We start from the raw sequence: 57,671 nt of genomic DNA, 5'->3' as shown, positions 1-57,671 counted from the left end.
TCAGGCCGCGTACCGCTTGGCTTGTGTCGGAGCCGCTTGCCGCTTTACTCGCGGACAGTGGGGCAAAACGTGCCCTGTGGGCGCAGATTTGGCAGTGGCGTGAGCAGCAGTCTCAAGCATAAAAGACATTTAAAAACTGGATCTGGAAACCCCCGTGTGAATACTCAATACCCTAAAAATATGACAGCGCAATTACAGTTAGTTTTCCTCGAGGCCAATGATCTTAGCCAAATGGTCAGCATTGAAGGCAAGGCACATTCCCATCCTATGAGTGAGGGTAATCTTGCCGATTCTTTCGGTCGCTTGTATCGGGTACTCGGATTAAAGACTGAGACTAATACCTTGATTGGATTTGCGATTATCCAGCAGATTGTTGATGAAGTGACCCTGATTGATATCTGTATCCATCCAGCAGAGCAGGGGCATGGTTATGGGCGGTTATTATTAAATGGGGTGGTTGATGTTGCAAAATCCTCGGGCGCTGTGGTGATTATGCTCGAAGTGCGGGAATCAAATGCCGCGGCGCGCCATTTATACCAACAGGTGGGGTTTACTGAATCCGGTCGCCGTAGGGGTTACTATTCTTCGGCTGAAGGTAAGGAAGATGCACTCTTGATGGATTTAAATTTAGCGATTTGATCGGTGTAACCCATCAGTATTATGCCTTAGCCTTTTAAAGCGATAACCATAAAAAACAGCGCTAATGCGCTGTTTTTATTTTAAAACCCAATAATGACTTATTTAACTTCTTTGCCTTGGGCTTGCAGATCCGCATGGTAGCTTGAGCGTACTAATGGGCCACAGGCCGCATGGGTAAAGCCTAATTCATCGGCAAGGGCTTTCAGCTCGGCAAATTCGGCGGGTGGCACGTAACGCTCTACCGGTAAGTGGAACTTAGACGGCTGTAGGTATTGGCCTAAGGTCAGCATTTCAACCTTGTGCTCACGTAGATCCCGCAGCACTTGGGCGATTTCTTCGTTGGTTTCACCTAAGCCCATCATCAAGCCCGATTTAGTCGGTACATTAGGATGACGTTCTTTAAAGCGTTTAAGCAAATCGAGTGACCATTGATAGTTTGCACCTGGGCGGGCCTTACGATAATGCATTGGCGCCGTTTCTAAATTGTGGTTAAACACATCGGGCGGCTCTGTCGCGAGTATGTCTAGGGCGGCATCGATACGGCCACGGAAATCCGGTACTAGGATTTCAATCTTTATCTCAGGGTTTAGCTTACGGATCTCGCGAATACAATCGGCAAAATGCTGGGCACCACCATCGCGTAAATCGTCACGATCTACGGAAGTTATAACCACATACTTGAGTTTCATATCGCGGATAGTTTGCGCCAATTTAACGGGCTCTTCGGCGTCGGGCTTAAGCGGACGACCGTGGGCGACGTCGCAAAATGGGCAACGGCGGGTACAAATCGCACCCAAAATCATAAAGGTTGCCGTACCGTGGTTAAAGCATTCGGCGAGGTTAGGGCAGGAGGCTTCTTCACACACAGAATGCAGACCGTTAGAGCGCAGCGCCTGTTTAATCTCTAAAATGCGTTGATTCGATGCAGGCAATTTTACCCGTAACCAATCGGGTTTGCGCAGCATAGTATCGCGCTCGGAGGGCACTATCTTGACCGGAATGCGTGACACCTTATCGGCATCTCTTAATTTTACTCCGGGTTGTAAACGTTCAGGCCTATTCATGACGCTGCTAATCCTTGATGATGAACTAGATGTTGGTAGCCCAATAATTGGCTAAAGGTAATAGTGAGTTGCTCGCCTGCTTCCACCACGGTTTGTGGGCCGCCAAGCTCCTTACATTGCACCATTTCAAGGCCGGCATAACCACAGGGGTTAATGCGGCGAAAAGGGGCGAGATCCATATCGACATTAAGCGCTAAGCCGTGGAATGAACAGCCTTTTCGAATGCGTAATCCTAGGGAGGCGATTTTGCGTTCATTGACATATACGCCCGGTGCATCGGCCTTAGCGTAGGCTTGGATATCGTATTTAGCGAGCATATCGATAATGCTTTGCTCTATATGAGTCACAAGCTGGCGTACACCGAGTTTACTACGTTTGATATCAAGAAGAGGATAAACCACAAGTTGCCCAGGGCCGTGGTAGGTGACTTGTCCACCACGATCTACTTGGATAACGGGAATGTCACCGGCATTCAAGATATGTTCGCTCTTGCCAGCTTGGCCTTGGGTAAACACGGGTGGGTGTTCTACTATCCACAGCTCATCTGGGCTGTCGCCGTTACGGGTGTCAGTGTATTGCTGCATCGCATGCCAAACTGACTCGTAATCTTGCTGGCCTAGATGCCGAATATGCAAAGTCGTTTCTTGCAAGGGCAACCTCTCCCCTTAAAATTGAGTGGCGGCATTATAACCATAAATGTAAGACAGATCACATTTCATGATCCCGAGGAATTCTTATAGTACGCGGCGCACACCTTCGATGGCGGCAAGTTCTGTGTACAGGATTTCGATATGGTCTTTACTGGTCACAGTGACGCGAATCGTGATCGAGTAGTAGCTCCCTTTACTAGAGGCCTTTGTGGTGGGGGAATAGTCACCCGGTGCGTGTTTTTGAACGACGGCCACCACTCTATCGGTTAGGGCTTCATGGGCATCTCCGACGACTTTAAAGGGGAATGCACAGGGAAAATCCATCAGTTCATCAAATTTAGTGTTCAACATAATCAGTGCTCGTAACCATCTTAATGGGATCTATATGGTGGCAATTATACCCGATTCAAGGGCGATGCACTCCCCAAAAAATAAAGCCACCCTAAGGTGGCTTTATTTATGGGACTTAGCTTAGCTAAACCAACCGGAAAACAGTTGTTTAAAGTAATCCACTAATTTGCTGAACCAGCTTCCTTCGTTAACCTCTTGTAGGGTCACTAGGGGATATTGGGCAATATCTTTACCGTCGAGTTGGAAGAACAAACGACCCACAGTTTCACCTTTTTTCAATGGCGCATCGAGTGGTTTAGTCAGTTCAAAGTTAGCTTTTAGGTCTTTAGCTCGGCCGCGGGTGATGGTAATAGGTGTATCGGTGGCAACGCCTAAATCGACAGTGCTCTTGTCACCGTACCAAATTTGCTGGGTGACGAAGCTATCGCCTGCCTTGTAGGGCGTAACGGTTTCAAAGAAACGGAAACCATAGGTCAAAAGCTTTTTACTTTCGGCCTTACGGGCGGATTCGCTTTGCGTACCTAGCACCACAGAAATTAAACGCATGCCATCTTTGGTGGCCGATGCGACTAAGTTGTAGCCCGCGCCAGAGGTATGGCCGGTTTTGATACCGTCGACATTCATGCTGTTATCCCACAATAAACCGTTGCGGTTATATTGTTTGATGCCATTGAAGGTATAGAATTTTTCGCTGTAGACTCTGTATTCTTCGGGGACGTCACGAATTAACGCGGCGCCTAATAACGCCATATCGTAGGCGGTCGATTTGTGGTTTTCAGAGTCTAGACCGTGGGAGTTTTCGAAGTAGCTATCGCGCATGCCCAATTGCTTAGACCATGAGTTCATCATGTCAACGAAGGCATCTTCAGTTCCGGCAATATGTTCGGCCATGGCCACACAGGCATCGTTGCCCGATTGAATGATAATGCCGCGGTTTAAGTCGGATACCTTAACGGTTTTGCCCACTTCGATGAACATCTTTGAAGAGTCAGAGAAGTTTTTAGACCAAGCGTTTTTACTGATGGTGACATCATCATCGGGGGAAACATTTCCGGCTTTAATTTCTTGACCGATAACATAACTGGTCATCATTTTAGTCAAGCTGGCGGGATTTAAGCTTTCGTAGGCATTGCTTTCGGCAATAATTTGGCCTGAATTATAATCCATCAAGACGTAAGCCTTGGCGGCAACTGTCGGTGCATCAGGGGTAACAATCGGCTGCGCAGCATAAACAGGGAGAGAGGCACTAGAAATTAGCAGCAATGTTTTAATGGGACTTTTGACAAAATTCATCATTAACTTGGCACGTCTTTTTGGTTGTATTGAATGGAAAGGGCTAAATAGCTTCGAAAGTATACCACCCTTCGACAGGGGATTTCAGTGAAGGTTCCTTCATCCGCGGCATTTTTAAGCTAAATCGATATCTTAGGGTTGTGAGTGTTCACTACTCTAACACCATATAGCCCTCAGGATAGCCGTCTTGTTTGACTTTGTTAAGTAATCTATCGGCAAGTTCAGGCTGGCCTATGGGACCGAGTTGTAGTCTAAACATATTATTTGCCGCTTGTACACGGCTCTGAACTTGATATTTGTTCTCAAGTTCCTTCGCTATTTTCTTCAGCTTTTGCTGATCTTTTGATGCCACTAACTGAATGTAATGATTGCCAGAATCTTGGGCACTGGCCACGGCGCTATTGGTGGCGGCAAGACTGCCGACATAGATCACATCGAGCTTAATGCGTGCCGTCCCTTTGCCTAACATGCCCAGTTTATAGGCGGCGGCGTAGGATACATCGAGAATGCGGTCCGAGTGGAAGGGGCCGCGATCGTTGATGCGAATGATCACTTGCTTATTGTTATCTAAGTTGGTGATTTTGGCATAGCTAGGTAAGGGCAAGGTTTTGTGCGCCCCGGACATGGAATACATATCATAGGGCTCACCGTTGGAGGTCTCATAACCGTGAAACTTTTCGCCATACCATGAGGCGCGGCCCATTTCACTAAAACCTTGGCCTGTATTCATCACATTGTAAGACTCACCATAAACCGTATAGGGTTTATTGCCGCGGCGACTGTAGGGCTCATACTTAGGGGTCGCGTTTGGCACATGTTCCACATTAGGTGGATTGAGTGGCATCTTGTCGTTTTTAAGCGAATAGCGCCCCTTGTTAGGGTCCATGTTCTTATTCTTATTACTGGCCGAACCAGAATCAGAACTCGAGCAGGCCGCGAGCGCAAAACAGCAGCCGAGCATCAAGAGCTGTAAAAAATTATTTTTTAGCATCATGTTGTTGCTTCAGTTGTTGGCTAAATTGATAAACGGCCATGGAATACAAAGGGCTACGATTATAACGGGTGATCACATAAAAGTTATTCAGTCCTAACCAGTAGTCCTTACTCCCCGCTTGTTCAAGTTCAATGAGCATCGCCTTTTGCGATACATCTAAGTCCCTTGCATCGGCTAGGGATAAGCTCGGCGATAAAATATCGGCAACTTTATAGCTCAGTTTTTCACCCGCCCACACTTTGGCTTTGGGGGCAGTTTGGCTGCCATTGACTAAAGGCAAGGCGACGGGGGCATTAGCCTGCCAGCCATGTTGATGGAAATAATTAGCGACACTGCCGATGGCATCTTCTGGGCTTTTTAATAAATCACGGTTTCCGCTGCCATCGAAATCGACGGCGTAGTGGCGATAGCTTGAGGGAATAAACTGCCCATAACCCATAGCACCGGCATAGGAGCCCTTGAGGCTATTAATATCTAAATGTTCTTCTTTAACTAACTTCATTAACTCGCCAAATTCCTTGCGGAAAAAGGTAGCTCTCGGTTCGTAATAAAACCCTAAGGTGTAAAGCGCATCAATCACAGGATAATTGCCTGTGTACTGGCCGTAGAAGGTTTCAATCCCAATAATGGCGACGATAATCTGTGGTTCGACTTGGTATTGGGCCGCCGCCTTGGCGATGGTAGCTTCGTGTTTTTTCCAGAAGGCGAGCCCGGCTGCGAGGCGTTTCTCAGTTAAGAAAATGGGGTAATACACATGCCAAGGCTTGGCTTCCCAAGGGCGGGTGATAGCGTCTATCACAGCTTGATTGTATTTCGCTTTTGCGAGAAAGGTATCGATTTCAGATCTGGTAAAGCCTTGTGCTAACTGCGTTTTAATAAACTCAGCCTTTAAGGCTTCGGGTAATACGGGGGCAGGAGTCTGTGCAACCACTGCCGCGCTGGCATTGGGTGTAGCCGGTATGGGCTCGTTTGCCGTAGAGCAGGCAACTAGGTATGAACTGAGGCAAAGCACTGCCAATGGAGCCAAATAAGCTCGAAGAATAGGCATTAAGAAGTCCCTAAAAATTATCTATCTACAAAACGTCTATGGGTATGAATGCTCATTAGAATGCCAAACCCTGTCATCAATGTCAGCATTGAAGTGCCGCCATAGCTCACTAGGGGCAAAGGTACGCCCACTACGGGCAGAATACCTGAAACCATGCCGATATTCACAAAAACATACACGAAGAAAGTCAATGTGATACTACCGGCCAATAACCGAGCAAAGCTGGTTTGTGCCCGCGAAGCAATGACTAAGCCGCGACCAATAATATAGAGATACATGATGAGCAGCAAAATACTGCCGATCAAGCCAAATTCTTCCCCTATTACCGCAAAGATAAAATCCGTATGACGCTCGGGGATAAACTCAAGCTGTGACTGAGTGCCATCGAGCCAGCCTTTACCCCAAAGTCCACCTGAGCCGATGGCGATTTTTGACTGAATAATATGGTAACCCGCACCAAGGGGATCTTGCTCAGGATCGAGCAGGGTTAACACCCGCGTTCTCTGGTAATCGTGCATTAAAAAGTACCAAAGGATAGGCAAAAACGCCAAAACCGCAGCAATAAATCCGCCGACAATGGCCCAGCTCATCCCCGATAAAAACAGCACGAATATCCCCGATGCTGCGACCAGAATCGAAGTACCCAGATCGGGTTGTTTGGCGATAAGCAGGGTTGGCACCAGAAGAATTACCCCCGCGCCCGCCAGATAGCGTTTCTTCGGCGGTAGCGGGAACTTACTGATATACCACGCCATAGTGATAGGGAAGGCGAGTTTAATGAGCTCCGAAGGTTGAAACTCCATAAAGCCTAAGTTCAACCAGCGCTGCGCGCCTTTATTGATTTCACCGAAAAAGTGTACCCCAAGCAGCAAGACAATCCCTGCAAGATAAATGGGTAATGCCCAACGTTTAAGCGCCTCGGGATTGATTTGCGCCATAGTAAACATGATCCCAAGGGACAACAGCATACGAAATAGCTGCCGCTCCATCATTTCTAAATCTTCACCGCTGGCGGAATAGATCACAAACAGGCCAAAGCCCATCACGGCCAAGAGGCCGAGTAAGAGAGGTAGATCTATGTGTAGGCGCTGCCAGATATTTTGACGTTGATGGGCACTCATGGCGTTGGTTTCCAAGTGTCTCTAAGCATATATTCATCGAGCATAGCGCGGGCGACAGGGCCAGCATTAGCGCCACCCCAGCCAGCGTTTTCCATCACGACGGCGAGGACAATTTTGGGTTCTTCGAAGGGGGCATAGGCCACCACTAGAGCATTGTCACGGAAATGTTCGGCAATTTTATTGGCATCGTACTTAGTATTTTCTGCCACGCCAATGACCTGCGCTGTACCGGTTTTCATCGCCGCGGTGTAAGTGGCGTCGGTGAAGCGGGATTTGTGCGCAGTCTGGCGCATGGCTTCGTTGATAATATTCCAATTGCGCTGATTTTTAAGTTCAACAGGTGGTAACTCATTAATTGGCGAGTCAATTTTAGCCGTATTGTCCTTGATTGATTTAAGCAAATGCGGCGGAAAGCGGCGTCCCTTATTCGCTAAAATCGCGGTGGCATTCGCCAATTGCAGTGGCGTCGCCGTCCAGTAACCCTGACCGATACCCACAGAAATCGTGTCGCCAATATACCAGGCCTGATTGTACTTTAAGCGTTTCCAGTCTTTAGAGGGCATGTTGCCCGCCGATTCCTCAAAGATATCTATGCCGGTATTTTGCCCAAAACCAAACTGCTCCATAAAACGGGCGATAGGGTCAACACCGATTTTATAAGCTAATTCATAGAAGTAGGTATCGCAGGATTCAACAATCGCGCTGTAGACGTTGACCCAGCCGTGTCCCCAACGCTTCCAGTCGCGGTACTTTCGCTCCACCCCAGGGATCTGCCAGAAGCCGGGATCCCAGATACGGGTATGTTCGGTCACGGCTTTTTCATCGAGACCGAGTAGGGCAATGATAGGTTTAATCGTCGACGCAGGGGCGTATTGGCCTTGGGTGGCTCGGTTGATCAAGGGGCGCGATTTATCATTAAGTAAATCGCTGTAATCTTTGCTATTAATCCCTTGAACGAATTGGTTTGGATCATAACTTGGGCTAGACACTAGCGCTAAAATGCCACCATCCCTTGGGTCTATGGCAACGATCGATCCCTTGTGCCCCTGGAGTAACTCCACGGCCTTTTGTTGTAATTGGAGATCGAGGGTTAGGTAAATATCCTGCCCAGGTTCGGGCGGGACTATGCGTAAGGTGCGGATAGTACGGCCGCGGTTGTTCACTTCTTCTTCGAGGTGCCCCGGTGAACCATGCAATAGGGATTCATAATATTTTTCAATGCCTTGCTTACCAATATCTTTAGTCGCAGCATAGTTTTTCCATTGATCGCTGCGCTCTAGTTGGGCGCGATCTCGAGTATTAATTTTTCCAACATAGCCAAGGACATGGGTAAGCTGGCTCTCGTAGGGATAATTACGTTTTAACCCCGCCTCGACGGTAATCCCCGGAAAGCGATGTTGATTCACGCTGAAAATGGCGACTTGTTCTTCGGTCAGTTGGTTTTTCAGGGTGAGCGGCTTAAAGCGACGATGGAACTTGAGCGCTTCGGTGAAGGTTTCACGTTCATCAACACTTATCTCAATTAACTGACCGAGTTCGTCCAAGGTTTCGGACATATTGGTTATTTTTTCGGGGATCAGTTCGAGGGAGTAAAAAGGTTGGTTTTCGGCTAAAAGTACGCCGTTCCTGTCATAAATGAGGCCACGACTGGGAGCGATAGGAACGACTCGAATGCGGTTTTCATTAGAGCGAGTTGCATAATCTTTATAGGATTCAACCTGTAGGTGATAAAGGTTGGTCACCAACACGCTCAATAGGACGACAACACATAAAAAAGTGAATAGCGCACGGCGCTTAAAAAGTGACGCCTCGGCGGCGTGATCATGCATGGTTATCCGCTTTTTTGGCGACACTTATGCTCTCTCCGGCTGATCCCATGACGGGTGGTTGACACTCGTTAACATCAAGATCCCGCTATTCTCTATGGTAGGGGTGATTAGTATTCACGCTCCACGCGCGGTATAAGCTTTCGGCAACCACAATCCGCACCAGTGGGTGGGGCAAGGTTAATGCCGATAGACACCAACTCTGGTGAGCGGCTTCTTTACAGGCGGGCGCTAACCCTTCTGGGCCACCAACCAGTAGGCTCACATCTCGGCCATCGAGTTGCCACTTGCTCAGCGCAGTTGCTAGATCTGGGGTCGTCCAGTTTTTACCGGGGAGATCTAAGCTAACAATATGATTACCTTTGGGAATGGCCGCCAACATTAGTTCGCCTTCCTTTTGCAGGATCCGGACTATGTCGGCATTTTTCCCCCGCTTTCCGGCGGGTATTTCGATAAGCTCCAGCGCCATATCACGGGGAAAGCGGCGCTGGTATTCTTCGAAACCACGGGTAACCCAATCGGGCATCCGTGTTCCTACTGCGATGAGTTGCAACTTCATCAGGCTTGCTTTTCTGACCAGAGCTTTTCAAGCTGGTAGAAATCGCGGGTTTGATCTTGCATAACGTGCAGGATCACGTTGCCCATATCGACCAGTACCCATTCGCTGCTATCACGGCCTTCTACACCAATAGGTGGGATGCCCGCGGCTTTAGCTTCAACGACTAGGTTTTCGGCGATAGCTTTAACATGAGTCTTTGATGTGCCTGAACAAATTACCATATAGTCGGTAATGTTAGATTGCTTGCTAACATCGATAACTACCACATCTCTGGCTTTTAAGTCGTCGATCTTGTCGACTACGAACTGCTTTAATTCGGCGCTCTGCACGCTGATGTACCTCAATAATTTTAAATAGCGCGGTAGTATATCAGTGTTGGGCCATGGAATACATTGGATCGACGATCGAGTTTACGATATCTGGGCTAATATTGAATCAAGCTAAGTAAAGGCTTTGTTTTTTAATATAATTTAAGGTTGTTGGCATAAGGGCATCCTGCGGTATTTCTCCCTGAGACAACTGTGAGCGTATTTGGGTGGAAGAAATATCCTGCGCAGTGATATCGACGGTAAAAATACGCCCAAGGAGGGGAGATTGCGGCTGCGTTGTCTTTTTAAGGGCATCGATGGCTTCGTAGCGTTCGCTAAGCACCTGCTGCATTGGATGTCCGCTGGCTAACTGCCAACCGGGACGCTGACAAACAACAAGGTTTGAGTATTCAAATAGTTGCTGCCATTTATGCCAGCTTTGCAGATGAATAAAAGAGTCCATTCCCATGATAAAAAACAGCTCATCATAGGGGTATTGTTCGTGCAGTTGTTCTAGCGTCACAACGGTATAGGAGGGGGTATTTCGTTTCGCTTCGATATCGCAAAGCTCAAAGCCATCGAGTTTAGTACAGACATCCGCCACCATATCTAGGCGCTGCGCCGTGGTGGAGTGTGGCTGTTGTTTATGGGGAGGAATATGGTTAGGCAGCAGCAGTATTTTATCTAAGCCCAGCGCCAGCTTTACCTCCATGGCGGGGCGAATATGACCGTAATGTATGGGGTCGAAGGTACCGCCTAAAATACCAATACGCATAGCTATTCTTCGATTACTCTATGGTTATATGGGCCAATTGCCGATGGGCTTTGGGATCGAATAAAAGGCATAGATGGCTCAGGCCGGTCCAATCTTCCCTGCCGTGCTGTTTTAAATTCAGCTCAAGCTTGGAGGCAAAGGCTAACATATGTTCAATCTGTTCGAGTGTCAGTCGTTGCAGTGCCGCTTGGTAGAGTGGCTTACGTTTATCCCAAATACGGTGCTTACTCCAAAGTGCATTTAACGCCGCACCTTGTGCCTGTTCACTCTTTAACATGAGCAGGAGGTGCAGTTCTTTAAAGAGCGCCCAAAGCAGGATGGGCAGCGCAGTGCCTTCGCCATTAAGTTGTCCAAGCATATGCTGGGCACTTTGTTGGTGATTGGTCAGCAGGGCATCGGTGAGTTGATACACGGTAAAGCGGGACTGATCTTCAAAATAGTGGCTTAACTCATCGGCACTGACGGGTTTTGTTGGGCTCAGGAGTTGCAGCAGCTGCATGGCTTGATCGGCGGCCAATAAATTCCCTTCATAGAGGGAATACAGCATAGCGCGGGCATCACTTTGCAGATTGAGCTTAAAATGCTTGATACGCGAGTCGAGCCAGCGCATAAACTGATCGCCCTCGGGCGTGGTGCAGGGCAGATACATACCATGGGCATCTAAGGTCTTAAACCATTTGCTGTTGGTTTGCTCGGTAGCAAGCTTTGGTCCCTCGATAATCAACAGCATATCGGGATTGGGCATATCTAATAGCGCTTGCAGCGTGGCCGAACCGTCGGCACCGGGTTTAGCGTTAGGTAGGTTTAGCTCTATGATGCGCTTGCTGGAAAACAGGCTCATGGCCTGCCATTCCTGGGTTAACTCATTCCAATTAAAGCCCGTTTCTTGAATAAGCTGGACTCGTTCATCGAAGCCTTGCCGTTTAGCGAATTGGCGGATCTGATCCTTAGTCGTTTCGATTAACCAAGGATCATCACCAAAAATCAGATAACAGGGCAATAGCTGGTTAAGGTGGCGGGCAAGTTGATCGGGATAGACTCTCATTGAATGATGTCCCATTGAATGATGTCCGGCATTAATCGTAGCCCCGCATTAATTCACCTCAGTGCTGGCCATCGCCTGCAGAATACGATCCGCAGCCTGGATACGCATTTCCTTAGTGAGTAATTCCATTTCACGGCTCTTTGCCAACGCGGTACGGGGATCGTCTAAATAGTCGCGGCGGATTTCAACCTTGAAAGGTTGCGCCTCTTTGCCCGGCAATGCCACGGCGAATTCGACCAAATAAATCAGTTCATACTCGGCGACGTTACCCGTGGGGTACAAAGACAAGGTTGAACGTTCTAGGGAGTCGGTGATCAGCCTTAACACTGGCACATCATTGGCGGGATCAACAATTTTGACGTTGTTCAAACGTAACCGCTCACGCACTAAGCGAGTAAGTTCGCTATATTCATCCGAACTGCTCAAGCTTAACTGATTAAGCTCGGCGGGGATTTGATAGCTACGTTGGAGCTTAAAACCGCAACCGGCACTGGTCATAATGACCAGTGCCATGATTGCGAAAGCTAAGCGTTTAATTAGCATAAGTTTTCGCGGTTTCCTATTCATCTAATGCCCAGCATTAGTTGGCAACTATGCTGAGCAGTTTGCCTGGTACATAGATCACTTTACGCACAGTCACGCCATCTAAGTACTTGATCACTTGCTCGTCCGCCATACCCAATGCTTCAACAGAGGCTTGGTCGGCATCGGCGGCCACAGTGATTTTGGCGCGAACTTTACCGTTCACTTGCACCACTATGAGTTTGCTGTCTTCCACTAGGGCTGAGTCATCGACAACCGGCCATTGGCTATCTTCGATGCTGCTCGCATTACCTAGCTCGTTCCACAGGCTAAAGCTGACGTGTGGAATGATAGGGTACAGCAAACGCACCACTGCAGATAAGGCTTCGCCGATAATGGCTCTGTCTTGACCTGTGGCTTGTGGTGCTTTTTGCAGGTGGTTCATCAGTTCCATCACGGCGGCAACCGCAGTGTTGAACATTTGACGACGGCCGATATCATCGGTCACTTTCGCAATAGTCTTGTGGACTTCACGGCGCAGCGCTTTTTGATCGCCAGTTAACTTGCTGACATCTAAGGCTTCGCTGTTGTCCTGAGCCACATAGTCGCTTGCAAGCTTCCACAGACGTTTAATGAAGCGGTGTGCGCCTTCAACGCCAGACTCTTGCCATTCGAGTGTTAATTCTGGTGGTGAGGCGAACATCATAAACAGACGCACAGTGTCGGCGCCGTATTTCTCAACCATCACTTGAGGGTCGATACCGTTGTTTTTCGACTTCGACATTTTGCACATACCAGTGTAAACCAGTTCGTTGCCGTCTTTGTCAATAGCCTTAGTGATACGGCCCTTGTCGTCTTTTTCGGTGGTCGCTACATCTAACGGCGATACCCATACGCGGGCACCTTTGTCGTTGGTGTAGTAGAAGGCATCGGCCAACACCATACCCTGAGTCAGCAGTTGTTTGGCTGGCTCGTTAGAGTTTACTAGACCCGCATCACGCAGCAGTTTGTGGAAGAAACGGAAATATAACAAATGCATACAGGCGTGTTCGATACCGCCAATATATTGATCCACAGGTAGCCAGTAGTTGGCTTTAGCGGGATCTAACATTTTATCGGCCTGCGGGCTGCAGTAACGGGCGTAATACCAAGAGGATTCCATAAAGGTATCGAAGGTATCGGTTTCGCGCAGTGCATCTTGGCCATTAACTTGGGTTTTCGCCCATTCTTTATCGGCCTTGATTGGGCTTTGAATACCGTCCATCACGACATCTTCTGGCAGTAAGACGGGCAGTTGATCTGCAGGTGTTGGGATCACAGTACCGTCGGCTAAGGTCACCATAGGAATAGGTGCGCCCCAGTAACGCTGACGTGAAACACCCCAATCGCGCAGGCGATAGTTGACTTGGCGCTTGCCTTTACCTTCGGCGACTAACTTGTTAGCTATGGCATTGAAGGCGGCGTCAAAGTCTAAACCGTCGAACTCACCGGAGTTAAACAGTACGCCTTTTTCGGTATAAGCGGCTTCACTGATGTCGACTTCGCCATCAACTGGCTTGATTACCGCTTCAATCGCCAGACCGTATTTCTTGGCAAATTCGAAATCACGTTGATCGTGGCCTGGAACCGACATCACAGCGCCGGTGCCATAGTTCATCAACACAAAGTTAGCGGCCCAAATCGGCACTTGCTTGCCAGTGATAGGATGAATGGCGAAAAGCCCTGTGGCTACGCCGCGTTTTTCCATAGTCGCAAGTTCAGCTTCAGAGGTGGTGCTGTTTTTGCACTCATCAATAAACTGAGCCAGCTCAGGATTGGTTTGCGCGGCGATTTCAGCCAATGGATGACCCGCGGCAATCGCCACATAGGTCACACCCATTAAGGTATCTGGACGCGTGGTATAGATATCGAAGCTTTTATCGCTACCTGCGACGCCGAAGGTCATTTCGACGCCTTCGCTGCGACCAATCCAGTTACGCTGCATGGTCTTAACCTGTTCAGGCCAGCCATCTAAGGTATCGATATCGTTTAATAATTCTTCTGCATAGGCAGTGATCTTAATGAACCACTGTGGGATTTCTTTTTGTTCCACAGGGGTATCACAGCGCCAGCAGCAACCGTCTTGAACTTGCTCGTTCGCCAGTACGGTTTCATCGTTTGGACACCAGTTGACCGAAGCTGTCTTCTTATAGACAAGACCTTTTTCGTACAACTTAGTGAAAAACCATTGTTCCCAGCGATAATATTCAGGGGTACAAGTGGCAATTTCACGGCTCCAATCGTAACCAAAACCCAGTAATTTCAGCTGGTTCTTCATGTATTCTATGTTTTCATAGGTCCATGGCGCAGGCGCAGTTTTGTTGTTAATCGCGGCATTTTCTGCGGGCAGACCAAATGAGTCCCAACCTATGGGTTGCAGCACGTTTTTGCCCTGAAGACGCTGGAAGCGTGCAACCACATCACCTATGGTATAGTTGCGAACGTGTCCCATGTGGAGTCGGCCCGAAGGATACGGAAACATTGAAAGGCAATAAAACTTTTCTTTGTTTGCATCTTCAGTGACTTCAAAGGTTTTGTTGTCATGCCAGTGCTTTTGCACTAAGGCTTCAATTTCTGAGGGATTATATTGCTCTTGCATCACGCTATTTCCGGCAGTGCCGCCTATTATTTGATCTAACGCCATATCGGCGCGAATAAGATCTGCATAGAATAAACTAGAAGCGATGCATTAAAAAGGTTCCTATGAAGGAGTATTGGTTATGAATGATAGAAGTAACGCGCTACTAGGACTGTATCAAGCCTTAATTACCGAGGTGAAATCCCAATTTGCAGAAGATAACACTATGACTGCAAAGAATTTATTTAAATCAGTCACTCAAGGTAAGGAGTATTTGCGTCTTAAAGAACAGGCCAAAGAAGATGAACTCGCGTTAGTGGAACAATTCTTAAAGCGTGATATAGCGAGTTTTCTGCGTGAGCAAAATGCCGATAGTTTCAGCCATAGCCCAAGTGTCATTGCCATGGAAAATACCCTGTGGCACTGGCTGAGTGAAATAACCGACCGTAGCCAAGTGGAGTGGCACGAGTTAACACAGGATTTTAAGCACCATGGCTATTATCAGAGTGGTGATATTGTCAGCCAAGGCATTATGGTCTGCACCAATTGTGGCCATGAAATGAATATTGAATTTCCTGGGGTTGTCCCCGATTGTCCCGAGTGCGATAACGAAGAGTTTACCCGTGAACCGCTAACGCCCTAAGCGTGAACTTTGCCCCCAAAACGACGCCTAGGCGTCGTTTTGGGGGCGAAAATAGAGGGAAGGGCGTTGGCCAGGATGGGATTAATTGCGGCAATAGGTCAGAATTTGGCCATGAAAAGGTGCAGTTAAAAATGCCGTATTAATGGGTTTATGTTGGGAATGGTCAAAACCGAGCATGACCATTTTTTTACTAAATTTGGCGTGATTTCCGCGACCTGGATCGACCAGCACGACATCGCAACTTGGCTTGGCATGTTGTTCTATAAATTGAGAAAGTAAATCCGCATGCTCTTGTTCATACAGTAGATCGCTACCGATAATCAAATCGAACATGCCCAATTCCGATGCCGTATCGGCCCAGCCCGTTCGTACGAAGGGAATGACTCGGCCGTTATTGAGCGCCACATTTTTTGCAAGAAAACCACCGGTTTCAGGGTGATAGTCCGTTGCTGTGATATCGGCATGCCTGTGATTAAGCACTAAGCTGGCAAGGCCAATTCCGCAGCCAACCTCCAAAATGCGTTTATTGCTAATATCGTAGTCAAGCATATGGTGGGAGAGTACCTGTCCGGATGGCCAGATAATGCCAAATAATGGCCAAGTGGCAGAGGAAATGCCGAGTTTTTCTGCCTCGCCGTTAATATCTTGAAATTCTTGGTTATCTCTAAGGGTGCGAACATGGATGTCAATCGTCCCAAACTCGTGGGTTTGGTAGCGGGTACGCAGGGGAGCCATAGGTTTGCCTTGGTATGAAATACGAGGCAGTCAAGCAAGGCCGCGTTTAATGGGGCACTTTACCCTGAAATCAGCACAGTGGCTAATCTATTTTATCAAGATTGATTTGCTGAGATTGGCCGCATCAGCAGCCTTGGAGATTGAGATCATACTGCGGTGGCGTGTTGGCATCCGTTGCTTGGGTATAACGAAAGGTGAAGCCAGATACTTTTTGATTGGTGCGATAGTACACAGTCTAAACCCTATTGCGCTTTAGCACGTCTGCCAAGGCCGAGTAACACGAGTAAGCCACAGAGTAACAGCAGGGGCATTTGGCCTATTTTGGCGAACCATGTTTGCCCTGTCACCAGTGGAATGGTTGCACTCAGGACGCCCGTTTCAAACTGCGGTAATGATGCGGTGATATTGCCCTTTTCATCGACCACGGCGGTAACTCCATTGTTGGTCGCACGAACTAAAGGGCGGCCCAGTTCAATTGAACGCATTTGGGCCATTTCCATATGTTGCAGTGGCCCATTTGAGGTACCAAACCAGGCATCGTTTGACACTGTGAGCAGAATATCGGTATCTAGGTCGACACTGTCCCTGAGCTGCTCAGGGAACGCGATTTCATAGCAAATTGCCGGTGCAATTTTATGTCCAAGCGCGCTTAGATTCGGCTGACGGTATTCGCCTCTAGCAAAGGATGACATTGGCAGATTGAAGAACGGCGCTATCGGGCGCAGCAGTGCCTCGAAGGGCACAAACTCACCAATCGGCAGCAGGTGATGTTTCTTAAATTGGTTGCTGCCATCGGCCTCATAATCGGGGCCTGTTTGTTGTTTCTGATTATGATTACCTAGCACAATCAATGAATTATAGAATTGATTGTCCTGATGACTAATAATGCCAGTGATAATGGAGGTGTGATTTAGATTCGCCACTTTATTAGCATTATCTAAAAACTCCTGCACCATAGACTCGGGCGCCGGGACGGCGGCCTCTGGCCAAATAATGATATCGGCATCTAAGTGTTCTCGGGATAAATCCATATATTTCAAGAGTGTTGGCCACAGAGCTTCGGGTTCCCACTTCATGCTTTGGGGAATATTACCTTGCACCAGCGCCACTTTGACGCTCTCGCCCGTTGGATGAATATCGGAAAATTTAGGTACAACCCAGGCACTCAGTACGATGAGTGGCAGTAAAATCAGTAAGCTTTTATAACGCTTAGTCAAACAAAGGGCTAATGCACCCGCGAGCATCGCTAGCACAAAGCTTAATCCCAGCGCACCTATGATGCTAGCAAGGGGCTTTAGCGGCCCTTGGGTTTGCGAATAACCCGCCCATAACCAGGGGAAACCCGTCATCACCCAACCACGAGCCCATTCGGTTAAGGTCCACAGTGCGGGGAATAGGGCGAGATTACGCCAAAGACTGAACTTAGCTTCGTCAGCACGACTGCGCGCGTTGGTTAACCACGCCAGCGCTAAACCCGTCAGCGCGGGATATAAGGCTAAATACAGGGCCAATAAGGCCATTAAGCCAATCGATGCGGGGAGTGGTAGACCACCAAAGGTGTCCATACTCACGTGCACCCAGCTGATCCCGACGGCAAAACAACCAAAACCAAAGCTTAACCAATAGTAAAAGTTAGCCTTAGTCGAGAGGGGCTGACTCTGCCAAAGGGCCAACGCCATGGCGATAGGATAGATAATCCAGATGGAATAAGGGGCAAATGAAAGTGCCGTACTGGCACCAAGGACAAATGCCAGTACGAGCCTCAAAGCGTGGGTTCGGGACTTTTGTTGGGCAAAAGCCCGAATGTTATTTAGCACGAGTGATTATTCTATGTCTTCGCTAGTATTAGGATCGGGGAGTTTAACCCTGAGTTGGATTAAACGCCTGGTATCGGCGCTAATCACTTTGAACTCTATGCCTTCAATCATAATGCTTTCATTGCGTTCAGGCAGATGGCCGAAGGCGTGGGAGACTAAGCCACCGACGGTATCAAACTCTTCATCGCTGAAATCAGTATTGAATTCTTCGTTAAAATCTTCAATTGGCGTTAACGCCTTCACCATATAAACCGTGTTGCCGACTTTGCGGATCTCGGTTTCTTCGGCGCTATCGTGGTCGAACTCATCTTCAATCTCACCGACGATTTCTTCCAGAATATCTTCGATGGTCACAAGGCCAGATACGCCGCCGTACTCATCGACAACAATCGCCATATGGTAGCGTTGCGAACGGAATTCTTTAAGCAACACATCGACGCGTTTGCTTTCTGGCACAACCACTGCGGGACGGATCACCCGACTGAGGGAAAAGGGCTCATCACTGTTGGAAAAACCGTATGGGATCAAATCTTTAGCCAGCAATATGCCTTCGATATGATCTTTGTCTTCATTCACGACGGGGAAACGGGAATGGCCAGAGCCAATCACAGTGGCAAGGAGCTCTTCAACGGTATTGTCGATTTGAATCGCGACAATTTGAGCTCTTGGGATCATAATGTCCCGAACACGCATATCAGAAACTTCTAATACACCCTTGATCATTTCGCGGGTATCTTCAGTGATCAGATCGCGCTGCTCTGCACCATCAATCACATCGACTAAATCTTCGCGATTTTGAGGTTCGCCCTGAAATAACTGACTTACTCTATCAAACCAGCTTTTTTTATGGGCGTTCGTACTCGGGGGGATATCGTCACTCATAGTTTTCTCATTAACTCAGATAAACCTTATCTCAGTTAATTATTCTTCCTTATATGGGTCAGTAAAACCTAAGCTTACAATGAGTTGAGTCTCCAATGACTCCATCTCTTCAGCTTCTTCATCTTCAATGTGATCATACCCTAGCAGATGCAGACAACCATGTACAACCATGTGCGCCCAGTGCGCTTCTAGGGATTTTTGCTGCTCACGGGCTTCATTTTCAACGACTGCGGCGCAAATAACAAGATCCCCAAGCAATGGAAGTTCAATTTCTGGCGGTGCTTCAAAGGGAAAAGACAGCACATTGGTCGGTTTATCTTTACCGCGATAGGTACTGTTAAGCATTTGGCTTTCACGGCTATCGACGATGCGGATCGTCAATTCTGCCTGATCCATGCTGTTGCCAATGGCTGTTTTCGCCCATAGCGTCAATTGTGCTTGTGTTGGCAGGTAGTCGCTTGTGGTGGCGTACTGAACGTCTAAGGCTAAATCAAGACTCATGCTTTAGGGTTTCCTGCTGTTGTTGAAGTTGTTGATAGTGACTTTCTTTTTTCGCCTTTAGGGCCTGCTCTTTTTGATCGAAGGCGTCATAGGCTTCAACGATGCGCGCAACCACGGGATGACGTACTACGTCTTGGGAGACGAAGAAATTAAAGCTGATTTCTTCAACTTGGCTTAACACTTCAATTGCATGGCGCAGTCCTGACTTAATATGTTTAGGCAAGTCGGTTTGGGTGATATCACCGGTGATCACCGCTCGAGAGTTAAAACCAATACGGGTTAAGAACATCTTCATTTGCTCAATAGTCGTATTTTGGCTTTCATCGAGAATAATAAAGGCATCGTTTAAGGTGCGACCGCGCATATAGGCCAGTGGTGCCACTTCGATGACGTTTTTTTCGATCAGGCGCTCGACCTTCTCAAAACCGAGCATTTCAAACAGGGCATCGTAGAGCGGGCGCAGATAGGGATCGACCTTTTGGCTCAAATCGCCGGGTAAAAAGCCGAGTTTTTCACCGGCTTCCACCGCAGGGCGAGTTAACAGGATGCGGCGCACTTCTTGACGTTCTAAGGCATCCACCGCGGCTGCAACCGCAAGGTAGGTCTTACCGGTTCCCGCAGGGCCAATCCCGAAGGTGATATCATGGCGCACAATATTGGCGACATAGGTACTTTGGTTCGGATTGCGCGGTTTAATGACGCCACGGCGGGTTTTAATATGCAGGGCTTTATCGTCACCGCTATCGTCCTGCTCAAGGGCGATAGCCTCTTGAATGGCGATATGCACTTGTTCAGGCTCAAGATCCGGTGTGCTGCCTTTCACTGTTTGGGTTTCGATATAAAGTTGTTTAAGCAAATTATTCGCACTTAAACAGTTGCGTGGCAGTCCAGTGATTTGAAAATGGTTGTTTTTACGAACAATTTCAACGCCTACTCGGCGCTCAATCTGTTTGATATTGTCATCGAATGGACCGCACAATGACGCCAAACGGCGGGTTTCGGCGGGTTCGAGATACAGATTCATAGTGGTTAATTTACTGGACAAATAGTGCTCCTACTGCCAAGGGAAAAGCCATGTGCGATATGTTTTTACCGCAGGATAATGTCAGTTTACGAGCCATAGCCGATAATTGCTAACGGAAAATAGCAATTGCCTCGGTAGACTTAAACAAAAGTGTGTGAAAGCAAAAGGGCGACTAAGTCGCCCTTCTTTATATAGGTTCTGTTTCATCCGATTTAAAGCTTACGGCTTAAATTGAGTGACGCCCAAATCATCATCTTGCTTATGTTTAGCTAGGATATCCGCTGGGCGTAGGCTGCGGCGCAGATCCATTTCATCTTCACCACGGATAAACTTGCCGCGCAGTGAGTTGGTATAGACGTCAACAATCTCCACATCCACAAAGCTGCCGATATGTTTAGGTTGACCTTCGAAGTTCACTACTCGGTTGTTCTCGGTGCGACCACGTAGCTCCATCGGATTTTTCACCGAAGGACCTTCCACCAGAATGCGCTGTACTGTGCCCATCATATGACGGCTGTAGCGCATGGCTTGCTGGGTGATGCGGTCTTGCAGAATCGCCAGACGTTGTTTTTTCTCTTCCATATCGACGTCATCGGGCAAATCCGCCGCTGGCGTGCCCGGACGTGCGCTATAGATAAAGCTGAAGCTGTGGTCGAAACCGATTTCTTCAATTAACTTCATGGTGTCGGCAAAGTCTTCCTTGGTTTCGCCAGGGAAGCCAATGATAAAGTCAGAACTGATTTGAATATCTGGACGGGCTTTACGCAGGCGACGGATGATCGACTTATATTCAATCGCCATATGGCCGCGTTTCATCGCCGTGAGAATTCGGTCAGAACCCGATTGTACGGGTAAGTGCAGGAAGCTGACTAATTCAGGAGTATCTTGGTAAACGTCAATAATATCCTGGGTGAACTCAATTGGGTGGCTTGTGGTAAAGCGAATGCGATCTATGCCGTCGATGGCGGCGACAAAGCGCAATAATTCCGCAAAGCTACAAATAGCGCCATCGTGGGTTGCACCGCGGTAGGCGTTAACGTTTTGACCGAGCAGGTTCACTTCGCGTACGCCTTGCTCTGCCAACTGGGCGATTTCAAGGATGATGTCATCCAGTGGACGGCTGACTTCTTCACCGCGGGTATAAGGGACCACGCAGAATGAGCAGTATTTGCTGCAACCTTCCATGATAGACACAAACGCCGTTGGGCCTTCGGCGCGTGGCTCTGGAAGGCGGTCAAATTTTTCGATTTCAGGGAAGCTGATATCGATAACCGCTTTGTCACCACGGCGCACTTGCTCGATCATGTCCGGCAGACGGTGCAAGGTTTGTGGTCCAAAAATAATGTCGACGCATTGTGCTCTGTCTTTAATGGCTTTGCCTTCTTGAGACGCAACACAACCACCCACACCTATGATGAGGTTGGGGTTTTTATCTTTCAGCGTCTTCCAGCGTCCGAGCTGATGGAACACTTTTTCCTGCGCTTTTTCGCGGATGGAGCAAGTGTTTAGCAGGAGAATGTCAGCCTCCGACGCTTCTTCAGTCAAGGTATAACCTTGGTATTCGCCTAACAGATCAGCCATCTTGGATGAGTCATACTCATTCATTTGACAGCCCCAAGTTTTAATATGGAGTTTTTTACTCATCAGTTGTGTCGCCCTAAGATGCCCAGTAAAAATAGCGCGACATTTTACCTGCAGTTAGGGCCGCTGACCAGCTTTGTCCACACTTTTACTTGTTGGCTTTCGCCGTTTGTGATAACCACATAGAAGCTAGGTTTTTATCCTTGGCATTGACCTGTGCCGCTGCAATGCGATTAACGCCGTGTGCTCTAGCCATTTCCAGTAAACCGTTGCGTGCTTGAATGCTAATATCCTCACGGATTTCGAGTCGAAATTCGTTCAATATTTCCGTGGTATGTTGATATAAGGCATAATCTATGGGTGAACGGTAAGTCACTGTGATGATTTCCATATCGGTGTTTGCCGCCATGGCATTACCCCATGGGATCAGGCTGCAAACCAGTAAACTACCTGCTATCTGTAAATGGGTGAGTGTTTTCATGACATCCTCGCTAAGGTGTAAGGTGGATTCACTTGTTAACTCGTTAGATACGGCTAGGGCTAGTTAAGTGAGATGTTAAATTTGTTTTACTCCGCTCGAATGAAACTTTATCTCGATGGTGTCGCTTAGAGTGTAGTGAGGATAGAAAAAGGCGAATGTTGTCTTTGTAAGCAACTGTGAGCAAAAGCCCCTATAGCAACATTTGCTCACCTTTGCGCCTAAATTGACATGCTTTTGATACAATGCGAGCGAATTCCCATGGGGTTGGGTCGCAATTAAGAAGGGAATACAAGTCGTGATTGAGATAAGCCAGAATGAAGCTGTAACACAGGTCGCGCCCGATGAACTGACATTTGATGTTATTTTAGTGGGCGGCGGTATGGTTGGCGCGGCGACCGCTATCGGGCTTGCTGAGCAAGGTCTTAAGGTGGCTGTGGTTGAGTCTTTTGTGCCTAAGGCCTATGGGCCTGAGCAGCCGTTAGATGTGCGAGTATCTGCCATTAGTGTTGCCTCTGAAACATTACTCGATCGCTTAGGGGCGATGGATGCGCTGCTGCAAATGCGCAATGTGCCTTATCTTGGCTTAGAAACCTGGGAACTCGAAGGTTGCATTACTCAATTTCACTGCAGTCAAATTGGCGCCAGCCATTTAGGGCATATTGTTGAAAATCGTTTAATTCAACTTGCGCTGTGGCAACGGATGGCGCAATTGGATGGCATCACCTTATATTGTCCGGATAAGGTCGCGGCATTTGCCCGTGGTAGCGATAGCGTCAGTGTGCACTTGCAGTCCAACATTAAACTGACCGCTAAGTTATTAGTGGGGGCCGATGGTGCAAACTCCCAAGTACGCCAGTGGGCGGGGATAGGGATTACGGGGTGGGATTACGCCCAATCGGCGATGTTGATCAATATAAAAACGGCACAGGGACAACAGGATGTCACTTGGCAGCAGTTTACGCCTAAGGGGCCGCGCTCCCTATTGCCTCTGCCCGGAAATAACGCTTCACTCGTTTGGTATGATGATGCTAATCGCATTAAGCAATTGATGCAGCTAAATAATAAACAGCTTGCAGAGCAGATAAGAGTGCATTTCCCTGCGCGTTTAGACGCCGATTTTACCGTTGAGAGTAAAGGCAGTTTTGGTCTTACCCGCCGCCATGCACAGCGCTACTATAGCCAGAACGTGGTGATCTTAGGCGATGCCGCCCATACGATAAACCCGCTTGCAGGCCAGGGTGTCAACCTTGGATTTAAGGATGTCGAAGCGCTGCTTGCGGTCATCAAGGAAGCTTTAACACAGCATGAAGCATGGTGGTCTAAAGAGGTGCTGGCTCGGTATCAAGATAGGCGATATCGGGATAACCAATTGATGATGACGACTATGGATGTCTTTTATGCGGGCTTTAGTAATGACATTTTGCCGCTGAAACTACTGCGAAATGGCGCCCTTAAATTGGCCAATATCAATTCACCTATCAAGCAAACCGTTCTCAAATACGCTATGGGTTTAAACTGAAGCTTGAACTTTCCGGGATTCTGAAGCGGTAAATTGATGCGGCATTTGTTGACTTTGGCTTTGAGTGCTAAAATGCCGCGTTTTTAGCGAGTATGGTCCATTTCAGTCGTATTCCCCACGGCAAAAATAGGACGACATCACGATATTGAGTGCCATGAGCGAAATTAAATTAATCGTTGGTCTTGCCAATCCCGGGGCCGAATATGCACAGACACGCCATAATGCGGGCGCTTGGTACGTGCATGAGTTAGCTAGGATCTGTGGTGTGACCTTAGTGCCCGATAGCAAGTATTTTGGTGTGACGGCAAGGGCGGTATTGCATGGTAAAGATGTGCGTTTGCTGATCCCGACGACTTATATGAATTTAAGTGGTAAAGCCGTGGGTGCCTTGGCGAATTTTTTCCGTATTACGCCTGAAGAAATTTTAGTGGCCCACGATGAGCTTGATATGCCGCCCGGGGTGGCTAAGTTTAAACTCGGTGGCGGCCATGGTGGCCACAATGGTTTGAAAGATATCATTGCCAAGCTCGCGAATGATAAAAATTTTTATCGTCTACGCATAGGCATTGGCCATCCAGGGGATAAAAACCAAGTCAGTGGTTATGTTTTAGGTAAAGCTCCAGCTAAAGAGCAGGAGCTGATCGAAGCCGCGATCGACGAAGCGGTGCGTTCCACTGAGATCCTGTTTAAAGAAGACATGGTAAAAGCCATGAACAGATTACACTCCTTTAAAGCACAGTAGGTTTTGCCTTTGGCGAAACACAGATATTAAGTGATTTAAGTATTCAGTAATGTGCTGCCATAGGGCAGGACGACTAAACCTCGCTGATGAGTGTGACTCGTCAGCCAATAATCGAGAGAAAGGTAAGCATATGGGTTTTAAATGCGGCATTGTTGGTCTTCCTAACGTAGGTAAATCAACGCTTTTTAATGCGTTAACTAAGGCTGGCATCGAAGCGGCTAACTTCCCGTTTTGTACCATAGAACCTAACACGGGTGTGGTTCCTGTGCCGGATCCACGTTTAGATGCCCTCGCTGCGATTGTGAACCCACAACGTGTGCTACCCACAACGATGGAGTTTGTGGATATTGCAGGCTTAGTCGCGGGCGCCTCTAAGGGTGAAGGTTTAGGTAACAAGTTCCTTGCCAACATCCGTGAAACCGATGCTATTGGACACGTAGTTCGTTGTTTTGATGATGATAACATCGTCCATGTGGCTAACAAGGTTGATCCTGCCCGTGATATCGAAGTCATCAACACTGAATTAGCCTTAGCCGACTTAGACAGTTTAGAGCGTGCGGTGCTCCGCCAGCAAAAACGCGCTAAGGGTGGCGATAAAGACGCTAAATTTGAAGTAGAAGTGCTGGAAAAAATGCGTCCAGTGCTCGATGAAGCCAAAATGTTGCGTTCAATGGAATTATCGAAAGAAGAACTAGAAGCAGTAGCTTACCTGAACTTCTTAACCTTAAAACCGACTATGTACATTGCTAACGTCGCGGAAGATGGTTTTGAGAATAACCCGCATTTAGATGCAGTTCGTGCGATTGCCGCTACGGAAAACGCTATCGTTGTTGCTGTGTGCGCCGCGATTGAATCTGAACTGGCTGAGATGGAAATCGCCGATCGCGACGAGTTTATGGCCGATTTGGGTATCGAAGAACCTGGTCTAGACCGCGTGATCCGCGCAGGTTATCAGTTGCTGAGTCTGCAAACTTACTTTACCGCAGGTGTAAAAGAAGTGCGTGCTTGGACAATACCAGTGGGGGCGAGTGCTCCACAAGCTGCTGGCGTTATTCATACCGATTTTGAACGCGGCTTTATTCGTGCCCAAGTGATGGCCTTTGAAGACTTCATCACCTATAAGGGTGAAGCGGGCGCTAAAGAAGCGGGTAAATTACGCGTTGAAGGTAAGACTTACATCGTTAAAGATGGCGATGTAATGCATTTCCTATTTAACGTATAAGCGCTGTTATTCAAGGCGTAAGCTAAAGCTTTTTTCGCTTGAGATGGGCAACAGACGTTAATTTAGCGCATCTGTTGCTCAGTTTGGTGAAGTAATAGCCGAACAGCTTAAGCTTAGGGAAATAGCGAAAAAAAGCTGTTGACCTAGGTACATCGAATAAGCATAATACGCCCCGTTCCTCGCTGAGAGGGGCGCGCAGTACCGAAGTGGCAATGTAGCTCAGCTGGTTAGAGCACAGCACTCATAATGCTGGGGTCGCAGGTTCAAGTCCCGCCATTGCTACCATCTTTTCAGGATGTAAAATTGATACAGTGCGGGAATGGTGAAATTGGTAGACACGCCAGATTTAGGTTCTGGTGCCGCAAGGTGTGAGAGTTCAAGTCTCTCTTCCCGTACCATTTTTTAGAGATATGAATTTAGAAACATCGGCGATAGCGGATGTTTGAAACAGAGTTTAGTTGGGGTATCGCCAAGCGGTAAGGCACCGGGTTTTGATCTCGGCATACCTAGGTTCGAATCCTAGTACCCCAGCCATTTTTCAGTTTCCAAGTTGTTTGGGGTATCGCCAAGCGGTAAGGCACCGGGTTTTGATCTCGGCATACCTAGGTTCGAATCCTAGTACCCCAGCCATTGGCAATGTAGCTCAGCTGGTTAGAGCACAGCACTCATAATGCTGGGGTCGCAGGTTCAAGTCCCGCCATTGCTACCATATTTAAATCCACGCTAAATCATTTGATTTATCTGGAAAAATCTAGAACTACTTGTATGAGTAAGTCTGGTACATTTTGATGCGGGAATGGTGAAATTGGTAGACACGCCAGATTTAGGTTCTGGTGCCGCGAGGTGTGAGAGTTCAAGTCTCTCTTCCCGTACCATCAAAATGCAACCTTTAAGGTTGATGACAAGTTAATTGGGGTATCGCCAAGCGGTAAGGCACCGGGTTTTGATCTCGGCATACCTAGGTTCGAATCCTAGTACCCCAGCCATAGTTAAAAAGCCCGTCCATGACGGGCTTTTTGCTTTCTGCCTTTTGTAATGCTCTTCTTTTGTTATTTCTTTATTGCCCCATTATTTTTTAGCAGTTTTTTATGCATCATCCAGATAGTCTTTTATGCGTTATCCAGATAAAGCCGAACGTGTTAAGGGGTATGAAAAAAAAGAAGGACGCAGATCTGCCGTATTGGCTGAGATAAGTATCAACTTATTTTGAGGATTAGACGATCGAGATAAAAAAGCCACAGTGCTTAAATAACCACTGTGGCTTGAGTCTGCATTATGCTTTAAAGCGTTATCGCGACTTGGATGAAATATGCTCGCACAATAATAGGCCGCCCGATAATGGGCCCGTCATTATTGTACAGGCTTGATTTCTTTGATTGGTGTCGCTTCTTTTAGTGGTGCGATTTCAGTATTTGCCTTTTCAAGTACGGAATCCTGCACAGTATCCTGCACTGTATTCACCTCACCCGACGCGATAGCTTTGAGGGGCGCAGCAGCGGTTCCGACTTGCTGTTGCAGCTGATTTGTCCCCGCTTCAATTGCCTTTTGTTGCAGCTTTTGCGGATCGGTATAGTCGACGAGTTCTTTTGGCCAGCTAGGAACGAGTTTCTCGGCCTGATCCGTAAACTGCTCTGAGATAATTTTTGGCGAGCCACCCGTTAGCAACATCACTGCCATTTGATTGGTATCCGAGTTCCACACAAATCCAGCTTTTTCAGCCATTTCAGGCACTGGTGTGTAAGTCGACACCATATAAAATAAGGGGCCTTCCTGCTGAATTTTGTCGGCAGTTTTAAGCAATGACATGGTCGTGTCGTAGTTATCCCCTAATAAGGCTTGCATGCGATCTTTGATTAAGGGTTGCTCAAATAATCCAACATCATTTGGATTTAAGCCGACGAGGGGTTTTAACAGCGCCCACATCAATTGGCCTTGGGGTGACATTAATAATAGTGGCGCTACACAGGCGTTTAGCATTAGCGCTAACCACACTATATGTAAGCCGCGCATTTTTTTGAGCAGAGATGTACTCAAGATGATATTTCCTTCGGAATTACCAGCAAGTCGCCGGCGGCGGATTGTAGCCGATCGCGATTCTGTAAACGAGGGGGGTAAAAAGTTAATTTTAAGGTGGAAGTTTTACGTAAATGCCCTTATTTAAAGTGCAAAATGCCTGCAGCCTGTTCGGCGTGTGAGTCTTTGTATTGAGCTAACTTGGTCTGGGACTCTTTATCGGCGCAGCAGGTATCACCCTACCTGACTAGCGGATTTAGGTTTCATTGCTGGTAACTCTGCGTCAGGTTAGGTAAGCTGCATCAATCTATTGTTCTTGAGGCGGCGGTGACCGATTCTGTCATTGATATGCCTTGAATTGAAGCACGCTAGGCGCTCTGAAACTCGTATCTTGAGGTAGCTTAGGTATAAGGTTAGAATAGCGCAATTCCACCCTCATTTGACTGTGTTGACCTTAGCGTTGGCACGGGTTGCTTTTGTTTTAAAGGAGACGAAAGAAGTTATGACTAAGGTTCCTATGACCGTTGTCGGTGCAGAGCAGCTGCGTAAAGAATTAGACATTCTCAAGTTTGAACGTCGCCCTAAAATTACTGAAGCGATTGCCTCAGCAAGGGAGTTAGGCGACCTAAAAGAAAACGCGGAATACCACGCAGCCCGCGAGGAACAAGGTATTTGTGAAGCACGTATCCGCGATATCGAGGGTAAATTATCTAACGCGCAGATTATCGACGTGACTAAGATGGTGAATAACGGCCGGATTATTTTTGGCGCCACAGTCACCATTTTAAACCTCGATACCGATGCCGAAGTGACTTACCGTATCGTCGGTGACGATGAAGCCAACATTAAAGAAAACCTGATTTCGGTAAACTCACCGATTGCCCGCGGCTTAGTGGGTAAAAATGAAGGTGATGAAGTCTCTATCACCACGCCTGGCGGCTTAACCGACTACGAAATCATCTCGGTACAGTATTTATAATCGGCTTATCTACCTAGCTTATATAGTCAACTTCAATTGCCTAGTTAAGAGTGTAATGAGTGTGACTCGCCATGGTTTTAAAACCGCCCTCGGGCGGTTTTTTGTTATCCGCTAACTGAGACTCATTGAGTCTTTATGCGTGTTGAGTGTTCGCGCTTAGGGGCTGAATATCGGCTTTTAGTCAAAGATGGAGACTGCACTGTAGAGTTAAATTCGGGGCAAGATGGATAAAGATTAATTTGTCTCTTGATACACTTTTACTTAAGCTGCAAATCAAACCATAAATGGGTTTATCTTTCGTTTTATAAGAGGGCACGCTTTGGTAAAACATTGGCGTACAGGATTAATGTTAGTTTGCGTGGCGATCATGTTGATCGCGCACTCGGCTAGCTATACGCCAAAAACCGCAGCACAGCGCAGCGAATTCACTCACCAGCATGTTCAGCTACGCCCGGTTCAGATGCATCCTATTCAGAACGATACAGTTCAAATAGATACAGCTCAAATAGACACTGGGGATCTCGATAATTCGGCTGCCAATGCTGTCATTGCCGACTCAGAGTCTCAGCCTACACCTTGCCCTAGTTCCGATTATGTGAGTCATTCGGACGAGTTAAATTTTGCCCCGATAAATTCGCCGCGTTTTCTCAGCCTTGCCCAGCACGATGTGCGAGAGGTGAAGCCGGAATATTTGCTTGCACTGGATTTTACTGCCGAATCCCCGCCTAATATCCTTGAATCGCCCACGCTCAATATCGCATCCGATTGGACGCTTTCAGCCGTTTCTTCTCCGGCCCGAATTTCCGGGTGGAAAGTCTCAAATCTTCAATATCGATTTAGCCAACAAGCCGCTTAACCCGCCTCTTTAGGTGTGCCATCGACCGGAGTCTGCTCCCGTTGAGCTTGCATGCCATTGCATTTTTGTTCTCACCGAAACTTTTTATCGCGGCGGTATTCGCTGTGGTACTTGCGCCTCGCTTCGTTGGCGCACGATACAGGTTTTGGGTTGATATCAATATGTTCGCTTAGCAATGTGAGTTAAATGCTAAGTGATAAAAAGTGAGTTAATCCCATGGAAATAAAATCCAATAAACGGCTGTTAAATCAATATTCAACTTGGAAATATATAGTCCTTATCGTCACTATCATAGTGATGTTATTCAGTGCCTTGCCGACATTTTATGGTGAGGATGCCGCTGTGCAGGTAGGCGCTAAGGCGGGGTTAACACTCACCCCAATTGCCCTTCGGGATAAGCTGCAAGCTGAAGGCGTGACGGTAAAACGTATCGACCAAAAGAATGGCGAAACCTTAATTGTCCTCGATGAGGATAGCCAACAAACCTTAGTTAAAACCTTGGTTTCTTCAATGGTGACAGAGCCAAAAGAATTGACCTTATCCCTTGCCAGTGCGGCGCCAAGTTGGTTACAAAACTTAGGTTTCCAGCCGATTAAACTCGGGCTCGACTTACGTGGTGGTGTGCAGTTTCTACTCGATGTGGATGTTGAGCCTGTGTATCAAGCTCAGGCTGAGGCGTTAGTCGATTCGTTACGGCAGTTTATCCGTGAGCAGAAGATCCGCGGTGCTAGCGTGCATTTGGATCAAAGCAGCCAGTTGAACTTAACCTTGCCCGATAATGATGCCCGTGCCGCCGTGCGTCAGATGATTAAACAATCCTATCCCAATTGGCAGTTATCTAATGCCGATGGCGCAGGTTTACAGATTAAGTTGAGCCAAGAAGAACAAACGAAACTGCGGAACTTAACCGTGCAGCAAAACCTGCAGGTTATGCGTAGCCGAATTGAAGAACTTGGCATCACCGAAGCTCTAGTGCAGCGTCAAGGTGATCATCGAATTCGGATTGAATTGCCTGGCGTACAAGATCCCGCCGCCGCTAAAAACGTTATCGGTGCTACGGCGAGTTTGGCTTTTTTCGAAGTGAAAGAGTCTGGCTCTGTCAATGCCATGGTGCTGAATGACAAGTCGGGCAAGCCTATTTATGTGAGCCGCACGCCTGTGCTGGGTGGCGATCATATTGTCGATGCGAGGGCGAGTTTAGGTGAGATGGGCATGGCCGAGGTGAATATTAACCTCGACCATGTGGGCGGACAGAAAATGTCTGAGTTTTCCCGTGCCAATATCGGTAAACCTATGGCGACGTCTTACAGTGAATACAGCCGTGATGAACAAGGTAAGGCCAAGCAAACTCAAGAAATTATCAGCGTAGCGACGATTCAATCCCAACTTGGTGATCGCTTTCGCATCACGGGTGCTGGCACCTATCAAGAGGCGCAGCAGTTAGCCCTATTACTGCGTGCGGGTTCTATGACGGCGCCCGTGACTATTGTTGAGGAGCGCACCATAGGCCCGACCTTAGGTGCTGAAAACATTGAAAACGGTTTTGCAGCCCTTGGTTTAGGGATGGGCATTACCTTGCTGTTTATGGCGCTTTGGTATCGTCGTCTCGGTTGGGTGGCGAACGTAGCACTTATCTCTAATATGGTGATCCTGTTTGGGTTACTGGCGCTTATCCCTGGTGCAGTATTGACCTTACCCGGTATTGCCGGTCTAGTGCTAACGGTTGGTATGGCTGTCGATACTAACGTGCTGATTTTTGAACGAATAAAGGACAAGTTGAAGGAAGGTCGCAGTTTTGCTCTAGCGATTGATACTGGATTTGATAGCGCGTTTTCGACCATTTTCGACGCTAACTTCACCACTATGATCACCGCTGTCGTGCTGTACTCCATCGGTAATGGCCCAATCCAAGGCTTTGCCTTGACTTTAGGTCTAGGTCTATTGACCAGCATGTTTACCGGTATCTTTGCCTCAAGGGCCTTGATCAACTTAGTTTACGGCCGTGATGCTAGCCGTCATGTGAGGGTATGAGTATGAAAAATATCAATTTAATGGGTAATTTAACTCAGTGGCGTTATGTCTCCAGTGCTATCTCTATTTTATTGATGATAGCGTCATTAACCATCATCGGCGTGAAGGGCTTTAACTGGGGCTTAGATTTTACCGGTGGTGTGGTGACCGAAGTGCAGCTCGATAGAAGAATCACCAGTAGCGAGTTACAGCCCTTATTAAATGCCGCATATCAACAGGAGGTCAGTGTGGTCTCGGCCAGTGAGCCGGGGCGGTGGGTGCTGCGCTATTCCGATATAAAGAGTGCCGATACGCAGAGTACAGATACCGAGCAAGGGAATATCGATATTCAGCAGGTGTTATCACCCCTTAACACTGAGGTGCAGGTACTGAACAGCAGCGTCGTTGGACCGCAGATTGGTCAAGAACTGGCGGAGCAGGGTGGTCTTGCGCTGTTAGTCGCTATGCTGGCGATATTAGGTTATTTAAGTTATCGCTTCGAATGGCGACTCGCCTCGGGCGCTTTGTTTGCGCTAGTGCACGACGTAGTCTTTGTGCTAGCGTTTTTCGCGCTGACGCAAATGGAGTTTAATTTAACCGTGCTTGCCGCTGTGCTGGCGATTTTAGGTTATTCCTTAAATGACTCGATCATCATTGCTGACCGCATTCGTGAGTTATTGATTGCTAAGCCAAAGCTTGCGATTCAAGATATTAATAACCAAGCGATTGTGGCGACATTTTCCCGCACTATGGTGACCTCTGGGACCACTTTAATGACTGTGGGTGCACTGTGGATCATGGGCGGTGGGCCGCTGGAGGGATTTTCGATTGCGATGTTTATCGGCATTTTAACCGGCACTTTCTCATCGATTTCAGTGGGTACCTCACTGCCGGAGTTTTTAGGTTTAACGCCTGAGCATTACAAGGTTCAAGTGATTTCAGATACGCCTTAATCGATGAGCGTAAAGCAAAAACAAATGGGCCACTCAGTTGAGTGGCCCATTTGTTAACACGATATAAATCAAGAAAAATTACTTTGCCTTTGGCAGAGCAATCTTCATTTCGGGTGATTGACGATAAATCACCAGAATATGACCAATAAGTTGCACTTTTGCGGATTGAGTTTCACGTACTATGGCATCAACGATGGCATTTTTTAGCTCTCTGTCGGCAGAGGCTACTTTCACTTTGATCAATTCATGATAAGCGAGTGCGCTTTCAATTTCAGCGAGTACACCTTCAGTCAATCCATTGGCACCAAGCAGCACCACTGGCTTTAAATTGTGCGCCAGACCTTTTAAATGCTGTTTTTGTTTGGTTGTTAAGTTCATTTCTACCAACTTTTGCTGAGTTACTGTTGAAAAACGGCTATTCTACCCTTATATAGCCCTTGTGTAACTCTCAATTGTTGCGGATTTTAAATGTCAGGTAAAAAACGTACGGCCAGTTCCAACCGCTGGATGCTGGAACACTTTGATGATCATTATGTCAAACTAGCACAGAAACGGGGATTGCGTTCTCGCGCTGCGTTTAAGCTTGAAGAACTTCAGCAAAAGGATCAACTTATTCGCCCTGGTATGACTGTGGTCGACCTAGGTGCAGCGCCTGGCGGCTGGTCGCAGGTGGCGGTGAAGTTGGTCGGAGATAAAGGTAAGGTCATCGCCTGTGACATTTTGCCTATGGATCCCATCGTCGGGGTAGACTTTTTGCAAGGGGATTTTCGTGAAGATAAAGTCCTCGAAGCATTGCTTACCCGCGTCGGTGCAGATAAGGTTGATGTTGTGTTGTCTGACATGGCGCCCAACATGAGTGGTTCAGACGGTGTCGATCAACCGCGCGCCATGTATTTAGTGGAGCTGGCGTTAGATATGTGTCATCAAGTGTTGGCACCTAATGGCAGTTTTGCGGTCAAAGTCTTTCAGGGGGAGGGCTTTGACGACTATATGAAAGCGGTTAAAGAGGCGTTCAAAGTAGTAAAAACACGTAAACCGGACTCTTCGCGGGCACGTTCCCGTGAAGTCTATCTTGTGGCGACAGGGTACAAGTTGTAGTACCCTAGCGTTAATCATCGCAAGACTTTATGAGGTCTAGTAATTTGAGTGACATGGCAAAAAATTTAATACTCTGGGTTGTCATCGCCGTTGTGCTGATGTCAGTGTTTCAGGGTTACTCCCCCTCTTCTTCGTCATCGCAGAAGATGGATTATTCTACCTTCCTAGACAATGTTCGTGATGGACAGGTCGCTACGGTCGAAGTAAAAAGCGATCAGCGTACTATTGAAGGGTCTAAGCGAACGGGTGAAAAATTCACAACCATCATGCCGTTATATGATCAAGATTTGATTAATGATCTTGACCGTAAAGGTATCACTATGAAAGGCCAAGAAGCCGAAGAGTCTGGGTTCCTAACTCAAATCTTCATCTCTTGGTTCCCTATGTTATTGCTTATCGGGGTATGGATTTTCTTCATGCGCCAGATGCAAGGTGGCGGTGGCAAAGGCGCTATGTCCTTTGGTAAGAGCAAAGCCAAGCTGATGAGCGAAGATCAGATTAAAACCACTTTTGCCGATGTTGCAGGTTGTGACGAAGCAAAAGAAGAAGTGAAAGAGCTAGTTGATTACCTACGTGATCCGACCAAATTCCAAAAGTTGGGCGGCCGTATTCCAACGGGCGTGCTGATGGTGGGGCCTCCTGGTACAGGTAAAACCTTGCTGGCAAAAGCCATTGCGGGTGAATCTAAAGTGCCTTTCTTCACTATTTCAGGTTCTGATTTCGTGGAAATGTTTGTTGGTGTCGGTGCATCCCGTGTGCGTGACATGTTCGAACAAGCGAAAAAGTCGGCACCTTGTATTATCTTCATCGATGAAATCGATGCGGTAGGTCGTCAACGTGGCGCGGGTTTAGGTGGCGGTCATGATGAACGTGAGCAAACACTGAACCAAATGCTGGTTGAGATGGACGGCTTCGAAGGTAATGAAGGCGTTATCGTTATCGCGGCAACTAACCGTCCGGACGTGCTCGATTCTGCGTTATTGCGTCCAGGTCGTTTTGACCGTCAAGTGGTTGTTGGCTTACCTGATGTTCGCGGTCGTGAGCAGATTTTAAAAGTGCATATGCGTAAAGTGCCGCTTTCTGAAGATGTGAAGGCGAGCGTAATTGCCCGTGGTACGCCTGGTTTCTCGGGCGCTGACTTGGCTAACTTAGTCAACGAAGCTGCCCTGTTTGCGGCTCGTGGAAATCGCCGAGTTGTAGGCATGGAAGAATTTGAACGTGCAAAAGATAAAATCATGATGGGCGCTGAGCGCCGCTCTATGGTGATGTCTGAAGCCGAAAAAGAAATGACCGCATACCACGAAGCGGGCCATGCTATTGTGGGTTGTTTAGTACCAGAGCACGATCCTGTGCACAAGGTGACTATTATTCCTCGCGGCCGTGCACTGGGCGTGACTTTCTTCTTACCCGAAGCTGACTCAGTGAGCCAGAGTCGTCGTAAGTTAGAGAGCCAAATTTCGGTTGCCTACGGTGGTCGTTTAGCGGAAGAGCTTATCTACGGTAGCGACAAAGTGTCGACGGGTGCATCACAGGACATCAAATACGCGACATCTATTGCGCGTAACATGGTGACCCAGTGGGGCTTCTCGGACAAGTTGGGTCCATTACTCTATGCCGAAGAAGACGGTGAAGTGTTCTTAGGGCGCAGCATGGGTAAAGCCAAAGCCATGTCCGATGAAACCGCGACCATTATCGATGCCGAAGTGAAAGTCTTTATCGACAAAAACTATGGCCGTGCTAAGCAGATATTGACGGATAACCTCGATATTCTGCATTCGATGAAAGAAGCTTTGATGAAGTATGAAACCATTGATTCACTTCAAATTGACGATTTAATGAATCGCCGTGAAGTGCGCCAACCTGCCGATTGGCAAGTCGATGACAATGGTTCAAACGATAAAGGCAATGGCCAGGGTGAACCTGCAGTCAAAACGGAGGAAACCGCTAAGGCGGCTCCCGTTGAAACTGAACTTAAAGATGTGGATGAATCCCCCATTAAGTAAGTTGTCGTAATAGAAAGAGAACCCCGTAAAGGGGTTTTCTTGTTTTACCTTGCTAAAAAATTGACTGCGTTGTCATTTGTTACTGTTTCTTCATTCTAAAGATCCCCAAGCTGTGGGGAGACAATCGGTAATGCGCTAGCAAGCAGCCCCAACTGGAGTAAATGCGTGTTTGAATTAATTGTTGGTACTAAACGCCTGTCTTTAGCTTCCCCCGTTGTGATGGGTATTCTTAATGTGACTCCCGATTCTTTTTCCGATGGTGGCAAATTTTCCTCCTTCGAGCTTGCCTGTAAGCATGCAGACGAAATGGTCGCCCAAGGCGCCAAAATCATCGATATTGGCGGCGAGTCGACAAGGCCAGGTGCGGCTGATGTGAGTGTTGAAGATGAATTAGCCCGAGTGATCCCGCTCGTGAGCTATGTGGCTAAACACCATGATGTGTGGATTTCGGTCGATACCAGCAAACCTGAAGTAATGCGCCAAGCGGTTAATGCTGGCGCGCACTTAATCAATGATGTGCGTGCCCTGATGGAGCCTGGGGCGCTTGAGACCGCTGCGCAGTTGAATGTGCCTATTTGTTTAATGCACATGCAAGGCGAGCCGCGCAGTATGCAGAGCGCTCCCGAATACCAAGATGTCATTGTCGATGTCGCTGAATTTCTTACCGAGCGGATCCAAGCTTGTCTCGATGCGGGCATCCCGCGGGAACACTTATTGATAGACCCCGGTTTTGGCTTTGGGAAAACCTTAGAACATAACTATGAACTGCTGGCAAAGTTAGATACTTTTGCCCAGTTTGAATTGCCGATATTGATCGGTTTATCCCGTAAGAGCATGATAGGTAATCTCCTCGGAAGACCGACCTCAGAACGTTTGGCGGGGAGCCTGGCTGGCGCTATGATAGCGGCCCAAAAAGGGGCTCATATTATTCGCGTACATGATGTCCCTGAAACAATAGATATGCTTAAAGTGTTACAAGCGACACAGGCATATCTCTAAACGCTATTCTTGTTAAGTATCTAATTAATATTATGATCCCAGTTAACTGGGACACATTTAGTGTATGGGGCGATATGACTGAACGTAAATTTTTTGGAACCGATGGTATTCGTGGCAAGGTGGGTTCAGGGCAAATGACGCCTGAGCTGACACTGAAATTAGGTTGGGCCGCGGGACGAGTGTTATCTCGCAGTGGCACCAAGAAGGTGATTATCGGTAAAGATACCCGCATCTCAGGTTATATGTTTGAATCTGCATTAGAAGCGGGTCTTTCGGCCGCGGGCCTCAATGTGATGTTAATGGGACCTATGCCAACGCCCGCAGTGGCCTATTTGACGCGTACATTCCGCGCCGAGGCTGGGGTTGTGATCAGTGCATCACACAATCCCTATTATGATAATGGCATTAAATTTTTCTCTAACGACGGCAGTAAGTTAGACGATAAGCTAGAGTTAGAAATTGAAGCCGAGCTTGAAAAGCCCCTCGTTTGTGTCGAGTCACATCTGTTAGGCAAAGTCTCCCGTATCGAAGATGCCCGCGGCCGTTATATCGAGTATTGCAAAGGTAATTTCCCGGCAGAGCATACCCTAACGGGCTTAAAAATTGTGGTCGATTGTGCCCATGGCGCAACTTATCATATAGCTCCTGCGGTATTTCGTGAATTAGGCGCCGAAGTGGTCGCCATTGGTGATAAGCCTAATGGCGTGAACATCAATGACAAAGTCGGCGCGACGTCCATGGGCAAAATTTGTGAAACCGTGCTTGCCGAAGGCGCCGATTTAGGTATCGCGCTCGATGGTGACGGTGACCGCATTATGATGGTCAACAGCAAAGGGGAGGTGATTGACGGCGACCAAATCCTCTATATTCTGGCCTGTGATGCGAAAAACCGTGGCGTATTACGCGGCGGAGTTGTCGGTACCTTAATGTCTAACCTTGGGCTAGATTTAGCCCTGCAAGCGCTCGATATTCCCTTTGCCCGTTCAAAGGTGGGCGACCGTTATGTGATGGAATTGCTTAAGGAACTCGATTGGCGTATCGGCGGTGAGAATTCAGGACATATTCTGAATTTAGATCATGGCACGACAGGCGATGGTATCGTCGCTGGGATCTTAGTGTTAGCGGCCATGCGTCGACAAAACGCGACCCTAGAGCAATTGACAGCACCTATGGAAATGTTACCGCAAGTGCTAGTCAATGTGCGCTTTGAGGGCGAGCATGATCCCCTGAAGTCCGATAAGGTCAAAGCGGCCCAAGCTCAAGTCGAGTCACAACTCGGGGCTCGTGGTCGAGTATTGCTACGCAAGTCAGGTACTGAACCTTTGATCCGTGTCATGGTAGAAGGTGACGATCATAGTGCAGTATTGGCCCACGCAAATTTGATCGCGGATGCGGTAAAATCGGCAAGCTAGTATTTACCCATTTTGTAATGAGTGCGGCTGATACCGATTGAAAATGAAGGTGTTAGCTGCACAAATGAACAGAAAGCAGCTTTGGAGTGTAAAAATTAAGCATTCCAACCTGATATCTAAAAAAATTCGAATTTAGCTATTGTAACTTAATAAGTGGTTCGCTATTATTCACGCCGCTTTCAGAGGAGACAGTGATGGCACTCAGACGTCCTATGGTAGCTGGCAATTGGAAGATGAACGGCAGTGCGGCATTAGCACAAGAGTTGTTCAAGAAATTTGCATCTAAGCTCCAAAATGATTCAGCTGAAGTGGTTTTATGCCCGCCTTCTATCTATCTAGAGAGCGTTAGGCAACTGCTAGAAGCAAACAAGGAAGCGTTAGACGGTTCACTTGTTAGGATGGGCGCACAAAACCTAAGTCAACATGACTTTGGCGCTTATACCGGTGAAGTTTCAGGTCAGATGCTCAAAGATTCAGGATGTCGATATGTGATTATCGGGCATTCAGAACGTCGCCGTATGTACGGAGAGACGAGTAATATCGTAGCGGAGAAATTCGCCGCTGCACAAAAGCACGGTCTGACCCCAATTTTATGTGTGGGTGAGTCGGGTCCAGCGCGGGAAGCAAGACGTACCTTTGAGGTGATTGCTGAAGAGTTGGACATAGTGATCCAGAAGAATGGCACTATGGCTTTTGATAACGCCATTATCGCCTACGAGCCATTATGGGCTGTGGGGACAGGTAAAAGCGCTACACCAGAGCAGGCACAGGAAGTTCATGCGTTTATTCGCAAACGCCTCTCTGAAGTATCTCCGTTTATCGGAGAAAATATCAGGATTCTCTACGGTGGTAGTGTAACACCGAGTAATGCTGCAGATTTATTTGCCCAACCTGATGTTGATGGTGGACTGATTGGCGGTGCCAGTTTAAACTCTAGCGAGTTTTTAAGTCTGTGTACCATAGCGATGAGCGCATAATATGTATGAAGTTTTAGTGGTTGTTTACTTGTTGGTAGCATTAGGTTTAATTGGCCTGATCTTAATCCAGCAAGGTAAAGGAGCTGACATGGGTGCCTCATTTGGCGCCGGTGCATCGGGTACCTTATTTGGTTCAAGCGGTTCAGGTAATTTCTTGACACGCACAACGGCGATTCTGGCCATTGCGTTTTTTACCTTAAGTCTGGTTATTGGCAACTTAAGTGCAAATCACGCAAAAAATGAAGATTCATGGAATAATTTAGGTTCAGATACTGAACAGGTGACACAACCTGTTGAGCAAGGAACCGAAAAGTCAGAAACCAAAATTCCTGACTAGTAAGAGTTTAGCCGAGGTGGTGAAATTGGTAGACGCGCAGCCTTGAGGTGGCTGTGTCCTAACGGACGTGCGGGTTCAAGTCCCGCTCTCGGCACCAAATTAACTAAGATAGACGAGTTAACATCTCTCTTAGTTATTGCAAGAAAAGACGATAGTCAATATACTTGCACACAGTTGACGCGGGGTGGAGCAGCATGGTAGCTCGTCGGGCTCATAACCCGAAGGTCGTCGGTTCAAATCCGGCCCCCGCAACCAGCTCCTAGTAACGAATAGTGTTTGAATTCGTTATGGTTTACAGGTTCTTGACACTAATGACCTCGTGATTACGGGGTTTTTTGTTATCTGGGACTTTTAAATTTGTCGTATATTCTATACGGCGTTGTACTAGGGCTATTCAGCCCTTTTTTGTTTTTTCCGGGGGTCAATTTTGGCAACATTAGAATCCAGACTGGCAGAAATGCTCAAAGTGCCTGTGGAAGCATTAGGCTTCCAACTCTGGGGCATTGAATATGTTCAAGCGGGTAAGCATTCAACACTTCGCGTGTTTATTGATGGCGAAAACGGTATCAATATCGAAGATTGTGCCAATGCCAGCCGTCAGGTCAGTGCTGTACTCGATGTTGAAGACCCTATTCCGACTGAATACACCCTAGAGGTTTCTTCACCTGGTGTGGATAGACCGTTGTTTACTGCCGAGCAGTATGCGGCCTACGTGGGTGAAGATGCGAAAGTTCAACTGACTATGCCTGTCGCGGGCAGTCGTAATTTAAAAGGCGCCATTACCAAGGTTGAAGGGCAAATGCTCTCGCTGAATGTGAATGGTAAAGAGCTAGTTGTCGCCCTGGATAATATCCGTAAAGGCAACGTAATCGCTAAGTTTTGATGGTTTCAAGGTGAACGAGGCAAGACGAGATGAATAAAGAGATTCTGCTAGTCGCTGAAGCGGTTTCAAATGAAAAGGCCGTTCCACGCGAGAAAATTTTTGAAGCGCTAGAGATCGCTCTGGCTACTGCAACCAAGAAAAAATACGAAGGCGATATCGACGTTCGTGTTTCCATCGATCGTAAAACTGGCGGCTACGAAACATTCCGTCGTTGGATGGTGGTAGACGACCACGGCGAAGCCCTAGAGAACCCATTCCGCGAGATCACGCTCGAAGCGGCTCGTTACGAAAATCCGGACATTCAGCCGGGCGAATATATCGAAGATGATATCGAGTCCGTGGTTTTTGACCGTATTACCACTCAAACCGCTAAGCAAGTCATAGTACAAAAAGTACGTGAAGCCGAGCGTGCGCAAGTGGTTGAGCAGTTCCAAGATAAAGAAGGCGAGCTGATCACGGGTGTAGTGAAAAAAGCGACCCGTGAAAGTGTGGTAGTCGATTTAGGTAGCAATGCCGACGGCGTACTGTTCCGTGAAGATTTAATTTCACGTGAATCTTTCCGCCCTGGTGACCGTGTACGCGCATTACTGTACTCGGTGCGTCCAGAAGCCCGCGGCGCGCAGCTGTTTTTAACCCGCACTAAGCCAGAAATGCTGATTGAGCTTTTCCGTGTTGAAGTGCCTGAAATTGCCGATGAGCTGATCGAAGTGATGGGCGCTGCCCGTGACCCAGGCGCTCGCGCGAAGATTGCCGTTAAATCCAATGACCGCCGTATCGATCCAATCGGTGCGTGCGTGGGTATGCGTGGCGCACGTGTACAAGCGGTATCGAATGAACTGGGTGGCGAGCGTGTTGATATCGTATTGTGGGATGATAATCCAGCGCAATACGTGATCAATGCCATGGCGCCAGCCGATGTGGCCTCTATCATTGTTGACGAAGATAACCATTCAATGGATATCGCCGTTGAGGCTGATAGCTTGGCACAAGCCATTGGACGTAATGGCCAAAACGTACGTTTAGCGACTCAACTTACAGGTTGGGAATTGAACGTTATGACAGTGGAAGACATGAATAAGAAACATCAGGCCGAAAGCGCCAAAGTGATGAGTCTATTTGTGAGTTCATTGGATGTCGATGAAGATTTTGCACAAGTACTTGCGGATGAGGGCTTTACGTCGCTCGAAGAAATCGCATATGTACCTGTGTCTGAACTATTGGCGATTGATGGTTTTGACGAAGATCTCGTTGAAGCTTTACGTGAACGTGCAAAAGCGGCGATCTCTACCAGAGCTCTCGCTACTGAAGAAGCACTAGATGGTGTGGAGCCAAGTGACGAGTTGTTAGCACTTGAAGGTGTTGAAAGACACTTAGCCTATGTTTTAGCAAGCAAAGGTATTGTGACTCTAGAAGACTTGGCTGAACAAGGCATTGATGATTTGATCGAAATTGAAGAATTGACAGAAGAAAAAGCAGGTGCGCTCATCATGGCTGCCCGCAACATCTGTTGGTTTGGCGAAGAAGCATAAGTCGATCAACAGGGGGATTTAACTGATGGCAGATACTACCGTAGAGAAATTGGCCACGGAAGTGGGTAAAAGTGTTGAACGTCTGATTGAGCAATTCTCTCAGGCTGGAATTAAGAAAGGCCAAGCTGATAACGTCTCTGAAGCTGAAAAGCAGCAGTTATTGGATTATCTGAAAAAGCAGCACGGTGGCGAGAGTGCCCCGACTAAAATGACGCTGCAGCGCAAAACGGTATCAACCCTGAGCGTAGCGGGTAATGGCGGTCAATCTAAAGATGTGAAAGTGGAAGTGCGGAAAACCCGTACTTTTGTTAAGCGTGATGTGAATGACGCAGTGCTAAAAGCGGAAGAAGAGGCGAAAGCGGAAGCTGAAGCATTAGCAAAAGCAAAGGCCGAAGCGGAAGCGGCTCAAGCGGCCAAGGCGAAAGCCGAGGCAGAAGCTAAGGCTAAAGCAGAAGCTGAAGCCAAAGCAAAAGCCAAAGCGGCGGCAGAAGTGAAAGTAACCAAAGATGCTTCTCCAGAAGCAGAAGCGGCACGTTTAGAAGCTGAGCGTTTAAAAGCGGCGCAAGAAGCGGCGACTAAGCGTAAGCAAGATGAAGAAGCGGCAAAAGCGGCCGAAAAAGCCCGTTTATTGGCGGAAGAAAACTCTAAGCGTTGGGCCGAAGAAGAGCGTCAACGTTTAGAAGCTGAAAGAAACGGCGATCACCACATCACTACCTCTAAAGTAGCCCGTGCTGCTGAAGATACCTCTGATCTGGATGAAGAAAAACGCGGCCGTCGTGCTCGTAACAAGAGCAACGCTAAGAAGCGTGGCGGTAAAGATGCCCGTGATGGCCGTGAAAAGCACATGCGTAACCGCAGCACAGCTCCAGAGTCTATGGCCCACGGCTTCAACAAGCCTGTGGCAGCTGTAAGCCGTGATGTGCGTATCGGTGAAACAGTGACCGTTTCTGAACTGGCGCATTTAATGGCAGTGAAAGCGACTGAAATCATCAAACAAATGATGAAAATGGGCTCAATGGTCACGATCAACCAAGTGTTAGATCAAGAGACTGCCCAATTAGTCGCCGAAGAAATGGGTCACAAAGTGGTGCTAATTCGTGAAAACGAACTTGAGCATCAAGTATTGTTAGACCGTGACGATGAGGACGGCGTTAAGCTGGAATCCCGTGCACCGGTTGTGACCATTATGGGCCACGTTGACCACGGTAAAACGTCTTTACTCGACTATATTCGCCGCGCGAAAGTGGCCGCTGGCGAAGCCGGTGGTATTACTCAGCATATTGGTGCATACCATGTTGAGACCGAAAACGGCATGATCACTTTCCTCGATACCCCAGGCCACGCCGCGTTTACCGCAATGCGTGCTCGCGGTGCCAAGGCAACGGATATCGTGGTGTTAGTGGTTGCGGCCGATGACGGTGTAATGCCACAGACCATCGAAGCGATTCAACATGCTAAAGCCGGTAACGTGCCATTAATCGTGGCTGTGAACAAGATGGATAAACCGGAAGCGGATATCGATCGCGTTAAGAGCGAATTGTCACAACACGGCGTTATGTCTGAAGATTGGGGCGGAGACAACATGTTCGCCTTCGTATCTGCTAAGACAGGTGAAGGTGTTGATGACCTGCTCGAAGGTATCCTACTGCAGGCTGAAGTATTAGAGCTTAAAGCGGTACGTGATGGTATGGCCGCTGGTGTGGTTATCGAATCTCAACTGGATAAAGGTCGCGGCCCTGTGGCAACGATTCTGGTTCAGGAAGGTACGTTGCGCCAAGGTGATATCGTTCTATGTGGCCTTGAGTACGGTAAAATCCGTGCGATGAAGGACGAGAACGGTCGTTCAATCACTGAAGCGGGTCCATCAATCCCTGTTGAAATTCTAGGTCTGTCTGGCGTTCCGTCAGCGGGTGATGAAGCAACTGTGGTACGTGATGAGCGTAAAGCCCGTGAAGTTGCCCTGTATCGTCAAGGCAAGTTCCGTGATGTGAAATTAGCACGTCAGCAAAAATCTAAGCTTGAAAACATGTTCGCTAACATGACAGATGGCGAAGTGAAAGAACTGAACATCGTTCTTAAAGCAGACGTACAAGGCTCACTAGAAGCGATTACCGACTCGTTAACGGGTCTGTCTACCGACGAAGTGAAAGTGAACATCATCGCTCGCGGTGTGGGCGCGCTGACCGAAACCGATGCGACCTTAGCTGCGGCTTCTAACGCTATCATGGTTGGCTTTAACGTGCGTGCCGATGCACAGGCGCGTAAGACCATCGAGAGTGAAAGCGTTGACCTACGTTACTACAGCGTTATCTATAATTTGATTGATGAAGTGAAAGCGGCGATGACAGGTATGCTGTCTCCTGAGTTCAAACAGCAAATTATCGGTCTGGCTGAAGTTCGTGACGTGTTCAAATCACCTAAGCTGGGTGCGATTGCAGGTTGTATGGTGACCGAAGGTACCATCAAGCGTAGCGCTCCAATTCGCGTACTGCGTGATAACGTGGTGATCTTCGAAGGTGAACTCGAATCTCTGCGTCGCTTTAAAGATGACGTTAACGAAGTTCGCAACGGTATGGAATGTGGTATCGGCGTTAAGAACTACAACGATGTTCGCGTAGGCGACCAAATCGAAGTGTTCGAAACCGTCGAAGTGGCACGTACTCTGTAACGATAAAGAGGGCGGCATTAGCCGCCCTTTCGATTTTATGACATTAGCTATGGTACAGATATTATGGCAAAAGAATTCAGTCGTACACGTCGCATAGCGCAGCAGTTGCAGCAAGAGCTTGCTCTGGTGTTGCAGCGCGACATGAAAGACCCCCGTATTGGTTTTGTTACCGTGAATGACGTCGATGTCTCCCGTGATTTAAGTTACGCCAAGGTCTTTGTGACCTTCTTTGAGGAAGACAAAGAAGTTGTACAGGAAAAGCTCAACGCGCTGATCAGCGCCGCACCTTATATTCGCACCCTTGTGGCTGGCCGGATGAAGCTGCGAGTCATGCCAGAACTGCGCTTTGTCTACGATAGCTCATTGGTTGAGGGGATGCGCATGTCTAACCTCGTGAGCCAAGTGATCAATCAAGATAAAGCGAAACAGCAGCAATTTGGCAGCGCTGAAGATGTCCAAGATGTGGACGCGACAGACGATACCGAAGATACGGAAGGTAAAGATTAATGGCTCGTCGTCCAAAAGGCCGCTTTATCGACGGTATCGTGTTGTTGGACAAAGCCACAGGCATGAGTTCCAACTTTGCACTGCAACGGGTAAAACGCTTTTTTAATGCGAATAAAGCCGGGCACACGGGTGCGCTCGATCCGCTAGCCACAGGCATGCTACCCGTATGTTTAGGCGAGGCGACCAAGTTTTCACAGCATTTGTTAGATGCCGATAAGCGATACCTAGTGACGGCAAAACTGGGCCAGCGCACCGATACCAGTGATTCCGATGGTGAAGTGGTGCAGACGCGTTCTATGGATTTTACCGAGACACAGCTATTAGCTGCGCTCGAGCATTTCCGTGGCGATACAATGCAAGTGCCTTCAATGTACTCAGCGCTAAAATACCAGGGGCAGCCCCTGTATAAATATGCGCGTGAAGGCATTGAAGTCCCCCGCGAAGCACGGCCTATCAGGGTATTTGAGCTTAACTTTATCAAGCTTGAAGGTGATGAATTGACCTTGGACATCCATTGTTCGAAGGGCACTTATATTCGCACTATTATCGATGATTTAGGTGAAATGCTTGGCTGTGGTGCCCATGTGATCATGTTGCGTCGCACTCAAGTGGCGCAGTATCCCTATGCTAAAATGGTCACCCTTGAGCAGCTTGAAGCTCTCGTTGCCAAGGCCCAGGAACAGCAGATAGAGCCGAGTCTGTTACTCGATCCGCTTTTATTGCCTATGGATACGGCCGTGGCCGATTTTCCCGAGGTGAATGTACCCGATGCCAGTGCAGCCTATCTGATGCAAGGGCAGGCGGTGCGTGTTGTGGGGTTAGAGGCCGATAAATTAGTGCGTATTACCTTAGGGGATGCCCGTCGGTTTGTCGGCATTGGCGCTATGAATGATGACGGCCTGTTAGCGCCTAAGCGACTCATTGTTATCCATGACGAGCCAGCACAGTAGCACATTGACCCCATTCGAAATCATTGTTCGATTAAGACCAGCCTGTTATTGCGCTAGGGTTGGATTATGGGTAGAATAGCGCGCCCTCTGGCTGAGTTAGTGATCGGCTAGAGATTCATACTATATATTTGGAGAGACACATGTCACTAAGTACTGAAGCGAAAGCAAAAATCCTGGCTGAATTTGGCCGTGGCGAAAACGACACTGGTTCAACTGAAGTTCAAGTTGCTTTGTTAACTGCGCAAATCAACCATTTGCAAGATCACTTCAAAGAGCACATCCACGATCACCACTCACGTCGTGGTCTGTTACGCATGGTTAGCGCGCGTCGTAAGTTAACTGCTTACCTGAAGCGTACTGATGCAGAGCGTTACAACGCACTGATCCAAAAGTTAGGTCTACGTCGTTAATTTCACGTCGACTAACGTAAAAAAGGAGGCTTAGCCTCCTTTTTTATTGCCCTAAATCTGGTTTTTCTCTAGGTTGCTCAACCGTCAACCGTCAACCGTCAACCGTCAACCGTCAACCGTCAACCGTCAACCGTCAACCGTCAACCGTCAACCGTCAACCGTCAACCGTCAACCGTCAACCGTCAACCGTCAACCGTCAACCGTCAACCGTCAACCGTCAACCGTCAACCGTCAACCGTCAACCGTCAACCGTCAACCCATCTACCCATCTACCATTTACCATCGATATGAGCGATGCTCGCAGTCTGGCTTGCAATATAGAGGGCTTCAAACTCTGCCTGGGGCAAAGGTTGACTAAAATAGAAACCTTGTCCAATCTGGCACCGATTTTCCTTCAGCCAGTCGAGCTGGAGCTCGTTTTCAATCCCTTCGGCAACGATAGTTAAATTTAGCTGTTTTCCAAGCATTAAGATGGTCGATGCAATAGCACTATCACCTGGCAAATCCGATACAAAACAACGGTCAATCTTCATCGTCGTGATGGGCAGATGCCGCAGATATGAGAGTGAAGAATACCCAGTCCCAAAATCGTCCACCGCGATACCAAATCCTGCGGATTTCAGTTGTTCAAGCTTAACTATGGCCTGCTCAATGTCGTTCATTAACGAGGTTTCAGTGATTTCTATTTCTAACAGATCGGGTTGGATCTGATAGCGCAGTGCCATTTGTTTGATATCGGATACTAGGCTCGCATCGGCAAATTGTTGCGATGCAACATTAATCGCAATCGGGATCGCATAGTGATATTTCTTCTGCCATTCCCTTAATGTTTTACAGCTTTGTTCTATCACCCAACGGCCAATAGGAATTATGATGCCAGTTTCTTCGGCCACGGGAATAAAGGACATAGGGCTGATTAAACGGCCGTCTTTTTGCCAACGGATCAGGGCTTCACAGGCGATAACCTTACCGGTTTGCAGATCGAGTTTAGGTTGAAAATACAGTAAAAACTCATTGTTTTTCAGTGCATCGTGTAATGATGCTTCGGTACGTAAGCGTACCGCCGCGCGTTCGGTCATCTGCTGTTTAAAGAAGGCCCATTGATTCGACCCCGCCGCTTTTGCACTGTACATGGCGATATCCGCATGGCGGATAAGATCCTCTGCGCTATTGCCATCTTCGGGATAAATTGAAATACCAATGGACGCGGCCGGGTGGATTGCATGCTCATTGAGCTGAATAGGCACATTGAGTTGAACTAACAGTTTATCGACAAAATCCGCCGCTTGATCCGGTGACTGGACAGAATCAGCCAAAATCACAAATTCATCTCCCCCTAGACGAGAGACTGTGCCCTTATCGCCCACAACTCGTTCGAGAATGCGGGCTATTCTGGCTAAGAACTGATCGCCCAGGGCATGGCCGAGGGAGTCATTGATATTTTTAAAGCGATCTAAGTCGATAAACATCAACGCAAAGCTGCGTTTATGTACTCGGGAGCGTTGAATCGTGACTGCGATGGTTTCGAGCAATAGCGTCCTGTTAGGTAACCCGGTAAGCGGATCGCGGGTCGCCATTTTACGCAGTTTAGATTGTGTCTGGCTAAATTGGATCAGGATTTGATTAAATTTAGAGGTCACTAAGCCTAATTCATCATCCTTATGGGCGCTGGACATAGGGAGTAAATTTTCATCCGGCGAATCGGGTTCAATCTTATCAATTGCTTCGCTTATTCTTGCTATTGGTTGAGTTAAGAAACGGTGGAACACAACCGAGAGCACTAAGGTGAGCAATAGGGCGCGGGCCAAGGTGGCGAGGAACCCCAGTTTTAGCTGTGAAAACAGGGTGTTAGTCAACTCTTGAGTGTCGTAAAAAATAGTCAGAGTGCCGATAAGTTGCTGTTTTTGGGTGCCTTCAAAATAGAAGGGGCGATATAAGGGCCGAGAGATTTCTTTCAAATCATCGAAGAGTTCATTGCTGAGGCTGATAAATGTTTGCGAGCTATTTTTTTTATTATTACTGACGGAAACAAACATGGAACCATCGTCGAGTTCTATCACCGCTGAGCCTACATGCTCGACTTTGATAGCACCTTCTAAGGTTTGCCTCGCTAAATTATCATCCAATGCCCAAACGGCATTGGCGGCGGGCTGCTCCACTGAGTCGAGTAGTTCCTGCTGTGTGGTGGTAAGTTGTTGTTTTGTCGAAATGACAACGAGGGCGATTTCAACAATAAAAATAGCGATAGCGAAAAATAACGCAGTAAATACGACGAGGTTAGTTTGTTTCCATGTCAGGGATTTAAAGCGACCTGTCATTCAGCTTGTCCTTTATTATTGTTTTTCGCCACAGGGATGATTTTCCGTATCAAATGAAAGCATAACTCTTTGTTGATTTACCCACTTTAGTGAAAAGATAGGTCTTTGTCATCATTATCTGCTCTTTATCTATTGTCCTTAATTGCAGTATACTTACGCGCGTAATTCAAGGTCATTAATTAAGGAATGGGTCACGTGAATCCAATTGTAAAGAGTTTTGAGTATGGTCAACATACAGTCACCCTAGAAACGGGTGTTATAGCGCGTCAAGCCGATGCAGCCGTGTTAGCGAGTATGGGTGACACGACAGTGTTAGTCACTGTTGTAGGTAAAAAAGAAGCCGAAGCCGGTCGTGACTTTTTCCCTCTGACTGTTAACTATCAAGAAAAGACCTACGCAGCGGGTAAAATTCCTGGTGGTTTCTTTAAGCGTGAAGGTCGTCCTTCAGAAGATGAGACATTAATCGCTCGTCTGATTGACCGCCCAATTCGTCCTCTTTTCCCTAATGGTTTCAAAAACGAAGTTCAAGTGATCATCACTGTGGTTTCTGTCGATCCACAAATCGAGCCAGATATCATTTCCATGATCGGTACTTCAGCGGCACTGGCTATTTCTGGTATTCCATTCAGCGGTCCTTTAGGTGCGGCTCGTGTGGGTTATATCAATGGCGAATACGTACTAAACCCAACTGTTGCTCAAATCGAGACCAGCCAACTGAACTTAGTGGTTGCAGGTACCGAAAGCGCAGTGTTAATGGTGGAATCAGAAGCCCAAGCATTACCAGAAGAAGTGATGTTAGGTTCTGTTGTTTATGGTCACGATCAACAACAAGTGGTTATTAAAGCGATTGCTGAATTTAAAGCAGAAGCCGGCAAACCAATGTGGAATTGGACCGCACCAGTACAAGATGAAACCTTAGTCGCTCAAATTAAAGAGTTGGCTGAAGCGGGTTTAGGCGATGCCTATAAAATCCAAGTTAAACAAGATCGTTATGCTCAAGTTTCTGTCGTTAAAGCGGCAGTAAAAGAAGCTTTGTTAGCCAGCAATCCAGACATTGATTTGCGTGAAGTTGACAATTTACTGGGCAGCTTAGAGAAGAAAGTGGTTCGTGGTCGCATTATTCGTGGCGAGCCTCGTATCGATGGTCGTGAACCAGACATGATCCGTGCATTAAGCGTGTTAGCGGGCGTATTGCCACGTACTCACGGTAGCGCACTGTTCACCCGTGGTGAAACTCAGGCCCTAGTGACTTGTACTTTAGGTACTGAACGTGATGCACAGAAGATCGACAGCATCATGGGCGAGCGCACTAACCGTTTCATGCTGCACTATAACTTCCCTCCATACTCTGTTGGTGAAACAGGCATGGTGGGTTCACCTAAGCGCCGCGAAATCGGTCATGGTAAGTTAGCTTGGCGCGGTATCAACGCAGTTATGCCTTCAGCGGCTGAATTCCCATACAGCGTGCGCGTGGTATCTGAAATCACTGAATCTAACGGTTCAAGCTCTATGGCGTCAGTCTGCGGTACTTCACTTGCGCTGATGGATGCCGGTGTACCTATCAAGACTTCTGTGGCGGGTATCGCTATGGGTCTAGTGAAAGAAGGCGATGATTTCGTTGTTCTTTCTGACATCTTAGGTGATGAAGACCATTTAGGTGATATGGACTTTAAAGTGGCGGGTACCCGTAACGGTATTACTGCACTGCAGATGGATATCAAGATCGAAGGTATCACTAAAGAAATCATGGAAATCGCACTGCAACAAGCTTATGGCGCACGTGTGCATATCCTGAACGTGATGGATCAAGCCATTGGTTCACACCGTGATGATATTTCTGATCATGCTCCACGCATCACAACGATCAAAATCAACCCAGAAAAAATCCGTGACGTTATCGGTAAAGGCGGCGCAGTCATTCGCGCTCTGACCGAAGAAACCGGCACTACGATTGAACTGGAAGATGATGGTACTGTGAAGATTGCCTCTTCAAATGGCGAAGCAACTAAAGAAGCTATCCGTCGTATCGAAGAAATCACTTCAGAAGTAGAAGTGGGTCGTATCTACAATGGTAAGGTTATCCGTATCGTTGATTTCGGTGCCTTCGTGAACATTCTTCCAGGCAAAGATGGTTTAGTACACATTTCACAGATCAGTGATGAGCGTGTGGCTAACGTGTCAGATCACCTTGAGCTGAACCAAGAAGTGACAGTTAAAGTCATGGAAGTGGATCGTCAAGGCCGTGTAAGACTGTCAATTAAAGAAGCACAAACCAAAGAAGCTGCTGCAGAATAATTGAGGGATAAACTCAGTATTCCCATGCACTTTTAAGTGACTGCCCAAAAAGGAGATCCATTGATCTCCTTTTTCTTTGTTCAAATTTAATTAAGTTGCGATTAATGCTATTCGTCAATAGCAGTCCTGTGGTGGGATTGCTATCATGAACATTCTTCTGCGTGTGTTGGGAATCTAAAAAGGTAGAAATGGATGAGTCTTAAAATTAGAACCGCTATTGTTGCTGTGCTGGCGGCTGCCAGCCTGATGTTGGCTGGATGTGCAACCACTCAGTCTCCCTTAGAGAACCACAATGATGTTGAAGGTAAGTTAGTCGTTGCCCCAGTAATGCCCGATTATAAAGTCGAAGTGACACTGGCGAAACTCAATGAAATTTTATCCGCCGTCGAGTTAACCAATGAACAAAGGGCTCGTTTTCACTATGACCGCGGTGTGATTTATGACAGCGTAGGTTTAAGGCTGTTGGCGCGCATTGATTTTATGCAAGCGTTGAAGCTCCAGCCCGATCTGGCCGATGCCTATAATTTCCTTGGAATTTATTACACCCAAGAAGGCGATTACGACAGTGCCTATGAGGCCTTCGATGGGGTATTAGAGCTCTCACCTAATTATGATTATGCCTATTTAAATCGTGGTATAGCCCTCTATTATGGCGATCGTAATGATCTTGCGGTAAAGGATATGCAAGCCTTTTATGCTGGCGATAATAAAGATGGCTACCGTGCATTGTGGTTGTATTTGATCCAATCAAAAGGCAATGTGACCGAAGCCAAGCGTCAATTACAGGAACACCGTCAGGGCCTAGAGGCCGATGCTTGGTCAACTGTGATCGTTGACCATTATCTTGGTTTAAAAAGCCGTGATGACGTATTTGCCGCGGCAAAATCGGGGCTGACTCACCCCAAAGAATATGCTGAGCGTTTATGTGAGGCGTATTTCTATTTAGCCAAAATGGCGATAGAGACTAAGCAATATCAGGATGCCGCTAACTATTTACGCCTTGCTCTTGCGACCAATATCTATGATTTTGTCGAACACAGATATGCACGCATCGAACTCGCAAAAGTTAAAGGCTTGCTAGAAGAAGCAAAATAACCTTCGCACTCCCGAGTTCATCTCGGGCTTTGCCTAGCCAAGTGAGCAGTGAGGCGCTATAATTTGCGCCTTTTTAGCGATACTAGTGCATAGGTTAACATGTCAGGCAATAAAGTAGAGGTCGATAAACGTCGCACCTTCGCGATCATATCGCACCCCGACGCGGGTAAAACAACCATTACCGAAAAAGTGCTGTTATTCGGAAACGCTTTGCAAAAAGCGGGTACGGTTAAAGGCAAAAAATCGGGTCAGCATGCTAAGTCTGACTGGATGGAAATGGAGAAGGACCGTGGTATTTCTATTACTACGTCTGTGATGCAATTCCCCTACGGTGGCGCCCTCGTTAACCTACTCGACACGCCTGGTCACGAAGATTTCTCGGAAGATACCTACCGTACTCTCACCGCAGTGGACTCATGTCTTATGGTCATCGACTCCGCGAAGGGTGTTGAAGATCGCACCATCAAGTTGATGGAAGTGACCCGTCTGCGTGATACGCCGATCGTGACCTTTATGAACAAACTCGACCGTGATATCCGTGATCCTATTGATCTGATGGATGAAGTCGAAAACGTACTCAATATCGCCTGTGCACCTATTACTTGGCCTATCGGCAGCGGTAAAGAATTCAAAGGTATTTACCATATTCTGCGTGATGAAGTGGTGCTTTATCAAGGTGGTATGGGACACACTATTCAAGAACGTCGAGTGATTGAAGGCATTAATAATCCAGATTTAGATAAAGCGATTGGCAGCTATGCGGCTGATTTGCGTGATGAGATGGAATTAGTGCGCGGCGCATCGAACGAGTTTGACCATGCGGCTTTCTTGAGAGGCGAGTTGACGCCAGTCTTCTTTGGTACTGCATTAGGTAACTTCGGTGTGGATCATATTCTCGACGGTATCGTCGAGTGGGCGCCTAAGCCATTACCGCGCGAAAGCGATGTACGGACGATCATGCCGGATGAAGAGAAGTTCACCGGTTTCGTGTTTAAAATTCAAGCTAACATGGATCCCAAACACCGTGACCGTGTCGCCTTTATGCGTGTCTGTTCGGGCCGTTATGAGCAAGGCATGAAAATGCACCATGTTCGAATTGGTAAGGACGTTAACGTAAGCGATGCTCTAACCTTTATGGCGGGCGACCGTGAGCGCGCCGAAGTGGCTTATCCTGGCGATATCATTGGTTTACATAACCACGGTACTATCCGTATTGGTGATACTTTTACCCAAGGTGAAAAGTTTCGTTTTACAGGTGTGCCTAACTTTGCGCCGGAAATGTTCCGCCGTATTCGTCTGCGTGATCCGCTTAAACAAAAGCAATTGCTGAAAGGTTTAGTACAGTTATCTGAAGAAGGTGCTGTGCAGGTCTTCCGTCCATTAGACACCAACGATTTGATCGTCGGCGCTGTGGGTGTACTGCAGTTTGAAGTGGTTGTTGGTCGTCTGAAGAGTGAATATAACGTCGAAGCTATTTACGAAGGCATTAGCGTTTCTACTGCTCGCTGGGTTTATTGTAAGGATGAGCGTAAGCTAGAAGAATTCCGCCGCAAGTGCAGCCAAAACTTGGCCCTCGATGGTGGTGATAACTTAACTTATATTGCGCCAACTATGGTTAACCTTAATCTTTCGATGGAAAGATACCCTGATATAGAGTTTGCGAAAACCCGCGAGCATTAATTTGGGTTGGTTTGCAGTCGTGTTTAAATGGCGGTGTATTACCGCCATTTTTGTATCTAATTTACGGTTTGGGATGCTGATATGGCTAATTGGATCACAAAATCATGGCAAGCTTACATTCGTTGGTGCGATAAAATGGGGCTCACTCCTGAAAATCGCCGTTGTTGCATGCCTCGCCTTGAAGATCCGCCGCTCACGCCAAAGTGCTCGACTAAAGCGTCTAGTCTACCAATCGAATCCAAACCAGCATTAAAACCTGAGCGCAAGCCCGATGATGAGTGAGGTATTGGCCTATGTTAGATACCCACGCGCATCTAGATTTTCCTGAGTTTGATGCAGACCGTGAGCAAGTGGTTCAGCGTATGCATCAAGCTGGGATCAGTAATCTGATTATCCCTGGCGTTTCCCCCGACCACTGGCAAAAACAACTCGCCGTTGCACAACAATATCAAGCCTATTTTGCATTAGGCATCCATCCTTGGTTTTGCCCAGAGGATGTTGATGCTGGGATCTTGGCATTAACATCTCAAGTGACTTCGTTACTCGAATGTCCTCGTTTTGTTGCTATTGGTGAATGTGGCTTAGATGCGCTTTATCCCTCAACTTGGGCGCGGCAGTTAGCTTTTTTTGAGGCGCAACTGGCGTTAGCTAAATCCGTTCATCTGCCGGTTATTGTCCATAGCGTGAAAACCCATGCCGAGGTTTTAGCCTGTTTGAAAAAGCATCAACTGCCTAGAGGCGGCGTGATACATGCTTTCTCTGGCAGTGTTGAGATTGCACAAGAATATATCAAATTAGGTTTTAAGCTTGGGATTGGTGGTTTGATTATGAACCCCAACGCCAAAAAATTGCTCAAAACAGTCGCTGAATTATCGCTCGAAAGCTTCCTACTTGAGACTGATTCTCCCGCCATGACGCCGTTAAATGTTACTGAAAAACGTAACCAGCCCGCCAATGCTGCGCTTTTTATCGACAAAATTGCAACTTTGCAAAAAAAATCAAGTGTTCTAATATCAGAACACTTAGTGTTGAATGCTATGCAACTGTTTGACCTTTAGTTGTTTTTAATTAAACAGGTGTAGGTCGCATTAGCATTCTTCACTAAGCGATTGAAATTAAACTCCAAAAATTTGATCAAAACGACGATTTTCGACTTTGCCTCGGGTATAATCTGACTCGGAAATAGGTTGATTAACAACATAATTAAAAAGTGTTAACAATAGGGTGATGGTTAATGAATATATTGATGAGTTTAGTAGGGGTGGTCGTCCTACTTGCGATAGGTTTCCTCCTATCGAATAACAAAAAAGCAATTAATCTGCGTACAGTGGGTGGCGCTTTAGCTATCCAGGCCGCCTTCGGTGGTTTTGTACTGTACGTTCCTGTCGGTAAAGATATTCTGAAAAGTGTATCTGACGCCGTCTCTAGCGTGATTGGCTATGCACAAAACGGTATTGGCTTCCTGTTTGGCGATTTAGCTAACTTCAAACTTGGCTTTATCTTCGCTGTTAACGTATTGCCAGTTATCGTGTTCTTCTCTTCTCTTATCGCTGTTCTGTACTACTTAGGCGTTATGCAGTGGATCATCCGTATTATCGGTGGTGCACTACAAAAAGCATTGGGCACAAGCCGTACTGAATCTATGTCAGCGACTGCTAACATCTTCGTTGGTCAAACTGAAGCGCCGTTAGTGGTTCGTCCATTCATTCCAACTATGACGCAATCTGAATTGTTTGCGATCATGGTCGGTGGTTTAGCTTCTATCGCGGGTTCTGTATTAGCAGGCTATGCGCAAATGGGCGTGCCTATTGAGTACTTAGTTGCTGCGTCATTCATGGCGGCACCAGGTGGTCTATTAATGGCTAAGCTGATGCACCCAGAAACTGAAACCGCTAAAAACGATATGGATGAGCTGCCAGAAGATCCTGATAAGCCAGCTAACGTGTTAGACGCTGCTGCTGCGGGTGCTTCATCTGGTATGCACTTAGCGCTGAACGTAGGTGCCATGCTGTTAGCCTTCGTTGGTTTGATTGCGATGATCAACGGTATTATTGGTGGTGTGGGCGGTTGGTTTGGTGTTGAAGGTTTAACACTGGAACTGATCCTAGGTTATGTATTCATGCCTTTAGCCTTCCTAATCGGTGTGCCTTGGAACGAAGCTTTAGTTGCTGGTTCTTTCATCGGTCAAAAGATCATTGTTAACGAATTCGTTGCTTACCTGAACTTTGCTCCATACTTAAAAGACATTGCTGACGGCGGTATGGTCGTTGCTGAAACGGGTTTAGCTATGACTGACAGAACTAAGGCGATTATTTCGTTTGCTCTGTGTGGTTTCGCTAACTTGTCTTCAATTGCGATTCTGCTTGGTGGTTTAGGTGCTATGGCGCCTAACCGTCGCCATGATTTAGCGAAAATGGGTATTCGTGCGGTTATCGCCGGCTCACTCGCTAACTTAATGAGCGCCACAATTGCGGGTCTGTTCTTAGCTATCTAAGTTAAGACGCTCGAGGGGGGAACCCCACTAACTAGGTCCTGGCTATGCAGGGCGGGACCTAAGTTAATTCAACCATTTTCCAGTAGTGATTCCTGTAGTGAATAGTTTCTCCGATAGCATTGACCAGAATACAAGGAAACTCGATTTGTTATTCTGTTCATATGTCGCGAATGCACGGTTAAGTTAATTAATCGTGATAAAGAAGTCGCGACTTTGTTCACAATTAAGAATTTTGTGTTCGTGATTTTACGCTAGATTATTGAGATTTTTTTTAATCTAGGTAGAATGCGAGCGCCACAAAAAGAACGCTACCCTCGATGGTAGCAAACAAGATAAATGGGGTTGATGATGAAAAATGTTAAAACTTTAGCTTTAGCCGCTACTGCAGTAGCTGCAATCTCTGGAAACGCATTTGCTGCTGACCGTTCTGACCTGCACGGTTCAGACTACAAGTGGATGCAGTTCAACGCTATGTACTCTATCGGTGAAAAACCTGATAACCCAGCTACTGGCGACCAACACAACTACTTAGAAATGGAGTTCGGCGGCCGTTCTGGCATTTTCGATCTCTATGGTTATGTTGACGTATTCAACTTAGCAAACGAGAACACCAAAGACGGTGACAAGAACCCAGGTTCTGGCACCAGCAAACTGTTCATGAAGTTTGCACCACGTGTATCTATCGATGCATTAACTGGCAAAGATTTATCTTTTGGCCCAGTACAAGAAGTTTACTTCTCTACTCTGTTCAATTGGGATGGTCTGAACGGTGAAGGCGTGAACTCTACATTCTGGGGTGTTGGTGCTGACGTAAACGTGCCTTGGTTAGGCAAAACAGGTATGAACCTGTACGGTTTCTACGACATGAACGCGAAAGAGTGGAACGGTTACCAATTCTCTGCTAACTGGTTCAAGCCTTTCTACTTCTTCGATAATAAGAGCTTCCTGTCATTCCAAGGTTACATCGATTACCAATTCGGTGCTGACGAAGACAAGACTGCTTTCGTACCAAAAACCTCTGACGGTGGTAACATCTTCTTCGGTCTATACTGGCACTCAGATCGTTACGCTCTGGGCTATGGTCTGAAAGGCTTTAAAGACGTTTACCTGTTAGAAGATGGTGCAGGTGCTCTTGCTTTAGAATCAACAGGTTGGTCACACTACCTGTCAGCTACTTACAAGTTCTAATCGCTTGTAATAGCCGTTGGAGCCGCAATCTGCGGCTCCACATTTAATCTGCCATAAA

53 protein-coding genes and 9 tRNA genes (1 of these 62 only partly in view) are annotated in these 57,671 nt (G+C 47.4%); 38 read left to right on the top strand and 24 right to left on the bottom strand.

Features of this window, described 5'->3' with window-relative positions:
* Together JFT56_RS14850 and rimI are read left to right on the top strand one after the other, a co-directional pair.
* Positions 1 to 122: the 3' portion of a DNA polymerase III subunit psi gene (locus JFT56_RS14850; protein ID WP_198780798.1), read on the top strand. The gene continues 229 nt to the left of window position 1, outside the view; the window shows 122 of its 351 coding nt (coding positions 230-351); its start codon lies off the left edge, out of view; the stop codon is at positions 120 to 122.
* Positions 123 to 180: 58 nt separating this feature from the next.
* The gene (gene rimI / locus JFT56_RS14845) at positions 181 to 639 is read left to right on the top strand and encodes a ribosomal protein S18-alanine N-acetyltransferase (protein ID WP_198783594.1); all 459 of its coding nucleotides are present in this window, start codon (positions 181 to 183) and stop codon (positions 637 to 639) included.
* A 98-nt stretch (positions 640 to 737) separates the two neighbouring features.
* Here rimI and lipA read toward each other — a convergent pair whose 3' ends face one another.
* The 14 genes from lipA to leuS form a co-directional block, all read right to left on the bottom strand.
* Complete coding sequence (gene lipA / locus JFT56_RS14840; protein WP_198780797.1) at positions 738 to 1,703, bottom strand: lipoyl synthase; 966 nt, start codon at positions 1,701 to 1,703, stop codon at positions 738 to 740.
* Positions 1,700 to 2,353, bottom strand: a complete 654-nt coding sequence (gene lipB, locus JFT56_RS14835; protein ID WP_198780796.1) for a lipoyl(octanoyl) transferase LipB — start codon at positions 2,351 to 2,353, stop codon at positions 1,700 to 1,702. Before lipB ends, lipA begins: the two co-directional genes overlap by 4 nt.
* 84 nt (positions 2,354 to 2,437) lie before the next feature.
* Positions 2,438 to 2,704, bottom strand: a complete 267-nt coding sequence (gene ybeD / locus JFT56_RS14830) for a DUF493 family protein YbeD (RefSeq protein WP_198780795.1) — start codon at positions 2,702 to 2,704, stop codon at positions 2,438 to 2,440.
* A 120-nt stretch (positions 2,705 to 2,824) separates the two neighbouring features.
* Positions 2,825 to 4,000, bottom strand: coding sequence for a serine hydrolase (locus JFT56_RS14825; RefSeq protein ID WP_198780794.1), 1,176 nt, complete (start codon positions 3,998 to 4,000; stop codon positions 2,825 to 2,827).
* 148 nt (positions 4,001 to 4,148) lie between these two features.
* Positions 4,149 to 4,991 carry a septal ring lytic transglycosylase RlpA family protein gene (locus JFT56_RS14820; RefSeq protein WP_198780793.1) on the bottom strand — a complete coding sequence of 281 codons (843 nt, stop codon included), beginning with the start codon at positions 4,989 to 4,991 and terminating at the stop codon, positions 4,149 to 4,151.
* The gene (gene mltB / locus JFT56_RS14815; protein WP_198780792.1) at positions 4,975 to 6,039 is read right to left on the bottom strand and encodes a lytic murein transglycosylase B; all 1,065 of its coding nucleotides are present in this window, start codon (positions 6,037 to 6,039) and stop codon (positions 4,975 to 4,977) included. The genes JFT56_RS14820 and mltB overlap by 17 nt, the downstream gene beginning before the upstream one ends.
* A 17-nt stretch (positions 6,040 to 6,056) precedes the next feature.
* Complete coding sequence (gene rodA, locus JFT56_RS14810; protein WP_198780791.1) at positions 6,057 to 7,160, bottom strand: rod shape-determining protein RodA; 1,104 nt, start codon at positions 7,158 to 7,160, stop codon at positions 6,057 to 6,059.
* Complete coding sequence (gene mrdA, locus JFT56_RS14805) at positions 7,157 to 9,013, bottom strand: penicillin-binding protein 2 (protein WP_198780790.1); 1,857 nt, start codon at positions 9,011 to 9,013, stop codon at positions 7,157 to 7,159. Before mrdA ends, rodA begins: the two co-directional genes overlap by 4 nt.
* Before the next feature lie 61 nt (positions 9,014 to 9,074).
* Positions 9,075 to 9,545 (bottom strand): 23S rRNA (pseudouridine(1915)-N(3))-methyltransferase RlmH, encoded by a 471-nt coding sequence (rlmH, locus tag JFT56_RS14800; RefSeq protein ID WP_198780789.1) that lies wholly within the window; start codon positions 9,543 to 9,545, stop codon positions 9,075 to 9,077.
* Positions 9,545 to 9,874 carry a ribosome silencing factor gene (rsfS, locus tag JFT56_RS14795; protein ID WP_007645966.1) on the bottom strand — a complete coding sequence of 110 codons (330 nt, stop codon included), beginning with the start codon at positions 9,872 to 9,874 and terminating at the stop codon, positions 9,545 to 9,547. Before rsfS ends, rlmH begins: the two co-directional genes overlap by 1 nt.
* A 106-nt stretch (positions 9,875 to 9,980) precedes the next feature.
* Positions 9,981 to 10,628 (bottom strand): nicotinate-nucleotide adenylyltransferase, encoded by a 648-nt coding sequence (gene nadD / locus JFT56_RS14790; RefSeq protein ID WP_198780788.1) that lies wholly within the window; start codon positions 10,626 to 10,628, stop codon positions 9,981 to 9,983.
* A 13-nt stretch (positions 10,629 to 10,641) separates the two neighbouring features.
* Entirely contained in the window at positions 10,642 to 11,673 is a 1,032-nt protein-coding gene (gene holA, locus JFT56_RS14785) for a DNA polymerase III subunit delta (RefSeq protein ID WP_198780787.1), read from the bottom strand.
* Positions 11,674 to 11,721: 48 nt separating this feature from the next.
* Entirely contained in the window at positions 11,722 to 12,216 is a 495-nt protein-coding gene (gene lptE / locus JFT56_RS14780; protein WP_198780786.1) for an LPS assembly lipoprotein LptE, read from the bottom strand.
* 37 nt (positions 12,217 to 12,253) lie between these two features.
* On the bottom strand, positions 12,254 to 14,833 hold the full coding sequence (leuS, locus tag JFT56_RS14775; RefSeq protein WP_198783593.1) for a leucine--tRNA ligase: 2,580 nt from the start codon (positions 14,831 to 14,833) through the stop codon (positions 12,254 to 12,256).
* A gap of 121 nt (positions 14,834 to 14,954) precedes the next feature.
* On the opposite strand from leuS, the gene JFT56_RS14770 reads away from it, so the two are divergent.
* Positions 14,955 to 15,455: a zinc ribbon-containing protein gene (locus JFT56_RS14770; protein ID WP_198780785.1), complete on the top strand. Its 501-nt coding sequence runs from the start codon at positions 14,955 to 14,957 to the stop codon at positions 15,453 to 15,455.
* A gap of 81 nt (positions 15,456 to 15,536) precedes the next feature.
* Here the strand turns inward: JFT56_RS14770 and JFT56_RS14765 are convergent, their stop codons facing one another.
* From JFT56_RS14765 to JFT56_RS14735, 7 genes are all read right to left on the bottom strand, one after another.
* Positions 15,537 to 16,190 (bottom strand): class I SAM-dependent methyltransferase, encoded by a 654-nt coding sequence (locus JFT56_RS14765; protein ID WP_198780784.1) that lies wholly within the window; start codon positions 16,188 to 16,190, stop codon positions 15,537 to 15,539.
* Positions 16,191 to 16,432: 242 nt separating this feature from the next.
* A complete protein-coding gene (gene lnt / locus JFT56_RS14760) occupies positions 16,433 to 18,007 on the bottom strand; it encodes an apolipoprotein N-acyltransferase (RefSeq protein WP_198780783.1) in 1,575 nt (524 codons plus the stop codon).
* Between the two features lie 6 nt (positions 18,008 to 18,013).
* Positions 18,014 to 18,889: a CNNM family magnesium/cobalt transport protein CorC gene (corC, locus tag JFT56_RS14755; protein WP_198780782.1), complete on the bottom strand. Its 876-nt coding sequence runs from the start codon at positions 18,887 to 18,889 to the stop codon at positions 18,014 to 18,016.
* Between the two features lie 39 nt (positions 18,890 to 18,928).
* On the bottom strand, positions 18,929 to 19,390 hold the full coding sequence (gene ybeY / locus JFT56_RS14750) for an rRNA maturation RNase YbeY (protein WP_198780781.1): 462 nt from the start codon (positions 19,388 to 19,390) through the stop codon (positions 18,929 to 18,931).
* Positions 19,380 to 20,435, bottom strand: a complete 1,056-nt coding sequence (locus JFT56_RS14745) for a PhoH family protein (protein ID WP_198780780.1) — start codon at positions 20,433 to 20,435, stop codon at positions 19,380 to 19,382. The genes ybeY and JFT56_RS14745 overlap by 11 nt, the downstream gene beginning before the upstream one ends.
* Positions 20,436 to 20,633: 198 nt before the next feature.
* Positions 20,634 to 22,058, bottom strand: a complete 1,425-nt coding sequence (gene miaB, locus JFT56_RS14740) for a tRNA (N6-isopentenyl adenosine(37)-C2)-methylthiotransferase MiaB (protein ID WP_198780779.1) — start codon at positions 22,056 to 22,058, stop codon at positions 20,634 to 20,636.
* 85 nt (positions 22,059 to 22,143) lie between these two features.
* The gene (locus JFT56_RS14735) at positions 22,144 to 22,476 is read right to left on the bottom strand and encodes a hypothetical protein (RefSeq protein ID WP_198780778.1); all 333 of its coding nucleotides are present in this window, start codon (positions 22,474 to 22,476) and stop codon (positions 22,144 to 22,146) included.
* A gap of 379 nt (positions 22,477 to 22,855) precedes the next feature.
* Here JFT56_RS14735 and JFT56_RS14730 point away from each other — a divergent pair, with 379 nt between their 5' ends.
* From JFT56_RS14730 to JFT56_RS14685, 10 genes are all read left to right on the top strand, one after another.
* Positions 22,856 to 23,995, top strand: a complete 1,140-nt coding sequence (locus JFT56_RS14730) for an FAD-dependent monooxygenase (RefSeq protein WP_233095610.1) — start codon at positions 22,856 to 22,858, stop codon at positions 23,993 to 23,995.
* Positions 23,996 to 24,149: 154 nt separating this feature from the next.
* Entirely contained in the window at positions 24,150 to 24,737 is a 588-nt protein-coding gene (pth, locus tag JFT56_RS14725; RefSeq protein ID WP_198780776.1) for an aminoacyl-tRNA hydrolase, read from the top strand.
* Between the two features lie 130 nt (positions 24,738 to 24,867).
* A complete protein-coding gene (gene ychF / locus JFT56_RS14720) occupies positions 24,868 to 25,959 on the top strand; it encodes a redox-regulated ATPase YchF (protein ID WP_198780775.1) in 1,092 nt (363 codons plus the stop codon).
* 208 nt (positions 25,960 to 26,167) lie between these two features.
* Positions 26,168 to 26,244, top strand: a tRNA-Met gene (locus JFT56_RS14715).
* A gap of 28 nt (positions 26,245 to 26,272) precedes the next feature.
* Positions 26,273 to 26,357 (top strand) — tRNA-Leu (locus JFT56_RS14710).
* Between the two features lie 61 nt (positions 26,358 to 26,418).
* Positions 26,419 to 26,493 (top strand) — tRNA-Gln (locus JFT56_RS14705).
* Between the two features lie 21 nt (positions 26,494 to 26,514).
* Positions 26,515 to 26,589 (top strand) — tRNA-Gln (locus tag JFT56_RS14700).
* A gap of 2 nt (positions 26,590 to 26,591) precedes the next feature.
* A tRNA-Met gene (locus JFT56_RS14695) sits at positions 26,592 to 26,668 on the top strand.
* An 81-nt stretch (positions 26,669 to 26,749) separates the two neighbouring features.
* Positions 26,750 to 26,834: transfer RNA gene (locus JFT56_RS14690), tRNA-Leu, on the top strand.
* Between the two features lie 36 nt (positions 26,835 to 26,870).
* Positions 26,871 to 26,945 (top strand) — tRNA-Gln (locus JFT56_RS14685).
* Positions 26,946 to 27,309: 364 nt separating this feature from the next.
* Here JFT56_RS14685 and JFT56_RS14680 read toward each other — a convergent pair.
* Positions 27,310 to 27,969: a hypothetical protein gene (locus JFT56_RS14680; RefSeq protein ID WP_198783592.1), complete on the bottom strand. Its 660-nt coding sequence runs from the start codon at positions 27,967 to 27,969 to the stop codon at positions 27,310 to 27,312.
* A 505-nt stretch (positions 27,970 to 28,474) separates the two neighbouring features.
* On the opposite strand from JFT56_RS14680, the gene greA reads away from it, so the two are divergent.
* The 4 genes from greA to secF all read left to right on the top strand — a co-directional run bounded on the left by greA (position 28,475) and on the right by secF (position 32,770).
* The gene (gene greA, locus JFT56_RS14675) at positions 28,475 to 28,951 is read left to right on the top strand and encodes a transcription elongation factor GreA (protein WP_198780774.1); all 477 of its coding nucleotides are present in this window, start codon (positions 28,475 to 28,477) and stop codon (positions 28,949 to 28,951) included.
* Positions 28,952 to 29,297: 346 nt separating this feature from the next.
* Positions 29,298 to 29,807, top strand: coding sequence for a hypothetical protein (locus tag JFT56_RS14670; protein ID WP_198780773.1), 510 nt, complete (start codon positions 29,298 to 29,300; stop codon positions 29,805 to 29,807).
* A 216-nt stretch (positions 29,808 to 30,023) separates the two neighbouring features.
* Complete coding sequence (secD, locus tag JFT56_RS14665; RefSeq protein WP_198780772.1) at positions 30,024 to 31,838, top strand: protein translocase subunit SecD; 1,815 nt, start codon at positions 30,024 to 30,026, stop codon at positions 31,836 to 31,838.
* Positions 31,839 to 31,840: 2 nt separating this feature from the next.
* Positions 31,841 to 32,770: a protein translocase subunit SecF gene (gene secF / locus JFT56_RS14660; RefSeq protein WP_198780771.1), complete on the top strand. Its 930-nt coding sequence runs from the start codon at positions 31,841 to 31,843 to the stop codon at positions 32,768 to 32,770.
* 78 nt (positions 32,771 to 32,848) lie between these two features.
* On the opposite strand, the gene yhbY is transcribed toward secF, so the two are convergent.
* A complete protein-coding gene (gene yhbY, locus JFT56_RS14655) occupies positions 32,849 to 33,148 on the bottom strand; it encodes a ribosome assembly RNA-binding protein YhbY (protein WP_007646018.1) in 300 nt (99 codons plus the stop codon).
* A 90-nt stretch (positions 33,149 to 33,238) separates the two neighbouring features.
* Here yhbY and rlmE point away from each other — a divergent pair, with 90 nt between their 5' ends.
* The 14 genes from rlmE to rpsO all read left to right on the top strand — a co-directional run bounded on the left by rlmE (position 33,239) and on the right by rpsO (position 46,543).
* A complete protein-coding gene (gene rlmE, locus JFT56_RS14650; RefSeq protein ID WP_198780770.1) occupies positions 33,239 to 33,868 on the top strand; it encodes a 23S rRNA (uridine(2552)-2'-O)-methyltransferase RlmE in 630 nt (209 codons plus the stop codon).
* A 29-nt stretch (positions 33,869 to 33,897) separates the two neighbouring features.
* A complete protein-coding gene (ftsH, locus tag JFT56_RS14645; RefSeq protein ID WP_198780769.1) occupies positions 33,898 to 35,871 on the top strand; it encodes an ATP-dependent zinc metalloprotease FtsH in 1,974 nt (657 codons plus the stop codon).
* A 165-nt stretch (positions 35,872 to 36,036) separates the two neighbouring features.
* Positions 36,037 to 36,870, top strand: coding sequence for a dihydropteroate synthase (gene folP, locus JFT56_RS14640; RefSeq protein ID WP_198780768.1), 834 nt, complete (start codon positions 36,037 to 36,039; stop codon positions 36,868 to 36,870).
* Positions 36,871 to 36,944: 74 nt separating this feature from the next.
* Positions 36,945 to 38,282 carry a phosphoglucosamine mutase gene (gene glmM, locus JFT56_RS14635; protein ID WP_198780767.1) on the top strand — a complete coding sequence of 446 codons (1,338 nt, stop codon included), beginning with the start codon at positions 36,945 to 36,947 and terminating at the stop codon, positions 38,280 to 38,282.
* Positions 38,283 to 38,476: 194 nt separating this feature from the next.
* A complete protein-coding gene (gene tpiA, locus JFT56_RS14630; RefSeq protein WP_006082720.1) occupies positions 38,477 to 39,259 on the top strand; it encodes a triose-phosphate isomerase in 783 nt (260 codons plus the stop codon).
* A 1-nt stretch (position 39,260) separates the two neighbouring features.
* Positions 39,261 to 39,596, top strand: coding sequence for a preprotein translocase subunit SecG (gene secG, locus JFT56_RS14625; protein ID WP_198780766.1), 336 nt, complete (start codon positions 39,261 to 39,263; stop codon positions 39,594 to 39,596).
* Positions 39,597 to 39,606: 10 nt separating this feature from the next.
* Positions 39,607 to 39,693, top strand: a tRNA-Leu gene (locus JFT56_RS14620).
* A gap of 81 nt (positions 39,694 to 39,774) precedes the next feature.
* Positions 39,775 to 39,851, top strand: a tRNA-Met gene (locus JFT56_RS14615).
* Between the two features lie 172 nt (positions 39,852 to 40,023).
* On the top strand, positions 40,024 to 40,479 hold the full coding sequence (rimP, locus tag JFT56_RS14610; protein ID WP_198780765.1) for a ribosome maturation factor RimP: 456 nt from the start codon (positions 40,024 to 40,026) through the stop codon (positions 40,477 to 40,479).
* 29 nt (positions 40,480 to 40,508) lie between these two features.
* The gene (nusA, locus tag JFT56_RS14605; protein ID WP_198780764.1) at positions 40,509 to 42,008 is read left to right on the top strand and encodes a transcription termination factor NusA; all 1,500 of its coding nucleotides are present in this window, start codon (positions 40,509 to 40,511) and stop codon (positions 42,006 to 42,008) included.
* 25 nt (positions 42,009 to 42,033) lie between these two features.
* On the top strand, positions 42,034 to 44,676 hold the full coding sequence (gene infB, locus JFT56_RS14600; protein ID WP_198780763.1) for a translation initiation factor IF-2: 2,643 nt from the start codon (positions 42,034 to 42,036) through the stop codon (positions 44,674 to 44,676).
* A gap of 63 nt (positions 44,677 to 44,739) precedes the next feature.
* The gene (rbfA, locus tag JFT56_RS14595; protein WP_007646038.1) at positions 44,740 to 45,183 is read left to right on the top strand and encodes a 30S ribosome-binding factor RbfA; all 444 of its coding nucleotides are present in this window, start codon (positions 44,740 to 44,742) and stop codon (positions 45,181 to 45,183) included.
* A complete protein-coding gene (gene truB, locus JFT56_RS14590; RefSeq protein WP_198780762.1) occupies positions 45,183 to 46,133 on the top strand; it encodes a tRNA pseudouridine(55) synthase TruB in 951 nt (316 codons plus the stop codon). Before rbfA ends, truB begins: the two co-directional genes overlap by 1 nt.
* 140 nt (positions 46,134 to 46,273) lie before the next feature.
* On the top strand, positions 46,274 to 46,543 hold the full coding sequence (rpsO, locus tag JFT56_RS14585; protein ID WP_007646044.1) for a 30S ribosomal protein S15: 270 nt from the start codon (positions 46,274 to 46,276) through the stop codon (positions 46,541 to 46,543).
* Positions 46,544 to 46,812: 269 nt separating this feature from the next.
* Here rpsO and JFT56_RS14580 read toward each other — a convergent pair whose 3' ends face one another.
* Positions 46,813 to 48,861 (bottom strand): putative bifunctional diguanylate cyclase/phosphodiesterase, encoded by a 2,049-nt coding sequence (locus JFT56_RS14580; protein ID WP_198780761.1) that lies wholly within the window; start codon positions 48,859 to 48,861, stop codon positions 46,813 to 46,815.
* A 195-nt stretch (positions 48,862 to 49,056) separates the two neighbouring features.
* Between JFT56_RS14580 and pnp the strand changes: the two genes are divergently transcribed.
* From pnp to JFT56_RS14545, 7 genes are all read left to right on the top strand, one after another.
* On the top strand, positions 49,057 to 51,156 hold the full coding sequence (pnp, locus tag JFT56_RS14575; protein ID WP_198780760.1) for a polyribonucleotide nucleotidyltransferase: 2,100 nt from the start codon (positions 49,057 to 49,059) through the stop codon (positions 51,154 to 51,156).
* Positions 51,157 to 51,348: 192 nt separating this feature from the next.
* The gene (gene nlpI / locus JFT56_RS14570; protein WP_198780759.1) at positions 51,349 to 52,251 is read left to right on the top strand and encodes a lipoprotein NlpI; all 903 of its coding nucleotides are present in this window, start codon (positions 51,349 to 51,351) and stop codon (positions 52,249 to 52,251) included.
* Between the two features lie 99 nt (positions 52,252 to 52,350).
* Positions 52,351 to 53,931 carry a peptide chain release factor 3 gene (gene prfC, locus JFT56_RS14565; RefSeq protein ID WP_198780758.1) on the top strand — a complete coding sequence of 527 codons (1,581 nt, stop codon included), beginning with the start codon at positions 52,351 to 52,353 and terminating at the stop codon, positions 53,929 to 53,931.
* 81 nt (positions 53,932 to 54,012) lie between these two features.
* Positions 54,013 to 54,213, top strand: a complete 201-nt coding sequence (locus JFT56_RS14560; protein ID WP_198783658.1) for a hypothetical protein — start codon at positions 54,013 to 54,015, stop codon at positions 54,211 to 54,213.
* A gap of 11 nt (positions 54,214 to 54,224) precedes the next feature.
* A complete protein-coding gene (locus JFT56_RS14555) occupies positions 54,225 to 54,989 on the top strand; it encodes a TatD family hydrolase (RefSeq protein WP_198780757.1) in 765 nt (254 codons plus the stop codon).
* A gap of 176 nt (positions 54,990 to 55,165) precedes the next feature.
* Positions 55,166 to 56,425 (top strand): NupC/NupG family nucleoside CNT transporter, encoded by a 1,260-nt coding sequence (locus JFT56_RS14550; RefSeq protein ID WP_198780756.1) that lies wholly within the window; start codon positions 55,166 to 55,168, stop codon positions 56,423 to 56,425.
* 348 nt (positions 56,426 to 56,773) lie between these two features.
* The gene (locus JFT56_RS14545) at positions 56,774 to 57,613 is read left to right on the top strand and encodes an outer membrane protein OmpK (RefSeq protein WP_198783591.1); all 840 of its coding nucleotides are present in this window, start codon (positions 56,774 to 56,776) and stop codon (positions 57,611 to 57,613) included.
* Positions 57,614 to 57,671 lie beyond the last annotated feature (58 nt).

The organism is Shewanella putrefaciens (assembly GCF_016406305.1).
Lineage (GTDB): Bacteria > Pseudomonadota > Gammaproteobacteria > Enterobacterales > Shewanellaceae > Shewanella > Shewanella putrefaciens_C.
The sequence above is the reverse complement of the archived record's forward strand: the minus strand, read 5'-3'. Positions and strand labels throughout refer to the sequence as shown.

Excerpts from the sequence above, each read along its gene's own strand:
- rimI (WP_198783594.1), top strand. The coding sequence starts at position 181 with ATGACAGCGCAATTACAGTTAGTTTTCCTCGAGGCCAATGATCTTAGC.
- lipA (WP_198780797.1), bottom strand. The coding sequence starts at position 1,703 with ATGAATAGGCCTGAACGTTTACAACCCGGAGTAAAATTAAGAGATGCC.
- ybeD (WP_198780795.1), bottom strand. The coding sequence starts at position 2,704 with ATGTTGAACACTAAATTTGATGAACTGATGGATTTTCCCTGTGCATTC.
- JFT56_RS14825 (WP_198780794.1), bottom strand. The coding sequence starts at position 4,000 with ATGATGAATTTTGTCAAAAGTCCCATTAAAACATTGCTGCTAATTTCT.
- JFT56_RS14820 (WP_198780793.1), bottom strand. The coding sequence starts at position 4,991 with ATGATGCTAAAAAATAATTTTTTACAGCTCTTGATGCTCGGCTGCTGT.
- mltB (WP_198780792.1), bottom strand. The coding sequence starts at position 6,039 with ATGCCTATTCTTCGAGCTTATTTGGCTCCATTGGCAGTGCTTTGCCTC.
- rodA (WP_198780791.1), bottom strand. The coding sequence starts at position 7,160 with ATGAGTGCCCATCAACGTCAAAATATCTGGCAGCGCCTACACATAGAT.
- rlmH (WP_198780789.1), bottom strand. The coding sequence starts at position 9,545 with ATGAAGTTGCAACTCATCGCAGTAGGAACACGGATGCCCGATTGGGTT.
- nadD (WP_198780788.1), bottom strand. The coding sequence starts at position 10,628 with ATGCGTATTGGTATTTTAGGCGGTACCTTCGACCCCATACATTACGGT.
- holA (WP_198780787.1), bottom strand. The coding sequence starts at position 11,673 with ATGAGAGTCTATCCCGATCAACTTGCCCGCCACCTTAACCAGCTATTG.
- lptE (WP_198780786.1), bottom strand. The coding sequence starts at position 12,216 with ATGCTAATTAAACGCTTAGCTTTCGCAATCATGGCACTGGTCATTATG.
- leuS (WP_198783593.1), bottom strand. The coding sequence starts at position 14,833 with ATGCAAGAGCAATATAATCCCTCAGAAATTGAAGCCTTAGTGCAAAAG.
- JFT56_RS14770 (WP_198780785.1), top strand. The coding sequence starts at position 14,955 with ATGAATGATAGAAGTAACGCGCTACTAGGACTGTATCAAGCCTTAATT.
- JFT56_RS14765 (WP_198780784.1), bottom strand. The coding sequence starts at position 16,190 with ATGGCTCCCCTGCGTACCCGCTACCAAACCCACGAGTTTGGGACGATT.
- corC (WP_198780782.1), bottom strand. The coding sequence starts at position 18,889 with ATGAGTGACGATATCCCCCCGAGTACGAACGCCCATAAAAAAAGCTGG.
- ybeY (WP_198780781.1), bottom strand. The coding sequence starts at position 19,390 with ATGAGTCTTGATTTAGCCTTAGACGTTCAGTACGCCACCACAAGCGAC.
- miaB (WP_198780779.1), bottom strand. The coding sequence starts at position 22,058 with ATGAGTAAAAAACTCCATATTAAAACTTGGGGCTGTCAAATGAATGAG.
- JFT56_RS14735 (WP_198780778.1), bottom strand. The coding sequence starts at position 22,476 with ATGAAAACACTCACCCATTTACAGATAGCAGGTAGTTTACTGGTTTGC.
- JFT56_RS14730 (WP_233095610.1), top strand. The coding sequence starts at position 22,856 with ATGGTTGGCGCGGCGACCGCTATCGGGCTTGCTGAGCAAGGTCTTAAG.
- pth (WP_198780776.1), top strand. The coding sequence starts at position 24,150 with ATGAGCGAAATTAAATTAATCGTTGGTCTTGCCAATCCCGGGGCCGAA.
- ychF (WP_198780775.1), top strand. The coding sequence starts at position 24,868 with ATGGGTTTTAAATGCGGCATTGTTGGTCTTCCTAACGTAGGTAAATCA.
- JFT56_RS14680 (WP_198783592.1), bottom strand. The coding sequence starts at position 27,969 with ATGCGCGGCTTACATATAGTGTGGTTAGCGCTAATGCTAAACGCCTGT.
- greA (WP_198780774.1), top strand. The coding sequence starts at position 28,475 with ATGACTAAGGTTCCTATGACCGTTGTCGGTGCAGAGCAGCTGCGTAAA.
- JFT56_RS14670 (WP_198780773.1), top strand. The coding sequence starts at position 29,298 with ATGTTAGTTTGCGTGGCGATCATGTTGATCGCGCACTCGGCTAGCTAT.
- secD (WP_198780772.1), top strand. The coding sequence starts at position 30,024 with ATGGAAATAAAATCCAATAAACGGCTGTTAAATCAATATTCAACTTGG.
- secF (WP_198780771.1), top strand. The coding sequence starts at position 31,841 with ATGAAAAATATCAATTTAATGGGTAATTTAACTCAGTGGCGTTATGTC.
- yhbY (WP_007646018.1), bottom strand. The coding sequence starts at position 33,148 with ATGAACTTAACAACCAAACAAAAACAGCATTTAAAAGGTCTGGCGCAC.
- rlmE (WP_198780770.1), top strand. The coding sequence starts at position 33,239 with ATGTCAGGTAAAAAACGTACGGCCAGTTCCAACCGCTGGATGCTGGAA.
- ftsH (WP_198780769.1), top strand. The coding sequence starts at position 33,898 with ATGAGGTCTAGTAATTTGAGTGACATGGCAAAAAATTTAATACTCTGG.
- glmM (WP_198780767.1), top strand. The coding sequence starts at position 36,945 with ATGACTGAACGTAAATTTTTTGGAACCGATGGTATTCGTGGCAAGGTG.
- tpiA (WP_006082720.1), top strand. The coding sequence starts at position 38,477 with ATGGCACTCAGACGTCCTATGGTAGCTGGCAATTGGAAGATGAACGGC.
- secG (WP_198780766.1), top strand. The coding sequence starts at position 39,261 with ATGTATGAAGTTTTAGTGGTTGTTTACTTGTTGGTAGCATTAGGTTTA.
- nusA (WP_198780764.1), top strand. The coding sequence starts at position 40,509 with ATGAATAAAGAGATTCTGCTAGTCGCTGAAGCGGTTTCAAATGAAAAG.
- infB (WP_198780763.1), top strand. The coding sequence starts at position 42,034 with ATGGCAGATACTACCGTAGAGAAATTGGCCACGGAAGTGGGTAAAAGT.
- rbfA (WP_007646038.1), top strand. The coding sequence starts at position 44,740 with ATGGCAAAAGAATTCAGTCGTACACGTCGCATAGCGCAGCAGTTGCAG.
- truB (WP_198780762.1), top strand. The coding sequence starts at position 45,183 with ATGGCTCGTCGTCCAAAAGGCCGCTTTATCGACGGTATCGTGTTGTTG.
- rpsO (WP_007646044.1), top strand. The coding sequence starts at position 46,274 with ATGTCACTAAGTACTGAAGCGAAAGCAAAAATCCTGGCTGAATTTGGC.
- JFT56_RS14580 (WP_198780761.1), bottom strand. The coding sequence starts at position 48,861 with ATGACAGGTCGCTTTAAATCCCTGACATGGAAACAAACTAACCTCGTC.
- nlpI (WP_198780759.1), top strand. The coding sequence starts at position 51,349 with ATGAGTCTTAAAATTAGAACCGCTATTGTTGCTGTGCTGGCGGCTGCC.
- prfC (WP_198780758.1), top strand. The coding sequence starts at position 52,351 with ATGTCAGGCAATAAAGTAGAGGTCGATAAACGTCGCACCTTCGCGATC.
- JFT56_RS14560 (WP_198783658.1), top strand. The coding sequence starts at position 54,013 with ATGGCTAATTGGATCACAAAATCATGGCAAGCTTACATTCGTTGGTGC.
- JFT56_RS14555 (WP_198780757.1), top strand. The coding sequence starts at position 54,225 with ATGTTAGATACCCACGCGCATCTAGATTTTCCTGAGTTTGATGCAGAC.
- JFT56_RS14550 (WP_198780756.1), top strand. The coding sequence starts at position 55,166 with ATGAATATATTGATGAGTTTAGTAGGGGTGGTCGTCCTACTTGCGATA.
- JFT56_RS14545 (WP_198783591.1), top strand. The coding sequence starts at position 56,774 with ATGAAAAATGTTAAAACTTTAGCTTTAGCCGCTACTGCAGTAGCTGCA.